Below are 57,671 nucleotides of genomic sequence, written 5' to 3' on the forward strand. Positions count from 1 at the left end.
AACGCTCTACAGGAATGCTATCGTTATCCGTTAGCTCAATGACTTGTCTGGGATCGGAACAAAATGCTGCCAACGACACAAATTTCAAAATAGGTGGACTCCGCCTCTACCGGAAATTTTCTACACACTCATGCAGAAAGGCGTCTAGCGTGCGTGGCTCTCTGCCGAGCAATCGCTTCACAGTGTCATTTGGGCTTTCTGGCACCACCGTAGACATGGTTTGAATTTCCACAACGTGGTTCGCGAGCCAAGAAGGCATATGCCCGTGCTCGATAAGATAGCGGAGTAGTACTCGGGGTTCCATGTTGATGTAGCTTATCGGCCGATTAAGCAGGGTGGATAGTCGACTCGCGACCTGGGGATAACTGAAAATTTCCGAACCAGTAAGCGTATATATTTGGCCTGATACCTCGCCATTGGTCAGAGCTTCTGCGGCAACATCTGCGATATCGCGACAGTCAATGAAATTACACGGAGAATCGCCCATGGAGCCGAAGAAAACATTTTGGGTTGTAACCGATGGCGCAAGGCGCATTAAGTTTTGCATAAACGCATAAGGGCGCAACACGGTGTGAGCGAGACCCGATTCCCTCAGTGTTTTCTCGATTTCTTGATGCCAGCCTGCCACTGCCACTGGAGAGCTCTGCTCAAAGGCAGGGCTGGATATTTTTACGATGTGTTTGATTCCAGATTCGGCGGCAATCTGAATGATCGAAGTTTCCAATTCGATTTGTCTTGGACTGTTGGACATGGCAAGGAATAGCTGGCTACAACCTGTGAACGCACTGCGCAGCGACTCGGGGTCGGAAGCATCCGCCGATGCGACCTCGATAGTCGATCGGCCTTTTTCTCCGATCTGATTACGCAACTTCTCTGGCTCTCTGCTCAGCGCCCTGGCGGGTACGCCAAGATCAACCAAACGTTTCAAAAGCGCACTGCCTATCGTACCTGTTGCTCCCATAATAACTATCATTTTTTTCTTCTCCTTTTGGATGAAAAATTAGTTGTGACGGCAAAACGCCATCGCCATGTCACTATCGTGCTTGCTATGAATCCAGACAACGGGAAATCGATCCAGACGCGACCGACCCAGGCCAAGTGATTGCTCGGAATCATGTTTTCCAGTAAAACAGATGTCAACCATGCGGCATATAAGCCAAACGAGGACCCGGCCCATGCAAACACCCCTACCACAACCAAGTGAGGTGCACCGATGACCCATCGTATACGGCCCACTCGGCTGCGCAACAAAAGGCCAATCATCAAAGCAATCAAGGCCGATGCGCCGCCGATTGTGGTCAATGCCCCTATTTGAAGCCCCCTATCGGTAGTAACCAATCCCCCGATACCTGCCATGATGGCAGGAGCAGCATAGGCCATTACAACCTCACGCCATAGTACAAATGTCTTTTTCTTGGAACCAACAGCCTTGATGGCGTAAACATCGTCTGTCTGGTTCGGGTATTTCATCTTGTTCATTTAGTTGCTCCCTTCTTCTTTGAAATAGTTCAACGATTGATTTTAGCGGAATATAATTAGCGTCCTAACTATATGAGGGTAAAAATAGGCTAGCTTCACTAGCCCATTCTACTCACTACTGATATTTCCCTTTGGTTTCGAGCCTAGCTCGCCCGTAAGCGCTGAGATGCCTTGTGTAACTCGGCCTAGCAAGTCGAGAAATACGCTGCGCTCCTCGATACTGAGTAAGCCCACCATTGCTTCTAGCCTAGCGAAATGCTCGGGAGCCATTTCGCGGAGCTTCTTCGCTCCTTCTTCCGTCAAAATAACCGATCTCTGACGGCCATCGTCTGAGCTTGATCGCCGAGATACTAGCCCATCTCGTTCCAGAATGTCGATAAGACCTGTCACTGTAGCACGTGTAACGCCTAGATGCTCCGCTAATTGCGAAGGCAACACTTCTCCTTCGTTATCTTCAAGATCTGCCAATAAACGATATCGGCCTGTTGATAAACCGAATCTAGAGAAATGAATCTCCGAGGCATGCCCAAGCTTTGCTCCCGCTGCCATTAGCCTAGACGCGACGAGTATAGCCTGTGCGTCTATGTCTAGGTTATAGCGATCAATCTGCCGCTTGGATTGGACAAGCGAGGGAATAGCGTCAATATCATCTATTCTTTTATTATTGTTGTTCATACACATAGTATGGCTCCTAACCACTTTTGTGTCAACACATTTTTAGAACACATCAACACCCCTCCTTTCTTCATATCTGGAACAGTATTCCTTCTCGCCCACTGTAAAAGGCTCGATCTCTCTTTTATTCTAAATCTAGTTAGAGCTGTTTGACCTCATCAACCGAATATTATGCCAAATATAATGGAGTTATATAGCTGTATTTGATTATGTTATCTTGCCCGTTACACTACGGATGTAGCCGCACTTCTAATGTCATTCTAGCAAACGCCCTTGATTGTTTTGTTCGCATACCAATATTGAAAAATGGGTATTGTCATTTACACTTGTGTCCTCTTGCCAGAATATGATTGTGTAGAACAGAACCGACAATGTAACGCATGCTATAAAGGAGATGTTGTTCAATGGCACAACGTTTAAGTTCAATGAGCTATTCCAGAAATTTGCGAAGGTTCTCCAGTCACGCACGTCTTTTCATTAAAAAACTAGGCTGCAAGCAGAACGAGCAACTGCATTTTATTTTAGTCCATGACGCTAAAAACAAAAACAAGAGATTCAGCTCTTCTTCTAATCACCCAGCGATGGCACTGCACAAACCTCTAAATCTACTCGAAAAACGTACTCCTCAATTCACGCTTTTTTCCAAGATAAATAAACGCATACATGTTCTCAGTCAAAATAAAAGAGGCTACGCCGTATTTATGGAGATCAATTACCGAGAAACAAGATCTAGTGATTTCAAAAAAATTAGAGCACAGTTCATCGATGTAGATCTAAACAAGATATCAATGCATTTAGACACAAAAGAACAAGTCAAACAGATGATCGAATCCATTCAATCCGATCCTGCAGAAAAGCTCCAATCTATTACAGTAAAAAAAAATAAACAAGGCCAATACCATCTTTTAGCCCTGCGAAAAAAACAAAGAGTAGCAAAATTGAAGAATGCATTTATAAAAAAATTCTGGGCTCACATTAAGGATACGATGATTATCGAAACGAAAAACGGATATCACATCTATTGGGTTCTTCAAAGTGGATCCGTAAGCAAGTTTGTTCCTATTCAAAAAGCTTTAGCCAAAAAATTCAGTTCCGATCCCATGATAACCAATCTATCAAGAGTCATGCGTATGCCTGGCTTTTACCATATGAAAAATCCTACAAGCCCTTTTATGGTTAAGGTCCGACAATTGGGCAGGAAAAAGCCCTTTTCCCAAGAGGAAATTATTCACTCACTGGCATTAGAGCCTATTCATTAACTTATATAAGTCAATCAAGCCTAAGCAGTGTGTAGCATATCTAAGATAGCATATACCCCAACCTCTGCGGTCGGGGTATCACATGGCGGAGGCGAAGGGAGATTAGAATCCTTATCCGAAGATCACTTCCTGTTTTTTTCAAACTGAATCTGATTCTCTTCGGGATTAAAGACACCAAATACATTCAAAAAACAATTCTTCCTTTATTATAATTGATTTCTCTAACGGACCTTTTAACTTAAATATCCGTTCAAATTTATTTAAATTCTTCCTAACTCTTCTTATGTTACAAGAAAATAAAAATCTATTTTTCAAAAGAACAATTCAAGCTTTATATTGCCCACCAAACCATGAAAAACCTGACCTCAGTAGGCCAGGTTTCTCATGGTTTGTGGAAGTGAAATATGGTTTGGCGAATCCAAAATTTATCTCCATCATACTAAGCGTTGGTAAGCTTCAATACCTTCATCAATTGATACAATAAAAGGGCACTCTCTTGACGCTGCGTGTTCTTACCAGTCTGGAAATGGAATGGACTGTTTGTCAGCAGTATTCCATTATCCAACGCAGCGGCATAATATGGTTTTGCCCAATCTGGCAACTTGTCGGGAAACTCTGTCGATGAGGTTTTCTTTATAACTACATTCGCTTCGCTATATTTCAATGCATTCACCAGCATAACAATCATTTCTTGATGCGAAATTTCTTGATTCGGGCGGAAAGTACCGTCGGTATAGCCATTAATCAGGCCAGCGTCGACGGCTGCATTAATCTGAGGTGCATACCAAACTCCATTCGTAATATCTTTAAAACTTTTAGAAGCCTGCACCTTAGGCAAAATACCTAAAGCCCGATTGAGCATGGCAGCAAATTCAGCACGTGTGACAACCGATATTGCCTTGAAGCTTCCGTCAGGGTATCCATTAATAATCATCCTGTTTGCTAACGCTAAGATACTGTCTTTATATGGATTGCCGCTATCCAAATCATTAAACTCAACATGGTTTTGAACAACGGTATAGACGGAATTCCCCTTACGCTTCAATGTCACCTGCAAGTTGCCATCCTTCCACTCCCACGTGGTCGGAACCGGGACATATGTCTGTGTAATTGGATCATAGGTTAAGCCTGCATAAACAGCGTCTTCTTTTTTTGCTAATTTAAAATTCATTATATGTCCAACATAATCAGAGAAATTGGATAAAATGATATCCTGACCGCTTCCTGTCAACTTAACCTCAAATTCCACAGGAACTCCCAACGGCACATTGGTAGTGCTATTGAGTTGAGCGCTCAATTTAGCCTTGTAGTCGCTTGCCGCTTGGCTAATCGTAATGACTACCTTCTGTTCCGAACCACTATTTAATGAACCCGACGAGGACAAGGAATTCACCGGAAGCTGAAGTTTGCCAGATGTTGATTCAAAAATAAGTACTGCATCCTTCGAGTTATTATTAATACTTGATATTGTATTAGAATCCAACTGGAATTGACTGTTTTGAGTTGCTGTTTTTTCATCAGCCTTGATAATGATTATCGGATTTTTCTTGAAGTCGGGATCGCTAATTACATTTGAAATAAATGCTGATGTCACTTTTGTCATAGACGAATAAGTCCCATCTGTGTTTTCTTTGATTGTAGTCACTATCTTGGAGTCTTCAGCATTTGGGCCTCCAGCACTGCCGCCGGGGATTCCCCCACCGCTACCACCGGGAGTTCCTCCACCACTGCCGCCGGGGGTTCCTCCGCTTCCGCCGCTGTCGTCCGTAACAGGAGGAATAACAACTAAAGTACCCGTGCTTTCAAATTTATTAATTGTTTCCCGTGTAATGAAAATTTTATTGCCTGGATCTCCAATATTTAAAATATAAATCGTAATTGTGCTCTGATTCGGCTTAACGATCCCGCCCCCTATGATGACGGTTTGATTCTCTCTGTAAACACGTATAATATCTCCAGCTGCAAGGTTATTCACTATGATCTTATCCGCTTGAATCATGTTTTTGTGTACGGTAATGGATGATTCCAGGATAGCCGGAGTCCGTTTATCTTCGAATAGTATTCTGCTAAAGAATGGCGATATGAAAGTATCACTTTCCATGAAAACGCCAATTCCAAAAGCTTCCTCCGGCACATCCTTCTCTGGAATAGTAACGGAATACGTACTTTGCCCACCATTCACGACGGCTATTTCATCTCCAACGGCACCAAGTGCATCTATAAAATATAAGTAATAACGGACATCGGGTATTTCATTTATTCCCGGCTTCCATGTCACTGTACCCGAAAACTTGTTTATGTCCAAATTCGTATCAGTCGCTGACATGTCGACAGGCAGGTATGTTGGTGCATCATAAATCGGAACCGATAGATGAACCTCCAGCGTACGTTCGCTGCCGTAATTGTCAAATCGAATAATCGGATATAGCCCAATACTGACTGCTCCTTTGGGCAGGGTCGAATTTAATATTTCATAAACAAAGAGCGAATCTGTCGATAAATCCGTCTTCTTATATATTCCAACTTGCATAAGTTTATTGCCTAACCGATCAAGATAGTACGCGGCATATCCTTTAATTCCATCCTGATCGATCGGTGGTTCAAGGGACAAGTACCCGTCAATCATACCGGAGGTCAAATCTTCATCTACGAAAACGGCATTAGCAGGCAGGCGCGTCTCATTCATGACGGTTTGCATCTCTTCAAAGTTATTAAATTTATATAAACGCTTATCAGTTGATACGAAAATGGTATGATCTGCACTCACATAGGCATCTTCAATGTACATTAACAAATCGTATTTTTTTGTTAAACTATCTCTGTCATAGACGGCTCCATTACTGAACACGAGACTCCCGCGCGCATAAATAATCCTTTCTGGATAAGTCCCGAATAGTATAGAAGGTTGGTTGGCATCGAACCTAAGATTTCCATAATACAGATTGTTTTCGTCAAGAAAAATATTGGAATAGTAATAACCATTTGCTATGTTTTTTCTTTCAAGTTGACTAAAATTTTGACTATTGTATCTATAGAGGTTGGAACCATCTCCACCATATAGAATCTCTTGATCCGGATCCAATACATAGCTGTTAGAACTATAGATCCCTGTGCTCCATTCATTATAGACCGTATCCGTAACAGAGGTATAGACAGCCGATGTCACGCTAATACCGCCACCAAATGTCCCGCCATTGTACAGAATCCGACTGTTCTTATCAGGATAGACATTAAATGGGTAGTTCTTCGTGGTAATTTGGGAAGTGGGCTCTTCTGATGGAATCCAGTTTTCCAAATCTATAATATTAATGTGGTTTTCACCTTTAAAGATGACATAAATCTTGTTATTAAAAATTTTAATCTCTCTTGGATTAGAACCGATGAACATCTTCTTAACTTCACTCATATTGTCCTTACGAATAACAACAAGCTCGTTGGTGCTAGCCACAATGGCATAGATGTAAGGAGAATTGTCCGTGGTAGTCCAATCCGTTATCGATTGATCGCTTCTTATAGAATAAGAATTAGCGGTTAAGTTAACGCTAGTCCTTTGCGGAATCGAAAGATCGACTCTAGTGATCTTATTTAAATTATCATACCAATTCTCAATGCCTGCAAGATACGCATGGCCGTTCGAATCGAGCAAGGCAAACCTTTTGTTAGAAGGGAATAGAACCAGCGGAGTATAAGTAGCTTTATCGTATACACCTTGAGTAGTAAGAACATAGGAATCCGTTACGTCCAATATTACAGCTTCGAGATAAGTATAGTCGTCATTTGTTCTAGTATAGGTGCCTGTGGTCTCTAACAGATTATCTTTATTGAATTGATGTCCGCCAAAATATACGGATTGATTATCTATAAATATATGTTTGAGCGATAATGAAGACCCTCCAATCTCCATATCGTCATCTATGTCTTTACTGAGCTCTGCTCCTGTCTCAACGTCTATAGCCGTTATTCCGGCATAAGAAGATAAATTACCGACATAGAGTGTATTGGATAACTCATCAACTGCTAGCGCTACTCTATCAAACAAATAACTACTCTGTAACAAGCTGCTCGTTCGAGTTGCCTTGTCATATTTGTAGATCTTCCTGTCACTTGTTCCGTAGAAAAGATGATTGGGAGTAGCAGCCACCGAGTAAGGTACTTCGTTTGTAATAATCGTGTCCGTTATTTGTTGAGTTACGAGATCAACCGTCTTTATCATAGTCGCTCCAGAAAGCGCAATCTGCAGAGAATGCCCATCCTTTGCAAGATAATACGGGTTTGAACCAACATTCAGCATTTTTTCGATCTTAAAATCGCTAAGTCGAATAAAATAAAGATGATTTGACGAGCTAGAGATTGCATAGATATAACCAGCATCTTCATCCATTAGCCAGTCCGTCAAATCATTCGGGAGAGAGAGGTTTAGCGATTCCGTTGCTGAATCTGCGCTGACAGTTGGGGCCACAACCCCCAATGAGTTAAACAACATAAATAATAGTAATAGTAAAGTTAATATTTTTCTCCCTGTTTTCATGTGCTGGTTCCCTTCTATTTTTTAGTATGCCTACCAAATTAATGATACTATAAGGTCCCAATATTTTCTATATAATTTACACTAATGTAATTTCCCAATCAAAAATGTCCATACAAAGGCTCTGGGTGTTATTCGCCGCGAAAAAAACAACCTCTTGCGGTCAGGGTTTCATCTGGTTTACCACTATTGTCTTGCAGGAATACACATATTTTGTATCTCCTGTACTCCGGGTACGAACCCCAAATTAAAATATACGGACTCCGCATCATTGACTTCCATGACATACAGTCGTAGAACTGGGTATTTATCTTTTAAAGTAGCCAAGGCTCTTTGCAACTTACGTGTAGCCAATCCTTTGCATTAGGTGCCATTCTTACGCCCCCGATTTTAGTCTCTCCCTTATAAATCCAAAAAGCATTTCTTCGCGGAGCTGCATAACTTTCTTCTCAAAAAAATCCTTTATATTGCATGTTATAATGTACCGAACAATACAATCCCCATTCTTCTGGCTCCGCCTGACGAATGCAATATTCGCTTGATATGTGATAAGTTATCGTATTTACACACCAATCGCTTAGTGGATGCCCTATTCCTCCTTATTAATTTTCAAAATAATAATTAGTGAGCACGACATACTAATGATTGCTTCACCTTAAAATACTCAATAATTGCAAAAAGACTACAAATGAACATAGCTTCATCTGTAGCCTCTAATCTCCTAGGTAACCCCTATTCACAGGCATGAAGTACGTAATACCTGATATATACATAAAATCAGCGCACTCATAAGTCGCTCCAGAGTAAGTGGTATATAATAGTGCTGTCGTTCTTCATTTACGAGCGCTGCTAATAGAAGCTCTATAGATAATAACTGCGAATACCTCCATTGAGGCCTCATATATTCAGCTATTTCTTCAACTCATTAAGCACAACAATAATCACGACACCATTCACTCCTATCCACTGCTTATTTGCCAATACTAACAACGAGTTTAATTATTCTCAAGTTACTAAATAATTATAGAGGTATTCTACCAGTACGTTATCCTACACATAACAAAAACCCGATCAAGGAAATGCCCCTTTAAAATAAAAAAACAAGACAAGTACAGCATAGTTCCTAGTCAGAACTGCATCACCCATCTTGCTAATTATTGAATTAAATGATCTTATAGATGCCTTGCTTATTGTTCCCAAGACTAAAAATCCATCCAAAAAAATTGAGAGATAGCGAGAATGAGTCCAATAGCATTCACGACGATAAAGAACCACTTTTTGGCCCTTCGACTTAACGGCTCTGACCCTACTAGCAAAGTCCAAACCAAAATTCCGTTTAATACAACCATAATAATGAGAGCCAGCCACCAATTAGCTACCATTACCATTTCACCATCCCTCGACTTGAATACCCAGTATCTAGAACCACCATTAAATTACAATATCCCTCTCTTCCTTGTCAAGATCTAGAAACAAATTGCTTTTAATTTTCATTGTCTACACAAAGTAAATAGTGGTCGTAAGATTGCAGTAAAAATTTCTCAGTAGTCAAACTACTAAGAGAAAAAATCCGAACAGTCCTTACTACCCTACAAAAACACCATTCATTTACTTTCACCCAAGTGTCATCATAGGCGACATTACCAATCGAAAACAATTATAGGCGTATGCACTGGAATTGGCGCCTTCTTGCGAAAAATGGGTATTCGGAAAGATCGTTTGCCGGTATTAAATCAATCGCACTTATAGTCTCCTGATTGATCAGATGTGTGCTTCTGCTTTTTTGTTCGCTCATAGTTGTCCTTTAATATTTTTCTTCTCCGGCATCGATTCCTCTTCCGCCTAGTTATATCCAAAAGAACGCAATAAGCAATTTAAATGAAAACAATAACTTAGAATCGTTTTCGACATAAAAAAGCACTGATGAAGAAAAGTCATCAGTGCTTTTTTGCTGCTTATTTCCATGAAATGAAGATTCATCACATGCAAGACACCTACCAGATTATCATTACTGCCCGAAGTCCTTCTTCACACTCTCTTTTTGTACACCCTCATTGCAAAGAAATAGGCTACGAACAAAATCCCGACGCACCACGCAAGTGCGACCCATATATCATTGCCCACAGGCTGATCTGACAGCAGCGCACGGATAGCCTCTACGATCGAGGTCACCGGCTGATTTTCAGCGAAGGCACGAACGACCGCAGGCATCGACTCGGTCGGAACAAACGCCGAGCTGATAAACGGTAGGAAGATAAGCGGGTAGGAAAAGGCACTTGCGCCATCGACCGTTTTTGCAGACAGACCTGCAATGGCCGCTATCCAAGTTAATGCCAGCGTAAACAGAGCGAGTATGCCGACAACCGCAAGCCACGACAGTATTCCCGCAGACGAATGAAAGCCCATAATCAAAGCTATGATAATGATAATAATTAGGGATATAGCGTTGGATACTAGCGAGGTGAGTACATGTCCCCAAAGAAATGCGGAGCGTGAAATAGGCATGGTTTGAAACCGCTCGAATATGCCCTTCTGCACATCATTGAACAGTCGAAAAGCCGTGTAGGATATTCCGCTAGCAATGGCGATTAAAAGTATGCCTGGCAGCAGGTAATTCACATAGTTATCCGTTCCGGTTTGAATGGCGCCTCCGAACACATAGACGAACAGCAGCATCAACGCAATCGGCGTGATGGCTACCGTAATGATGGTGTCCATGCTGCGGGAAATATGACGCATAGAACGTCCTAGCATAATGCTTACATCACTGAAGAAGTGCTTTTTTACTCCCTCCATTTATTTTCCCTCCCTTTTGCCCACGATTGCAAGGAAAATATCCTCTAATGTCGGCTGTTTTTCAACATATTCCACTTTTGCTAGTGGGAACAGCTGTTTCAGCTCCGAAAGCGTGCCGCTGGCAATAATCTTGCCCTCATGCAGAATGGCAATTTTGTCGGCAAGCTGCTCTGCCTCTTCCAGATACTGCGTGGTGAGAAGAACCGTCGTACCTCCGACCGCAAGCTCTTTGACAATCTTCCATACCTCGATACGTGCCTCAGGGTCGAGTCCGGTGGTCGGCTCGTCGAGGAATATGATTTTTGGTTTTCCCACAAGGCTCAAGGCGATGTCGAGCCTGCGGCGCATACCACCCGAATAAGTGGATACTCTGCGGTCTGCGGCATCTGTCAGGCCGAAGCTTTTAAGCAAATCGTCTGCAACCTGTCGTGGGTTTTTAAGGTATCTTAGCTTGGCAATCAAGATCAGATTTTCCCGTCCGGTCAATAATTCGTCAACGGCGGCAAATTGACCGGTCAGACTGATCGCTTGTCGCACATTCTCTGGTTTTGAAGCAACATCGAATCCGTTTACGGTAACGGATCCGCCATCTTGTTTGAGCAGTGTGGTGAGGATTTTGACAACCGTAGTCTTGCCTGCCCCGTTGGACCCGAGCAACGCGAAAATACTGCCCTCTTCCACCTCAAAATCTACGCCCTTTAGGACCTGAAGATCCTTATAGGATTTTTCGAGCCCGGTTACTTTAATTGATTTGTTTGGCATATTTTTATCCCCCTTAAATTACGGTAACCTTAGACAGATTGGCCTCCATGCCCTTAAGAGAGGCATAAGTCAACTTATCCATCATCGCTCCGTCAAAGCAGATCGTTTTAATGACGCGATAGTATTTCTTCGTTAACGTAAATCCTGAAACAAAAGACACATTTTTAAGCGTTGCTCCCCTAAACGAAACTTCGTTTAATGCCGCCTTGTCAAACTTAACGCCGATAAAGGTTTGCCCGTCAAAACGCTGCCCGCCCAAGGCGGAGTACTTGAAGTCAACCCCATCAAATAAACATCCTTCAAAAATCGTTTTGCTTAGATCGGTTAGCGTTAACGTCACGTCGGTCAGTCTTACTCCTGTGAATTTGGCTCCGTCAAGCCCCGACTTGCTGAAATTGGTTCGTAAAAGGATCGTCTTATTGAAGCTTGCATTTGTCAGGTCAAGTCCGGATAGGCTGCAGTCCGTCAGATTCGCGCCGTCAAAATTGGCTTCGCGAACGTCGCTGCTCTTAAACGAACTGCCGGTCAAATCTGCTCCTGAAAAGTCGGAGCCGTGCAACGCGCTACCTTTAAACAGTCCTTTATGGGCCGTAACGCCTGCAAAGTCGCTTTTCGCCAGGTTGCTTGCGCTAAAGTTTGTCACCACCTGACGTTCCAGCGAGCGGGAGAGGTTGGCGACCTCCAGGATCGTTTGCTCGATGTCGCCGATACTCTCAATTGTCATCTTAAACGCTGTCTCATCATCCTTGCCCTCCGCTTTGAGTTCACGGAACCGCTCCTGTAAATCGGAGTGCAGATCGGCCTTTAATTCGGTGACGCTTTTTACTCCATCGTATGGCGTAAATACGCCGTTCAAGTAATTCGTCAATTTCTGATGCATAAAATCATCTCTCCTTATAATAAGTTTTCTAGAACGCGCTTCGCGTACTCCCAGTTGCTTATATTGCGGACGTACGCAACCTTACCCTTTTCGGTAATTCTAAAATATTTACGGCGTCCTCCTTGGGATTCATCCCCCCAAAACCACTCTATATCACCGTCCGCCTCAAGCCGTCGGACGCTGGAGTACATCGTGGCTTCCTTTAATTCATACTCACCGCCCGAGCGATCGGCAATCAGCTTGACGATCTCGTAACCGTAGCGGTCAGCTTCGGATAAGAGCCGCAAGATCATCGTATCGGTATGTCCGCGCAGCAGGTCGGATGTAATTTTGTTTTCACTCATGTAATCACCTCGCATTTGTATAATACGACACATTACTATGACTGTCAAGGTAGTATTTTAAATTGATTACTTTGCCTATGAGTGAAGGTTCTTGTTCGCAATGAGGAATCACAAAAACAAAAAAACCGCGCTATGCGCGGTGCTTCATGGATGTATGTTCATGTCCTTTAACAATGCAGTGTCACTCTAAATAGTTACCGCTTCATCCGACATGCCCAACGTTCATTTTCCAATCGGTTTGACCTTAGTGATACATTTTAAAATGCTGCTTTTAAGCTAACCTGTCCGTTCGTATTATGAGATCATCCATTTCTTTCTGGTTGATCCTTTTTGCATTAGCTTCGAGGATTAGAGTAGCCGGGTCAAACGTACCTGCCCGTGGGACTTGATCCCGAGCGCTATAATGTTCACCCCTACTTGTCATGACCATGATTGAGGCTGGTTGGGACGTGGATCCCGTATCTCATGCGATGCTGTGGAGCGACAAGGAGGTTCATAGGGGCTGCCGGTAAATCTACTTCGAGGAGTGAAAAAATGAACCCTGTTATAGGGCTAGACATTTCTAAAGAAGAAAGCCACGGACAAGCTTTCTTAGATCGAGGAAAACCATACCGCGAGATATTCCATTTCGAACATACACGGGATGGTCTCGAGATATTGCTTCAAGTTATTCATGACATCGAACATGAATCAGGTCATCGACCTACAGTGATTCTGGAAGCAACCGGGCACTATCAAAGCCCTGTTGTCCAATTTCTAGAGGAGTATCACTATTTATTTTTCGTTATCAATCCGCTCATTTCTAATCGGCTTCGAAAAACCAATCTTCGTAAAGTGAAAACGGATGCTGCTGGCGCTTATCTTCTGGGCGAGCTTTACTATAGGGAGGAATTCGAACCATTCAAAAAAAGAGGTGTGCAACTGCTTAATATGCGTGATCTGACGCGACAATACGAGTCCTTCTCCAAGATGTGCGTGCAGACGAAGCTTCAATTCCAAGCCGTTCTGGATCAAGTTTTCCCAGCGTACAAAGGTGTTTTCGGGGCTATGTATGCTAACGTGTCCCTTCGCTTCTTACATGAATTTCCGACTTCATCCTCAGTTCTGGAAGTCAGTGAAGAGACATTAAAAATTACAATCAATACTCTTCTATCTTCAAAACATGGGCGATCAGAAAGGTGGATTAACGAACGAGTTCAACGGTTGCTCGATGCCGCAAAACAAAACCCATTTCAGCAAACGATGTATGCGAGCCACTTGATTAATCTTAAGATCTTGATCAGCCTTATTCTTCAGTACCAGGAGCATCTTTCTGAGTTGGAACAGACCATAGATGCCCTGGCTACTGAGATTGAAGAGTATGAATTAATCCAGTCGATTCCCGGTATTGGCCCTAAAATTGCTGCAACAATTTTAGCGGAAATTGGAGAAGTCGACAGATTTGATCATCCAAAGAAACTGGTTACCTTTGCAGGAATAGACCTCAGCGTTTTTGCTTCTGGCAAGTTACAGCAACACGTAATCGAATCACTAAACGTGGTTCCAGACAGCTTAGATACGCACTAGTTATGGCGGTACAGTGTGGACTAATCCGCTCTCGCAACACTCGAATTAAAGAGTTTTACGAACGCAAAAGAGCTGCAGGAAAACCTCACAAAGTGGCTTTAGTGGCGTGTGCGAATAAGTTAGTTCACTGGTTGTATGCCATATTAAAAAGTAAGAACTCATTCCGTCCAGCATAGTAGACAATTGATGATATAACCTTCCAACACCACTCAAATTGGAGGGTTGTTTGGCATGTTCATTAATCAATATAACACAAGTTCTCGAGTTGTTTTGCTGGTAATGTTGACAAGCTATTAGCTGGTGTAGCTTAAGAAAAGAAGTGCCTTAACATGAATAAGAAATCAAAACCCGACCTCACGAGGTCGGGTTTTTCATGGTATTGGTGGAGGCGAGGGGGCCCGCCGCCCCTTAAATACAGAATATTTTCTCAGTACATTCTCACTCCAAAAGGCCCTTTTCTGTAAGACTTAAAACACTCATAAATTTCATGTCAAATAATACCATATGAATCGAATGTAATATCACTCTCTACAGGAACAATTTGAGCACAACAGCCATCGTGGCTACACTCAATTTGAGCAACTACTTCTGGTCACTTCTAACTGTAAACGAGCAGTATCCTCAGTTATCCGAAATTGACTCCTTCCCTGTTTTACCTCATTAATTAGTACCTCTTTCTGTATGCTTCGCCAAGAACCCATCCAGAATCTCAGCCATTGGCCCGTTTGCCAACGGTCCCTTCAGCTCGTTCCTAACCAATAGCAAAGCAGCAGCTGGAGGCATATGGATCGTCCTTAGCGCTTCGATCAGAGTATTCTCTTCGTCACTTAGTCGTTTTATGTACTGCAACTCTATCGGTTCAGGTGTTATCACCAGTTTCACTCTCTCTCATGGGATGGTTTTTACTTCCAAGTACACGACATCGTCAAATTCCGTTTTGACTATGTTCTTGTCACTTGAAAATTACAGGAAGTGCTGTCACACATTCCCCTTCAAAGTATTAGCTAATGTGATCGCTATTAACCAAGGCGGACAAATCTTGTCTTATGTCATTCCTTACATTTTTATTTATCTTTATTTCCTCCTAATATCTTGATATTTGTTCGATAAGGTTAAATAATGTCTGTTGACCAAATGTATAAATATTTGCATTGAAACAAAAAATAAAGTTGTTTTTAATTCCAAAAAGTGAATGGGGTATTAAAATGAAGAGAGTGATGATAGTTATTAGCTTAATCGGTTGTATCATGATGTTTTCGGCTATTCCTGTATCTGCAGAAAGTTATGACCGTTCAAATAACGGAACTACAATGAACGCAAATAACTACAGAACAAATGCAACAACAGATGATGATGGTTTTGATTGGGGTTGGCTTGGTCTCTTAGGTTTACTTGGTTTAGCAGGAGCTAGAAATCGTGCTCGAGATCGCGATCGTGCTTAAGTGTTGAATTAGATCACACAAACACCCCCAGTTATCACTGGGGGTAGGTATTTGTGTGCGATTACAAACTCAGAAAAAAAATATCTTCAACAGATTCCTTTATGCTATTAAGTACCATGTAATATTTATCTCCACTCGGAGACATATTAACCGAGTCAAAATTAAGAATANTGGGACGTGGATCCCGTATCTCATGCGATGCTGTGGAGCGACAAGGAGGTTCATAGGGGCTGCCGGTAAATCTACTTCGAGGAGTGAAAAAATGAACCCTGTTATAGGGCTAGACATTTCTAAAGAAGAAAGCCACGGACAAGCTTTCTTAGATCGAGGAAAACCATACCGCGAGATATTCCATTTCGAACATACACGGGATGGTCTCGAGATATTGCTTCAAGTTATTCATGACATCGAACATGAATCAGGTCATCGACCTACAGTGATTCTGGAAGCAACCGGGCACTATCAAAGCCCTGTTGTCCAATTTCTAGAGGAGTATCACTATTTATTTTTCGTTATCAATCCGCTCATTTCTAATCGGCTTCGAAAAACCAATCTTCGTAAAGTGAAAACGGATGCTGCTGGCGCTTATCTTCTGGGCGAGCTTTACTATAGGGAGGAATTCGAACCATTCAAAAAAAGAGGTGTGCAACTGCTTAATATGCGTGATCTGACGCGACAATACGAGTCCTTCTCCAAGATGTGCGTGCAGACGAAGCTTCAATTCCAAGCCGTTCTGGATCAAGTTTTCCCAGCGTACAAAGGTGTTTTCGGGGCTATGTATGCTAACGTGTCCCTTCGCTTCTTACATGAATTTCCGACTTCATCCTCAGTTCTGGAAGTCAGTGAAGAGACATTAAAAATTACAATCAATACTCTTCTATCTTCAAAACATGGGCGATCAGAAAGGTGGATTAACGAACGAGTTCAACGGTTGCTCGATGCCGCAAAACAAAACCCATTTCAGCAAACGATGTATGCGAGCCACTTGATTAATCTTAAGATCTTGATCAGCCTTATTCTTCAGTACCAGGAGCATCTTTCTGAGTTGGAACAGACCATAGATGCCCTGGCTACTGAGATTGAAGAGTATGAATTAATCCAGTCGATTCCCGGTATTGGCCCTAAAATTGCTGCAACAATTTTAGCGGAAATTGGAGAAGTCGACAGATTTGATCATCCAAAGAAACTGGTTACCTTTGCAGGAATAGACCTCAGCGTTTTTGCTTCTGGCAAGTTACAGCAACACGTAATCGAATCACTAAACGTGGTTCCAGACAGCTTAGATACGCACTAGTTATGGCGGTACAGTGTGGACTAATCCGCTCTCGCAACACTCGAATTAAAGAGTTTTACGAACGCAAAAGAGCTGCAGGAAAACCTCACAAAGTGGCTTTAGTGGCGTGTGCGAATAAGTTAGTTCACTGGTTGTATGCCATATTAAAAAGTAAGAACTCATTCCGTCCAGCATAGTAGACAATTGATGATATAACCTTCCAACACCACTCAAATTGGAGGGTTGTTTGGCATGTTCATTAATCAATATAACACAAGTTCTCGAGTTGTTTTGCTGGTAATGTTGACAAGCTATTAGCTGGTGTAGCTTAAGAAAAGAAGTGCCTTAACATGAATAAGAAATCAAAACCCGACCTCACGAGGTCGGGTTTTTCATGGTATTGGTGGAGGCGAGGGGGCCCGCCGCCCCTTAAATACAGAATATTTTCTCAGTACATTCTCACTCCAAAAGGCCCTTTTCTGTAAGACTTAAAACACTCATAAATTTCATGTCAAATAATACCATATGAATCGAATGTAATATCACTCTCTACAGGAACAATTTGAGCACAACAGCCATCGTGGCTACACTCAATTTGAGCAACTACTTCTGGTCACTTCTAACTGTAAACGAGCAGTATCCTCAGTTATCCGAAATTGACTCCTTCCCTGTTTTACCTCATTAATTAGTACCTCTTTCTGTATGCTTCGCCAAGAACCCATCCAGAATCTCAGCCATTGGCCCGTTTGCCAACGGTCCCTTCAGCTCGTTCCTAACCAATAGCAAAGCAGCAGCTGGAGGCATATGGATCGTCCTTAGCGCTTCGATCAGAGTATTCTCTTCGTCACTTAGTCGTTTTATGTACTGCAACTCTATCGGTTCAGGTGTTATCACCAGTTTCACTCTCTCTCATGGGATGGTTTTTACTTCCAAGTACACGACATCGTCAAATTCCGTTTTGACTATGTTCTTGTCACTTGAAAATTACAGGAAGTGCTGTCACACATTCCCCTTCAAAGTATTAGCTAATGTGATCGCTATTAACCAAGGCGGACAAATCTTGTCTTATGTCATTCCTTACATTTTTATTTATCTTTATTTCCTCCTAATATCTTGATATTTGTTCGATAAGGTTAAATAATGTCTGTTGACCAAATGTATAAATATTTGCATTGAAACAAAAAATAAAGTTGTTTTTAATTCCAAAAAGTGAATGGGGTATTAAAATGAAGAGAGTGATGATAGTTATTAGCTTAATCGGTTGTATCATGATGTTTTCGGCTATTCCTGTATCTGCAGAAAGTTATGACCGTTCAAATAACGGAACTACAATGAACGCAAATAACTACAGAACAAATGCAACAACAGATGATGATGGTTTTGATTGGGGTTGGCTTGGTCTCTTAGGTTTACTTGGTTTAGCAGGAGCTAGAAATCGTGCTCGAGATCGCGATCGTGCTTAAGTGTTGAATTAGATCACACAAACACCCCCAGTTATCACTGGGGGTAGGTATTTGTGTGCGATTACAAACTCAGAAAAAAAATATCTTCAACAGATTCCTTTATGCTATTAAGTACCATGTAATATTTATCTCCACTCGGAGACATATTAACCGAGTCAAAATTAAGAATAAAAGGAGCATTACTAAATGGGAATATTAAACGGCAATCCAAAAGATGAACCCATGCATTACGGTGAAGTATTTAGTGTTTGGCAAGCTTCTACGGTGGCAAAAGGTTCTATATCTTGCTATCAAGCTTATTTAAACCACGCCGGCGACAAAGAACTTAAAAAGGTGCTGGACGCACTCATTGATCAAGCAAAACTTGAAATTAAGGAACTAGATGCATTGCTTACTGATAACGGGATTGCTGCCACTCCAGTAATGCCTGAAAGACCGTCAGTAAAACTTGAAGATATCCCTGTAGGTGCAAGATTTACAGATCCCGAAATTTCAGCTAAGATTGCAGCTGACACTTCGATGGGGTTAGTAGCTTGTAGTCAAGTTATGGGTCAATCCATAAGGGAGGATATTGGCGCTTTGTTTGCAAAATACCATATTACAAAAACAGCATTAGGCTTAAAAATACTTGAGATGAGTAAAGATAAGGGGTGGCTTATTCCTCCTCCATTACAAATCAAAAGGCCTGAAACTGTTAAAGTCTAATGTAAATCCTATCCCTTTGGGATAGGATTTTTCTTATTTTATCAAGACGCTATAATAAATTTTGGATACAAAAAATAAAGTTGGATATATTATTTTCAAATTAGGAGCTGAAATTATGTGGGAGGAAAATATAAATTGATGAAAAATACATATTTCAAACCAAAACAGCCCAATAATTGTAAAGGATGTTTATGGGGGAATTGGGATGGGCTACGACAATTTTGTTCTAAACAAAACTGTATTAAATTGAAATGATTTATTGGGTCAAAGTATTAAATTTCCTCCCTGGGATAAAATACATAACGTTTCACTCCCTAATGCTGCATCTCGATTTAATTCGAATATGCAGCTTTTTTATGTATTGGTAGCTATTAATCAATAAAAAATCTCTTTNATTCCCGGTATTGGCCCTAAAATTGCTGCAACAATTTTAGCGGAAATTGGAGAAGTCGACAGATTTGATCATCCAAAGAAACTGGTTACCTTTGCAGGAATAGACCTCAGCGTTTTTGCTTCTGGCAAGTTACAGCAACACGTAATCGAATCACTAAACGTGGTTCCAGACAGCTTAGATACGCACTAGTTATGGCGGTACAGTGTGGACTAATCCGCTCTCGCAACACTCGAATTAAAGAGTTTTACGAACGCAAAAGAGCTGCAGGAAAACCTCACAAAGTGGCTTTAGTGGCGTGTGCGAATAAGTTAGTTCACTGGTTGTATGCCATATTAAAAAGTAAGAACTCATTCCGTCCAGCATAGTAGACAATTGATGATATAACCTTCCAACACCACTCAAATTGGAGGGTTGTTTGGCATGTTCATTAATCAATATAACACAAGTTCTCGAGTTGTTTTGCTGGTAATGTTGACAAGCTATTAGCTGGTGTAGCTTAAGAAAAGAAGTGCCTTAACATGAATAAGAAATCAAAACCCGACCTCACGAGGTCGGGTTTTTCATGGTATTGGTGGAGGCGAGGGGGCCCGCCGCCCCTTAAATACAGAATATTTTCTCAGTACATTCTCACTCCAAAAGGCCCTTTTCTGTAAGACTTAAAACACTCATAAATTTCATGTCAAATAATACCATATGAATCGAATGTAATATCACTCTCTACAGGAACAATTTGAGCACAACAGCCATCGTGGCTACACTCAATTTGAGCAACTACTTCTGGTCACTTCTAACTGTAAACGAGCAGTATCCTCAGTTATCCGAAATTGACTCCTTCCCTGTTTTACCTCATTAATTAGTACCTCTTTCTGTATGCTTCGCCAAGAACCCATCCAGAATCTCAGCCATTGGCCCGTTTGCCAACGGTCCCTTCAGCTCGTTCCTAACCAATAGCAAAGCAGCAGCTGGAGGCATATGGATCGTCCTTAGCGCTTCGATCAGAGTATTCTCTTCGTCACTTAGTCGTTTTATGTACTGCAACTCTATCGGTTCAGGTGTTATCACCAGTTTCACTCTCTCTCATGGGATGGTTTTTACTTCCAAGTACACGACATCGTCAAATTCCGTTTTGACTATGTTCTTGTCACTTGAAAATTACAGGAAGTGCTGTCACACATTCCCCTTCAAAGTATTAGCTAATGTGATCGCTATTAACCAAGGCGGACAAATCTTGTCTTATGTCATTCCTTACATTTTTATTTATCTTTATTTCCTCCTAATATCTTGATATTTGTTCGATAAGGTTAAATAATGTCTGTTGACCAAATGTATAAATATTTGCATTGAAACAAAAAATAAAGTTGTTTTTAATTCCAAAAAGTGAATGGGGTATTAAAATGAAGAGAGTGATGATAGTTATTAGCTTAATCGGTTGTATCATGATGTTTTCGGCTATTCCTGTATCTGCAGAAAGTTATGACCGTTCAAATAACGGAACTACAATGAACGCAAATAACTACAGAACAAATGCAACAACAGATGATGATGGTTTTGATTGGGGTTGGCTTGGTCTCTTAGGTTTACTTGGTTTAGCAGGAGCTAGAAATCGTGCTCGAGATCGCGATCGTGCTTAAGTGTTGAATTAGATCACACAAACACCCCCAGTTATCACTGGGGGTAGGTATTTGTGTGCGATTACAAACTCAGAAAAAAAATATCTTCAACAGATTCCTTTATGCTATTAAGTACCATGTAATATTTATCTCCACTCGGAGACATATTAACCGAGTCAAAATTAAGAATAAAAGGAGCATTACTAAATGGGAATATTAAACGGCAATCCAAAAGATGAACCCATGCATTACGGTGAAGTATTTAGTGTTTGGCAAGCTTCTACGGTGGCAAAAGGCGCTGTATCTTGCTATCAAGCTTATTTAAACCACGCCGGCGACAAAGAACTTAAAAAGGTGCTGGACGCACTCATTGATCAAGCAAAACTTGAAATTAAGGAACTAGATGCATTGCTTACTGATAACGGGATTGCTGCCACTCCAGTAATGCCTGAAAGACCGTCAGTAAAACTTGAAGATATCCCTGTAGGTGCAAGATTTACAGATCCCGAAATTTCAGCTAAGATTGCAGCTGACACTTCGATGGGGTTAGTAGCTTGTAGTCAAGTTATGGGTCAATCCATAAGGGAGGATATTGGCGCTTTGTTTGCAAAATACCATATTACAAAAACAGCATTAGGCTTAAAAATACTTGAGATGAGTAAAGATAAGGGGTGGCTTATTCCTCCTCCATTACAAATCAAAAGGCCTGAAACTGTTAAAGTCTAATGTAAATCCTATCCCTTTGGGATAGGANTTTGTTTGCAAAATACCATATTACAAAAACAGCATTAGGCTTAAAAATACTTGAGATGAGTAAAGATAAGGGGTGGCTTATTCCTCCTCCATTACAAATCAAAAGGCCTGAAACTGTTAAAGTCTAATGTAAATCCTATCCCTTTGGGATAGGATTTTTCTTATTTTATCAAGACGCTATAATAAATTTTGGATACAAAAAATAAAGTTGGATATATTATTTTCAAATTAGGAGCTGAAATTATGTGGGAGGAAAATATAAATTGATGAAAAATACATATTTCAAACCAAAACAGCCCAATAATTGTAAAGGATGTTTATGGGGGAATTGGGATGGGCTACGACAATTTTGTTCTAAACAAAACTGTATTAAATTGAAATGATTTATTGGGTCAAAGTATTAAATTTCCTCCCTGGGATAAAATACATAACGTTTCACTCCCTAATGCTGCATCTCGATTTAATTCGAATATGCAGCTTTTTTATGTATTGGTAGCTATTAATCAATAAAAAATCTCTTTGTATATATTTTTGGTTCTAAGGAACAATATTCAAGAAAAAAAAAATTACTAAAAAGAAGGAGACAATACAATGAATCAATTTCAACCAAATAACCAAATTTCTCAACAAATCGCACATGCAGAACAACTCATTCAACAATTGGTAAACCAAACGCAACAAGCATCAGGTCAATATCAACAGTTATTAAATCAAGAGCTAAATAACGCGAAACTACTTGAGCAAATCGCTCAACGTGAACAACAAGCTGCACAAATAATTCAAACAGCCTTACAAGGACATCAAACGGCACTACAACAATTACAACAAATCTCCAATATCTGCAATCAAATTTCACATGCACAAACAACTAACTCGCAGATAAATGCCTATTCAAATATGAATAATCAGCAACCATTTGGTGTAAATCACTATTCACACTAATCACACTAATTATATGTCCTTTGTATTTTCATGCAAAGAATGTATGGAATGAGGTTATATGTACTTCTATAAAGAAGACTTAATCAACAACATTGTAGTGGACAAACCTGATCCAGCAGCAGCCAAGGTTTTACAAGAAACGCTTGGCGGGCAATTTGGCGAAATGCGTACAATGATGCAGTACTTTTTTCAGAGCAGCAACTTTCGCGGTAATGCTACACAATACCGTGATTTAATCCGTGGTGTGTTTCTAGAGGAAATAAGCCATGTTGAACTAGTTCAACATACAATTAACCAATTATTAAACGGTTCCGGAGGGGAGCTACCTGGTAATATCGGTGTTGACTCCGCCCCTCTTGATGAAGCCGTTAAACTCGCTAATCCTCACCACTATATCGTTGGTGCCCAAAGCTCTTTGCCTGTCGATGCTGCAGGTAATCCATGGCTGGGCAATTACGTGTATAATCACGGTAATCTAATCAGTGATTTATTGGATAATGTGGTTCTTGAGTCTACTGGGGTTTTACAAAAATCAAGAATTTATGAAATGAGTTCAAATAAGACGTTTCGGGAAACATTAGCCTTTCTTATGGTGCGTGATAATGCACATCAGAACGCATTTGCTAAGGCTCTAGAAACGCTTGGCGTCGATTGGGGCAATTTATTTCCCGTTCCGAATTACGATATAAACAAATACCCGGAATGCCGTAAATATGTTGAGTTGGGTTACCATAACGCTCAATTTAATTTTCGTTTGGATCCGACGCGAATCGGAGAAATATTCAGCGGACAAACACCTAGCCGAAACAATGGTAATTTGGAAGTTGTGCAGCCTCCCGAAGGTTTTCCATTACCTTTTTTACCAGAATTACCGAGTGAACATAGTCCTGGGCTTTACGATATGAATGCATGAATTAATTTACAAGAAATGAACCAGCTCTCCAGACACCATTAGGCAACACGCATAAAACCCTGTATAGCTCGTATGCAGGGTTTTATTTTTTTAACCTAGATCCGCATTACAATCGTTTTTATTTATCGTAATTGAAATTCATCTTTATAACCTGCAAGCATTCTCCCCACATACTAACTAAACACAATGAACATAATAAGATGTGCTTTAATAAAGGAATCGGAGGAAACAGTCGTGAATAAAGAGAATATTGAAAACAACAGACTCTCAATCTTCGCCCTCGGCGGTGTGTATGAAATTGGAAAAAACATGTATGTTTTACAATACGCTGACGATATTGTCGTCATCGATTGCGGTTCGAAATTTCCTGATGAAAGCCTTTTAGGGATAGATCTAATTGTTCCTGACATCTCCTATTTATTGAATAATAAAGATAAAGTTCGTGCGTTAGTGGTTACCCATGGCCATGAGGATCACATTGGCGGAATCCCCTATATTTTAAAGCAATTAAATATACCTATATATGGGACACGGTTGACTCTAGGCTTAATTAAAGGAAAATTGAAAGAGCACCGCCTAAGAGATACTATCCTTCATGAAATTCAATCAGACTCATCCGTGGATTTAGGAAATATAAAGCTATCTTTTTTCAGAACAAATCACAGCATCCCCGATTGTGTTGGTGTAGTTTTTAATACACCATTAGGTACAGTTGTTCATACCGGAGACTTTAAATTTGACCTGTCTCCTTCCAACAAACAATTCCCCGATATACATAGAATGGCGGGCATTGGTGAAAAAGGTGTTCTTGCTTTGCTTTCCGAGAGTACGAATGCCGAGCGGCCAGGTTTTACCCCGTCAGAGAAGTTAGTCGGGGAGCGAATTGAAGAAGCCTTTCAGAAAGCTCAAAATAAAATTTTCTTGTCAACATTCGCTTCTAATATTAATCGCCTGCAGCAAGTTGTTGATGCAGCTATCCTTACCAATCGCAAGCTGCTATTGCTTGGTAGAAGCATGGTTAATGTGGTGACAATTGCACTTGAGCTAGGCTATATAAATATACCCGAAGGCATGCTAATCGAATCGAAGGAAGCCTATGAGCTTGCTCGTGAAAGGGTAGTTGTGCTTTGTACAGGAAGCCAAGGAGAACCGATGGCTGCACTCTCCCGTCTTGCTAGCTCGACCTATCCTCATGCCGAAATATTACCTGGGGATACGGTCATTTTGGCATCCTCTCCAATTCCAGGTAATGAAAGAAATGTTGCGAACATGTTGGATCATTTATATTTGTTAGGCGCACACGTCATTCATGGCTCGGGTGTGGCTACAGGCATGCATGTATCCGGACATGGCAGCCAAGAAGAACTTAAGCTTATGCTTACTCTAATGAAACCAAAGTACTTTATTCCCATCCATGGAGAATATCGAATGCTTTACCAACACCGGAAATTAGCTGAATCGGTAGGCGTCGAGAGCAACCATATCTATATTTTAAATAATGGCGACGTCCTTGATATCGAACAAGGAAGTATACAGCAGACACGTAGAATACCTGCTGGAAATACGCTAGTCGATGGTTTGGGAATTGGAGACATTGGAACCGTCGTATTACGTGACCGCAAACACCTAGCAGAGGACGGAATCCTTGTGGTAGTCTTTACACTAAGCCGTATTGAAGGTTCAATACTATCCGGCCCCGATATCATTAGCCGCGGCTTCGTCTACGTTAGAGAGTCTGAAGCTCTATTGGGCGAAGTTGGTCGATTAGTGATTAAAACGATAGACGAACTACAGGAGAATGGAAACGATGGAAAGTGGTCTATTCTAAAACATAGAATCAAGGAATCAGTCAGCAAGTATCTATTTGCTAAAACAAAGAGAAGACCAATGATTCTCCCCATTATTATTGAAGTATAAATGAATGTTCCCACTATCTCTTTTATTAGAGATTTATGGGAACTTTTTTTATTTACAATCTATTTGCGCTCATATATCTGGTTTTATGGATAAAAACATGGAAATAGAAACGCTCCATGAACACCGATTCTGACTTGGGGGTCATGTTCGCTGATGCCCACATTGTGTTCATCCGATCGTGTTGGCAGGCTGCAATTAAGATTACTCAGCTCAAAAACCCGACCTCATGAGGTCGGGTTTTCCATGGTGGGAATGGAGGCGAGGGGATTTGAACCCCTGTCCGAAGATCACGCCACACAGGCTTCTACGGGTGTAGTCACAGTTTTGATGTCACCCAAGCAAACGCCCCTACCCTCCAATAATCATTTAAGCTAATCTGGTTTTCGTTAAGAAATTTGCTAAGGAAATAAACAGTGTATAATCAAACTGACTATTGATAGCTTTATTCGATTTTAACTTGTCAAATATTTTGTATTTAAACATGTACAAAAATAGATTATCCGATCCATACCTAATTAATGAGTAATATATGGCTAATAATAACGCCTCCTCTGATAAATAGATCGAAAAGAGTCCTGTATAATATTTATACTCCTCACTTGTTAAATTATATCGTTCCATTAGATCAAATATATTAATTAAGTAATTGGCAAGATGCTCTAAATAGACACTATTGAACAGTGCATGGTTCTTAAACTTATTAACGTAATTCCTTCTAATACGAATATAAAATTCGTATTCCCTTCGTTCTTCATTAATTCGATGACCTTGAATAAGGTATTCAATTCTTTTACGAATTGAGGCTTGTTTTAGGAGAGTAATTCTAAGGCTTGAGCGCATAGATTCAAGTGCCTCTGAGTACATATGCTCTATAGGGATAATTGGGGATTTTTTATACTCAAGCACAACTTGATCATGATGTTTTTGCATCTCGTTTAACAAAATAAAGAGTGTATTTTCAAACCTTTGAATTTCGATAGATCTTGTTTGCTGACTTATAATATCCCGTGAATGTGCTAACTCTTTCTTTTGATTAGAATAAGCCATGTACGCTGTAATGAAAGTGGCAAACGTAAAAAATGGTACAGTCGAGCCCGCCAACCAATCACCGACAGGACCTGCTTTTTCCAATTCGGTGCCATACAAACGGCTTATCCCCAATGTGAACAATGGACTCACGAAAGCAATACCTACAGTAAAATAAACTAATTTAATGATGGGCAAGGTTTTTGTATTATTCGGCTCTGCTAGTCTATTTTCCGAGTTTAAATAAGCTAGAGAGAGTACAAGCACCGCTATGTAAAAAACGATTATACTGATAATACTTCACTTCCCTTTCATTTCTATAGAATAATCTGTAGGTCGTTTAATGAAGTCAAAACTCCAAATTAATAATTTGACCTCATTCCTTTAAACTTCTGTGCAATCTATAGACAGACACCTATATAGACTTCATTCGACAGATTTCTTTATTCTCCTTCAAACTTCTACCATATTGTCTTCAGGGGAGAATGAATGTTTTTAATGGAATTTTTTTATAATCTCCAACTCTTCGTTGCGACTCAAAATGAATGACTATAAAGCTATAAATCTTAATACGGCAAAGAGTCTCTATCTGCTCCTTGAAACGCAAAAAAGACACCTGACACGGTGTCTTTTTTCATGGTTTGGTGGAGGCGAGGGGATTTGAACCCCTGTCCGAAGATCACGCCACACAGGCTTCTACGGGTGTAGTCACAGTTTTGATGTCACCCAAGCAAACGCCCCGACCCTCCAATAATCATTTAAGCTAATCTGGTTTTCGTTAAGAAATTTGCTAAGGAAATAAACAGTGTATAATCAAACTGACTATTGATAGCTTTATTCGATTTTAACTTGTCAAATATTTTGTATTTAAACATGTACAAAAATAGATTATCCGATCCATACCTAATTAATGAGTAATATATGGCTAATAATAACGCCTCCTCTGATAAATAGATCGAAAAGAGTCCTGTATAATATTTATACTCCTCACTTGTTAAATTATATCGTTCCATTAGATCAAATATATTAATTAAGTAATTGGCAAGATGCTCTAAATAGACACTATTGAACAGTGCATGGTTCTTAAACTTATTAACGTAATTCCTTCTAATACGAATATAAAATTCGTATTCCCTTCGTTCTTCATTAATTCGATGACCTTGAATAAGGTATTCAATTCTTTTACGAATTGAGGCTTGTTTTAGGAGAGTAATTCTAAGGCTTGAGCGCATAGATTCAAGTGCCTCTGAGTACATATGCTCTATAGGGATAATTGGGGATTTTTTATACTCAAGCACAACTTGATCATGATGTTTTTGCATCTCGTTTAACAAAATAAAGAGTGTATTTTCAAACCTTTGAATTTCGATAGATCTTGTTTGCTGACTTATAATATCCCGTGAATGTGCTAACTCTTTCTTTTGATTAGAATAAGCCATGTACGCTGTAATGAAAGTGGCAAACGTAAAAAATGGTACAGTCGAGCCCGCCAACCAATCACCGACAGGACCTGCTTTTTCCAATTCGGTGCCATACAAACGGCTTATCCCCAATGTGAACAATGGACTCACGAAAGCAATACCTACAGTAAAATAAACTAATTTAATGATGGGCAAGGTTTTTGTATTATTCGGCTCTGCTAGTCTATTTTCCGAGTTTAAATAAGCTAGAGAGAGTACAAGCACCGCTATGTAAAAAACGATTATACTGATAATACTTCACTTCCCTTTCATTTCTATAGAATAATCTGTAGGTCGTTTAATGAAGTCAAAACTCCAAATTAATAATTTGACCTCATTCCTTTAAACTTCTGTGCAATCTATAGACAGACACCTATATAGACTTCATTCGACAGATTTCTTTATTCTCCTTCAAACTTCTACCATATTGTCTTCAGGGGAGAATGAATGTTTTTAATGGAATTTTTTTATAATCTCCAACTCTTCGTTGCGACTCAAAATGAATGACTATAAAGCTATAAATCTTAATACGGCAAAGAGTCTCTATCTGCTCCTTGAAACGCAAAAAAGACACCTGACACGGTGTCTTTTTTCATGGTTTGGTGGAGGCGAGGGGATTTGAACCCCTGTCCGAAGATCACGCCACACAGGCTTCTACGGGTGTAGTCACAGTTTTGATGTCACCCAAGCAAACGCCCCGTAACCGGCTTTCGCTAAGGTCAGCCTGATTATCTTCTTCAGCTCACCCCAGGCGGAGATGAGACAGCGTATTCCACTACTTGTTAGCCCCTATTCCAGTCACATGGACGATGCTGGGTAGAAGCACGCACACAGTTTCTTAGGCTGCGAAAGCGTAGTTTGTTTGTTGTTTGCCGTTTAATAGGCTTTAGCGTTGATGAAGCAGACGACTCCCTGCTACCCGCAACCCGCGCTCGTACAATCCCCGTCGAATCCATAAACGCCCCCAATTTTGCATAAACGATTAGCTGCTAATCACCACTCATAAAAAAAGGTGCTCGGCACTAATGTTTAGCTCAATTGAAGCTTTAGGATTAAGGATCAACCGTCAGATTAATTATCTGGCAGGCCGTTCCGATTGTATAGCACGAATGCACTTGCTTTGATTATGTTGCGTTTGCTACTGTCTTAGTATACCACGAATGATAGCTTACGTGCACAATTGTTGTTGGCAGTATTGGTCGCTAGCTTCCATGGTAATATAACAGGTTTAGCGAGCAACCTTCTGCTTCTCGCGAAGGACACGCTGGATATCGCGCTGAGCGTCACGCTTAGCTGCCGTATCCCGTTTGTCATATTGCTTCTTACCTTTACCGAGTCCAATCAATAGCTTCGCATAACCATTACGCACATAAATCTTCAAAGGCACAATCGCATAGCCTTCTTGCTTGGACAAGCCAAACAGCTTATGAATTTGAGCCTTATGCATCAACAGCTTGCGAGCACGCGTTGGATCAGTGGGATTATGAATATTCCCTTGCTCGAACGGACTGATGTGCATATTGTGTATGAAAATTTCTCCGTTGCGTATCGTCGCGAACGCATCGCTTATGTTCGCTCGGCCATTACGCAGCGATTTAATTTCAGTACCCAGCAGCACCATGCCTGCTTCGAACGTTTCCTCAATGAAATAGTCATGGGAAGCCTTCTTGTTCTGAGCGAGCTGCTTGCCGTCACTTTTCTTACCCATGCTAGTCACCTCGTCTTCATTAAACTATTATATTGTTGCACTATACTGGTGTTCATTGTAACAACTTCTGGAACGGAAATCAAGGCGACCAGTAGTTTGGCCTTACAATCTAACCCAAGCATCCTTAAACTTATTTTGCTTGAACCCGCTATTTATTATTCCATGAAGCGGTATTGATTTGGCTAAAATAAGGATATGCTATTATTAACAACTCGAGCGGCTTGTCTCCATTTTGAACACAAAAAAACCGCCCTCAACCCTAAGGTCAAAGGCGGTTTTATCAACGTTCGTAAGCTACTACAGCTTTACAACGTTTTCTGCTTGTGGTCCACGGTTGCCTTGAACAACGTTAAATTCTACGCGTTGTCCTTCTTCAAGAGTTTTGAAGCCTTCGCCAGTGATTGCGGAGAAGTGTACGAATACATCGTTGCCGCCTTCAACTTCGATAAAGCCGAAACCTTTTTCTGCGTTAAACCATTTAACTGTACCTTGTTGCATGTGTAAAAACCTCCAAAAAAATAATATTAATATGCGCCTGGTTTGTCTTTAAACAAAAAATTCACACATTGGAAAGGGTTTCATGACTATAATGATACCCTTTTCAATATGTGAATTCAGGTTCATATTATCGATTGATTTGAGTGTACTATACCCAGAATTAAAAAGCAAGTGACGAGCTTAAATATCTTTTCCCATAACATCCAGATCTCGGCGACTTCCAATTATTCCATAGAACGGAAGTCGCCGACCCTATATTTTATTTGCGTTTCTTGCGTACAAAAGCTGCTGTAGCGTTCCCGCCGCCTCCGCTGCCGCTCTTCTTTTTCCGCTTGCTCTTCCCTTGGCCGCCGCTTTCACTGCCCTCTACGCTTGGCGCTTCCGCTTTCCGCTCGCCACCGTTAAACACACCGCTCTGCGTCGCATTCTTCCGCTTCGCACCGCCGCCACTGCCTTCGCTCCGCCGCTTCTCGGCTCCACGGCCATTGCCGCCCTGCCCGCCGCCGCCGCGGATGGGCAAGCCCCACATATCCGTACGCGCACCGAGGCCGCTTCCGCGCGACTGCTCACTGCCTTGGCCCGGCGACACACTCGCCTCTTGCCCCGGCCCACGCTCCGCCGGCGCATTCCCGCCGCTCGCGCCAGCGCCGGCTCCGCCTGCGCCGCCCCGGCCGCGCCGCTTGCTTCCGCCGCGCCCGCTGTCAGGTGCATCGAGCCGCCACGGATTCGCCTGCTCGACAATGCCGACTACGCTGCGGTCTACGCCGCCGCCAAATCCACCGCGGCCTCCGCCGCTCTTACCGCCGCGCCCCTTGCCGCCGCGACTGCCTTCGCTTGGCGCGCCTTGGCTTCCGCCACGCCCTTTGCCGCCCGCGCCTGCTGGACGGTCGCTTTTGCCGCCGCGTCCTCCGGCGCTTGCTCCGCCCTTGCCGCGGTCGCCGTTTCCGCCGCGATCGCTTCTGCCTCTCTTGCCGCCGCGATCTCCGCCGCCAAAGCCAGCACCCGATACGCCTTTATAGCCGCTGCGCGGCTTCATATCAACAAGCTCAAAGTCGATCGTATGCTCCGTCATGCTGACGCGCGTTACACGAATCTTCACTTCATCGCCGATCCGGTAAACTTTAGACGTACGCTCGCCAACTAAGATCATATGCTGCTCGTGGAAGTTGTAATAGTCATCGGACATATCGCTCAAACGAATGAGCCCTTCGACCGAATTCTCCAGCTCAATGAACATGCCGAAGCTTGTTACGCTGCTAATAATGCCTTCGAATTCCTCGCCGACCTTATCAAGCATGAATTCGCATTTTTTCAGCTGCTCCGTATCGCGCTCCGCATCGACCGCCACCCGTTCGCGTTCTGATGAATGTGTCGCGATTTCCGGCATCCGAGCCGATAAAGCTTCGTGGCGCGCTTCCGTTAGCTGACCGCCCCCGTCCAGCACCTCGCGAATAACGCGGTGGATCACTAAATCGGGATAACGGCGGATCGGCGATGTAAAGTGTGAATAGAACTCAGCCGCGAGGCCGAAGTGCCCTAAGCTCTCTGCATCATACTTGGCCTGTTTCATCGAGCGCAGCATCACCGTCGAAATAACGGTCGCTTCCTTCGTGCCGCGAATATCTTCAAGCAGCGTTTGCAATGCCTTCGGATGAACCGAATTGCCTTTGCCCTTTACCGTATAACCGAAGTTTGCAGCGAACTGTACGAAATTAAGCAGCTTCTCCTGATTTGGATCTTCATGAATCCGGTAAAGGAAAGGAACGCGCAGCCAGTGAAAATGCTCGGCTACCGTCTCGTTCGCCACGAGCATAAATTCCTCGATAATTTGTTCAGCTACCGAGCGCTCGCGTTTTATAATATCAACCGCTTTGCCGTTCTCATCGACGATAACCTTTGATTCTTGGAAGTCGAAGTCGATCGCGCCGCGCTTCATTCGCTTGCCGCGCAAGCGCATCGCTAGGTCCTCCATAAGTCCAAACATATCAAGGAGGTCTGCATACCGCTCTTTAAGTTCCGTTTGCGGCTCCTCTTCATTTGCCGTCAAAATCTTCTTCACATTCGTATACGTCATACGCTCTTTCGTGCGGATTACGCTCGTAAACACTTCATGACGCACACGCTTCAGCGTATCCGCATCAAATTCCATCTCGCAAGAAAGCGTAAGGCGATCGACCTGCGGATTGAGCGAGCATATGCCATTCGACAAACGATGCGGCAGCATCGGAATGACACGGTCAACCAAATACACGCTGCAGCCTCTTCGGTATGCTTCTTGGTCAAGCTGCGAATTTTCTTTTACGTAATAGCCGACGTCTGCAATGTGTACACCAAGCAAATAGTTGCCATTGTCCAGACGCTTCACATGTACCGCATCATCTAGATCCTTCGCATCCTCGCCATCAATGGTTACGATTACTTCGCCACGCAGGTCACGTCTGCCTTGCTCCACAATTTCTTCATCCGTAATCGAGTCCGGCGCAGCTTCAGCTTCGGCCATAACCTCATCCGGGAAACCCTCCGGCAGCTGATGCTTGCGAATAATCGACAGGATGTCGACGCCCGGATCATTCTTATGTCCTAAAATTTCGACAATTTCCCCTTCGGCTGCCGAACGGCCTTCTGGGTACGATACAATTTTCACGACTACCTTCTGGCCGGATACAGCCCCTTGATAACCGCCCTTTGGTATAAAGATATCACGGTTAATCCGTTTATCATCCGGCACTACGAATGCATAGACCTCATGGTCCTCGAACGTTCCGACGATTTGCGTTACGGCGCGCTCTACAATTCGGACGACTTCGCCCTCCATCCGTCCGCCGTGCTCGCTTCTGGAAGTAACGCGAACGAGAATGATATCGCCGTTCATCGCGCTCTTCAGATCATTGGCATGCAAATAAACGTCGCCATGGTCCTTCTCATCCGGAATAAGGAAGCCAAAGCCCTTTGCATGGGATTGCAGCTTGCCGCGCAGCAAATTCATTCGTTCCGGCACACCGTAGTGATCATTTGGCGTTCGAATGACCTTCCCTTCGTCCTCCAGCTTATTCAGCAGTTTAAGGAACTCCTTAAACTCCGCTGCATCTACAATACCAAAATGTTTCTCAAGCTCTTGGTACGTCATCGGCTTATAAGCCGTTTCTCTCATAAAATCAAGCAGTTCCTGCTCGTAATTGGTCATTATTATTTTTTCTCCTCATAAACCTGCGATAGCTCTCTAATGTCTTTTGCAACAGGTTGATAGATTATCATATACCATGTAGTATACACGAAATGTAACCCGCGCATCCGCGAATATGGTGAAAATACAAAAAAAGCGAGGAATATCCTCGCTTTCTGCGTGTGTATCGATTATTGTTTTACGAAGTAAGAAACAACAAGCGCCAAAATGAAGAAGCCGACTGCCAGAACAACTGTTAAACGCTGCAAGAACAAATCCAAACCGCGCGCTTTCTGTTTGCCGAACAGGTGCTCAGCGCCGCCCGTAATTGCTCCGGACAAGCCTGCACTCTTACCTTTTTGCAACAAAACTACAGCAATCAGGCCGACAGAAAATATAACGAGCACGATCTTCAATAAGATTTCCATTTATTCCACCTCCAGCATAGGAGCTCCGTAAAAACACGTAGTCTGAGTGTACCATAGCTGGGCACTAATTACAATAGGACAAGCTGCTAATCAAGTTAATTATCCAAATCCGAATGACTTTAAATATTGGTAATTGTTTGCCGCGCTTTTGAGCGAGCTCACATTGAATTGCTCTTGCTCCACGATCATGAATGATACGCCCGCCGGCTCGAATTCGTTCATAAGCCTCTCGAAACCGACCTCGCCTTTTCCAACCTCCGCATCCTTGCGCCCTTTGAAGAAATCCTTCATGTGCACCAATGGCACGCGGCCTTTATATTTCTTAAGATACTCAGCCGGATTATATCCAGCCATATGCATCCATCCCAAATCAAATTGGACCTTCATCAGATCAGGCGATACCCGTGCCAAAACATGATCAATAATCGGCATTCTATCGACCAGCTTAAATTCAAAGTCATGCGTATGGTAAACATACTGCATGCCCGAAGCTTTAACCTGCTCGCCGCATTTCGTAAAAACCTCGACCAAATGCAGCACATTATCCATCGATGGCTCCTCCGGAAGCGGTGACCAAGGCGTGATGATATAGGGAATGCCAACCTCCTTCGCGTATTCGATCTGCCCCGCAAAATCAGATTCCATATGCTTGGAGTCGCTATAATTCAGAGGGACGTGGGCAGAGCTTGCAATGAGGCCGAGTTCGTCCAGCTTACTCTTCAGCTCCATCGCCGGCGTTTTGAAAAAACCTGTAAATTCAACTGCTTTATAGCCGATCTCCGCCACTTTCTCAAGCGTCCCCAAAAAATCAATTTCGGTCTGATCTCTTAGCGAATACATCGAAATGCCTATTGCCGGTTTCGCCACGCTTGCCACCGCCTAATCGCTGAATGCTTTTCCTACTGTTAATGTCCGACGAGCAGCCGCGATCTATCCCTGTAAAAAAAAGAAGGGCATGCCCCGCATAGGGCACACCCTTCTCAATAAGCCGCTTGCAGCGTCTTATTTGAAGTTTTTCAAGTTGTAGAACGCTTTTTTGCCTGCATATTGAGCAGTCGAACCAAGTTGGTCTTCGATGCGAAGCAATTGGTTGTATTTTGCAACGCGGTCCGTACGGGACGGTGCGCCTGTTTTGATTTGTCCAGCGTTTGTAGCTACTGCGATGTCAGCAATTGTGCTGTCTTCGCTCTCGCCTGAACGGTGGGAGATAACTGCTGTGTAACCAGCGCGTTTAGCCATTTCGATTGCATCAAAAGTTTCAGTAAGCGTACCGATTTGGTTAACTTTAACCAAGATCGAGTTGCCTACGCCTTTGTCGATGCCATCGGATAGACGCTCCGTGTTCGTTACGAAAAGATCGTCGCCAACGAGTTGTACTTTGCCGCCAAGTTTCTCGGTAAGCAATTTCCAACCATCCCAATCGTCTTCGGAGCAGCCGTCTTCGATTGTAAGGATAGGGTATTTGTCTGCCCATGAAGCAAGAAGGTCAACGAACTCAGCAGGTGTGAACGATTTGCCTTCGCCTGCAAGCACGTATTTGCCGTCTTTGAAGAACTCAGTCGAAGCAACGTCCATACCAAGGAATACGTCAACGCCTGGCTTGTAGCCTGCGCGCTCGATAGCGGAGATGATTGTTGTGATTGCTTCTTCGTTGGAACCAAGGTTAGGAGCGAAGCCGCCTTCGTCGCCAACAGCTGTGTTAAGGCCTTTATCGTGCAATACTGCTTTAAGGTTGTGGAAGATTTCAGCGCCGATACGAAGCGCTTCTTTGAAGTTTTCAGCACCGACAGGAAGAACCATGAATTCTTGAACGTCGATGTTGTTGTCAGCGTGCTCGCCGCCGTTGATGATGTTCATCATTGGAACTGGAAGCGTCTTAGCGTTGAATCCGCCAAGGTAAGTGTAAAGAGGCACATCAAGCGCGTCAGCAGCTGCGCGAGCTACTGCCATCGATACAGCTAGGATAGCGTTAGCGCCAAGCTTAGCTTTGTTTGGCGTACCGTCAAGCTCGATCATTTTACGGTCAATCGCTACTTGATCAAGAGCATCTAGGCCGATGATTTCAGGAGCGATTTCTGTGTTAACATTTTCTACAGCTTTCAAAACGCCTTTACCAAGGTAACGGGATTTGTCGCCGTCACGAAGCTCAACAGCCTCGTAAGCGCCAGTGGAAGCGCCGGATGGAACGATTGCACGGCCTTTGCCGCCGGACTCTAGGGAAACTTCTACTTCAACAGTTGGATTCCCGCGGGAATCCAGTACTTCGCGTGCGTATACATCAACGATAATTGACATGAGAGAAAACACTCCTTTAATATTTTTTATTTGTTAATTAGAGTAACGCCAGTCATTTCAACCGGCTTAGCCAGCTCAAGCAAATCAAGAAGCGTCGGCGCGATATCGGCAAGAATGCCGCCTTCGCGAAGCGTTTCTCCTGCTTTCGTTACGATAAGCGGAACCGGATTCGTCGTATGTGCCGTAAACGGACGGCCATTCTCATCGAATACCATATCAGCATTACCGTGGTCAGCTGTGATGATGCAAACGCCGCCTTTGGCAAGCACCGCTTCAACGACTTTGCCAAGGCACTCATCCGTCGCTTCAACCGCTTTGATCGTTGGCTCCAGCATGCCGGAGTGGCCAACCATATCGGGATTAGCGAAGTTCAGAATGATTGCATCATGCTTGTCTGATTCAATCTCGCGTACAGTCGACTCGGCAAGCTCATATGCGCTCATTTCCGGCTTCAGATCGTACGTTGCGACCTTAGGGGAATTGATAAGCACGCGAGTTTCGCCAGGAAGCTCATGATCGCGCCCGCCGCTGAAGAAAAACGTCACATGCGGATATTTTTCCGTTTCGGCTGTACGAAGCTGGGTCTTATTGTTTTGCACGAGCACTTCGCCAAGCGTATTATCAAGGTTCTTTGGTGAATACGCTACGAATCCGCCAACGGTTTCACTGAATAGCGTCAAGCAGACGAAATACAGGTTAACCGGATGGTTCTCGCCACGGTCAAAACCGCGGAAGTCCTCATTTGTAAACACTTGCGACAATTGAATCGCACGGTCAGGACGGAAGTTGAAGAAAATAACAGCGTCCTCGGATTCAACAAGGCCTACCGGCTTGTTTTCTCCGTCTACGATAACCGTTGGCATAACGAATTCATCATAAACCGATTTCTCGTAGGATTCAACTACCGCTTGAATCGGATCGAGATATTGAGGGCCTTCGCCGTATACCATGGCGCGGTAGGATTTCTCCGTACGCTCCCAGCGTTTGTCGCGGTCCATTGCATAGTAACGTCCTTGAACCGTCGCAATGCGGCCTACGCCAACCTCTTCGATCTTCGCCTGCAGGCGCTCCAGGTAACCCTTCGCGCTGTCAGGAGATACGTCGCGGCCGTCTAGGAAAGCATGAATGTACACTTCCTCAAGCTCTTCCTTCTTCGCTAGATCAAGCAGCGCGAACAAGTGCTCAATGTGGCTGTGTACGCCGCCGTCCGACAACAAGCCGTACAGGTGAAGCTTCTTGCTATTCGTTTTCACATGACGCACGGCGCCAAGAATGGTTTCATTCTCGTAAAACTCGCCGTCACGGATCGATTTGCTGATTCGAGTCAAATCCTGATATACGATGCGGCCTGCACCGATATTCAGGTGGCCAACCTCGGAGTTGCCCATTTGACCTTCCGGCAAACCAACTGCCTCGCCAGATGCCGTCAGTGTTGTATGCGGATAGGTTGACCAGTAACGGTCATAGTTGGGTTTGTTCGCTTGTGCAACCGCATTGCCCGTCACATCATCGCGCAAACCGAAGCCGTCAAGAATAATAAGCGCTACAGGTTTCGGAGCAGCCATATTACTTGGCCCCCTCCACCAAAGCGATGTACGAAGCCGGCTCTAGGCTAGCGCCTCCGACAAGCGCGCCGTCGATATCCTTTTGGCCCAAGTATTCGGCAACATTGTTAGGCTTGACGCTGCCGCCGTATTGGATGCGAACCGCATCAGCAGTAGCTTGATCGTAAAGATCAGCAACTACGCCGCGGATATAGCCGATAACATCCTGTGCATCTTCGGAAGTTGAAGACTTGCCAGTTCCGATTGCCCAGATTGGCTCATAGGCGATAACAACTTCTGCTGCTTGTGCTGCGGATACGCCTTGGAAAGCCGCTTCCGTTTGCACTTTACATACGTCCTTCGTTTGTCCTGCTTCACGCTCTTCAAGCTTCTCGCCTACGCAGACGATTGGCAGAAGGCCGTTTTTGAACGAAGCGTGGACCTTCTTGTTCACGATCTCATCCGACTCCGCAAAATAAGCGCGACGCTCGGAGTGGCCGATAATGACGTATTTAACACCAAGATCCTTCAGCATAACGCCGCTGATTTCGCCTGTAAATGCGCCGTTGTCTTCAAAGTGAACGTTTTGGGCTCCGATCGCGATCGAAGTTCCTTTTGCAGCTTCAACAAGCGCCGGAAGCGTTGTGTATGGCGCGCAAATTACGCTCTCTACGCCGTCAACCTCAGCCTTGCCTTTAATTTCGGAGAAAAATGTAACAGCCTCGGATACCGTTTTGAACATTTTCCAGTTACCAGCAATAATTGGTGTTCTAGTGCTCATGCGTAATCCTCCTCATTTCATTTTATAGGGATAAAGCTATTATTTATCGTTAAGAGCTACAACGCCTGGAAGCACTTTGCCTTCCATAAACTCTAGGGAAGCGCCGCCGCCTGTCGAGATGAAATCCATTTTGTCAGCTAGGCCAAACTTCTCAGCCGCTGCTGCGGAATCGCCGCCGCCGATAACCGTGTAGCCATTTGTTTCTGCGCATGCGCGAGCAACCGCTTGCGTGCCGTGGGAGAAAGGCTCGATTTCGAATACGCCCATAGGTCCGTTCCATACGACCAATTTGGAGTTTTTGATAACATCCGCATAAAGCTCACGTGTTTTCGGTCCGATGTCAATGCCTTCCCAATCAGCAGGAATGCTGTCAACGTCAACGATTTGCGTGTTTGCATTAGCGCTGAAATCATCCGTAACTACGATATCAACCGGGATCAAGAAGTTTTTGCCTAGCTTCTTCGCTTTTTCCATGAACTCTAGCGCCAAATCAAGCTTGCTGTTGTCAACGAGCGATTTGCCGATTTCATGGCCTTGTGCTTTGAAGAATGTATAAGACAAGCCTCCGCCGATGATTACGTTGTCTGCAATTTCAAGCATTTTGTCGATAACCGCGATTTTGTCTTTTACTTTGGAACCGCCAACGATTGCCGTGAAAGGACGCTCAGGGTTGTTAAGTGCTTTGCCTAGTACTTCTAGTTCTCTTTCCATAAGAAGGCCGGAAACAGCCGGAAGAATGTGTGCAATGCCTTCCGTTGAAGCATGAGCACGGTGAGCGGCGCCAAATGCATCGTTTACGAATAGGTCAGCAAGCTTAGCAAATGCTTTTGCTAGTTCTGGATCGTTTTTCTCTTCGCCCTCGTAGAAACGCACGTTTTCAAGCAAAAGCACATCTCCGTTGTTCAGTGCAGCAACTTGCGCTTCTACTGCTTCGCCGATTGCTTCGTTTGCTTTCGTTACTTGCTTGCCAAGAAGCTCAGACAAACGTACAGCGGAAGCCGTGTGGCGAAGCTCTTCTACCACTTGACCATTCGGACGGCCAAGGTGGCTTGCAAGAATGACTTTTGCGCCTTTTTCGATAAGGTAGTTAATCGTAGGAAGCGTCTCGCGAATCCGTTTGTCATCCGTAATTTTACCATCCTCAAGCGGCACGTTGAAATCAACGCGAACAAATACCCGTTTACCAGCTAGCTCTGCTACATCACGTACACTTTTCTTATTCATCAATGAAACCTCCCGAATCTGTGTTATGGAAAGGTATAGATATAGGACCACAAAAAAAAGAAGGGCGTTCCTTCAAAGAAGAAACGCCCCCATGATTCACGACTCCTAGAAGCCGCAAATCAAAGACCTTGTGCTCCGCATGCGCGAAAGCCGCGGTCCGTCCGCCTTCTTTGCTTACAGACCTTTGCTAGCAATGTAAGCAGCAAGATCAACTACGCGGTTCGAGTAGCCCCACTCGTTGTCGTACCAAGAAATAACTTTAACCATGTTGCCTTCAACAACCATAGTCGAAAGACCATCGATTGTGGAAGAAGCAGGATCAGTGTTGTAGTCGCTTGATACAAGCGGCAATTCGTTGTAGTTCATGATGCCTTTAAGAGCGCCTTCCGAAGCTTCTTTGAATGCAGCGTTAACTTCTTCAACTGTTACGTTCACTTTAAGCTCAGCAACAAGGTCAGTTACGGAAACGTTAGGCGTAGGAACACGCATAGCCATACCGTTCAATTTACCTTTAAGCTCTGGAAGAACGAGTGAAACAGCTTTCGCTGCGCCAGTTGAAGATGGAATGATGTTTTCTGCAGCAGCACGAGCGCGGCGCAGGTCTTTATGTGGAACGTCAAGAACGGATTGGTCATTTGTGTATGAGTGAATAGTTGTCATCATACCTTTAACGATTCCGAATTTGTCGTTCAATACTTTTGCGAAAGGAGCAAGACAGTTAGTTGTACATGAAGCGTTGGAAACAATGGTGTGTGCCGCAGGGTCGTATTTATCTTCGTTAACGCCGATAACTACTGTAATATCTTCGTTCGTTGCTGGAGCGGAAATGATAACTTTTTTAGCGCCGCCTTGCAAGTGAAGCTCAGCTTTTTCTTTAGCTGTGAAAATACCAGTTGATTCAACTACGATTTCAACGCCAACGGATCCCCAAGGAAGGTCTGCAGGGTTACGCTCTGCGAAAACTTTGATTTCGCGTCCGTTAACGATAAGCGCGCCTTCTTTTGCTTCAACAGTACCGTCAAGTTGACCGTGTGTTGTGTCATATTTCAGAAGATGTGCCAGTGTTGCAGTATCCGTAAGATCGTTTACTGCCACGATTTGAACATCAGGGTTGTTCAGTGCTGCGCGGAATACGTTACGGCCGATGCGACCAAAACCATTAATACCAACTTTAACCATTTTTGTTTCCTCCTAAGCGTTTTTAAAAGATTTATAATATATTTCAAGATGTTTTGCTGGTTTGCGAGCATAGCACCTTGCAAATCATCATGATTCCACTAGCTTGCTTGCTGTTTAATCCTTCTCTTGCTCGATCAAGGCTACCATTTCCAGTGCCGCCGCTTCATCCGTAACGAGCACGTCATTGTGTCCGAAGCGCATAATCGCCGCTATTGCCTCGCCTTTGCTCTTTCCGCCGGCTACGCCTATAACAACTTCAGTGTTCACAATATCCTCCAGCCGTAACCCCACCGTCTGCATTTTGTGCACGACAGCGCCCTTGCGGTCAAAATAAAACCCAAACGATTCTGCAAGCGCACCTTCTGCTTCCATAGCATCGATGATCTCGCGGTCAAGCCGCCTGCGCCTTGCCATGACCATAGCATCTCCGATTCCATGTACAACGATGCGAGCACTGCGGATGACATCTACGATTTCCTTAATGTTAGGCTCCTGCATGATGGACGCGAATGCTTCCTCGCCCAAATGATCAGGTACGTGTAGAAGCCTGTATTGCGCTCCTGTACGCTTTGCCATCATAGAAGCAATCGTATTGGCCTGATAGTCCAAGCTCTCGCCTAGGCCGCCTCTAGCCGGTACAAACCAGTTCGTCTTCAGCTGCGAGGAACTCACCAATTGATTCGCTACCTGCGCAATCGTCGTTCCGCCTGTTACCGCCACAACGTCATGCGGCTGCATAACCTTGTTAAGCACCTGGCTTCCCGCCCGGCCAAGCTCTCTCTTCGTTTGAGCCGATATTTCGGAATCTCCAGCTACGATGATGACCTGCGAAAGCCCATAATGGCTGCGTATCGTCTCCTCAAGCTCGGATAAACCAAACATCGTCTTGTAGAAAGGCTCAAGCTGTTCTAATAAAAGCTTGCCTGAATCGCTAATTCGCATGCCCCCCGAGTGAATCTCGAGCAGTCCCTGCGTTTTCAGAAAATCGGTCTCTGCCCGAAGCATGCGCTCCGTCATCGATAATGTCGACGCTAGCGTGCGACGCCCGATTAAATCCGACAACATCACCTGATGCAATATCGAATACCGTTTCTTCATGACGTCAAGCAGATCAGGCACAAGCTGCTGCTGCAGTTCAACGATCTGACGCATCTCTCATCCTTCACTCCATCGGCCTCTAGCGTATCGGCTTAAACACGTTGGACTCAATATGTCCCGCGGTATCATTTCAAGTCCCACCTTTAGTTTATCGGAAATACTCGATTGAAGCAAGAGCCGTTTTGCTTATGAAAACGATTTCCGTCACATTTTTCACAAATTTAATTTTTGAACGCCCCTTGCTTTACCATCTGTAATGTCATATAATCATTTTTGCGACTATTTTATGCACATGCGCCCGTGGTCCAATGGATATGACGCAGCCCTCCGAAGGCTGAGATCTAGGTTCGATTCCTTGCGGGCGCGCCATTACAACTAATCAGCCGATCAGGCTTGCAACTCCTATAATGATACAGACTAACCGTTCCTATACGCTGGAACGGTTTTTTTATTGGATTGACGGACTTGTTTGACTATCTTTGACTTTTGACTTTTCATCCGTTATTATGAGAATACGATTTAACCATTCATTGTTTTTGAGGAGGGGGCTTACGTTGGATATGAATTTCGTTCCTATGGTTATTGAGCAAAACAATCGAGGTGAGCGTGCGTATGACATTTACTCTCGCCTATTGAAAGACCGCATTATTTTTCTAGGATCAGGTGTAAATGACGTTGTGGCTAACTCCATCATCGCTCAATTGCTTTTCCTGGCAGCAGACGACCCTGAGAAAGACATTTCTCTTTATATTAACAGCCCGGGCGGCTCGATTACGGCAGGCATGGCTATCTACGATACGATGCAGTACATTAAACCGGACGTGTCCACCATTTGTGTCGGCATGGCCGCATCCATGGGCGCTTTCCTGCTTACGGCAGGCGCAATCGGCAAACGCTACGCGCTTCCGAACAGCGAAGTCATGATTCACCAGCCGCTTGGCGGCGCAGAAGGTCAAGCAAGCGATATCGCCATTCGCGCGAAACGCATCATCGGCATGCGCGACAAGCTGAACGGCATCTTGGCAGAGCGCAGCGGACAATCGCTTGAGCGTATCGAGAAAGATACGGATCGCGATTACTTCATGAGCGCAGCTGAAGCCAAAGAATACGGCTTGGTCGATAAAGTAATCGAGAAGCTGGCATAATCGACATTCAGCATCACAACAAAAAGAGTAGGTCGACGGAGAAATCTCCAGACCTGCTCTTTTTGTTTTTTTGTACGCTTTTCAACAAAAAAAAAGAGCTGTCGCCGCAAGCTCGTTAAGAACCTGCGTGACTTCTCCCTTTTTCTTATTGGTTTTCCAACTCTTCTTTGCTTACTAAAGCGACTAAAGCGTTTACAGCCTGTTCTGCATCCGAACCCTCTGCACTAATGGATACCTCAGTGCCAGAACTGATTGCTAAGCTCATAATTCCCATTATGGATTTCGCATTCACTTTTTTGTCGTCTTTCTCTACAAATACTTCGGAGGAAAATTTGTTCGCTTCTTGTACGAATAATGCTGCAGGTCTTGCATGAAGTCCCGTCTTAAGACGAACAACAACCGGAAGCCTTGTCATGGAAACCATACCCCCTATATTTTACTCAATCATTAGCATGCGGCAAAAGCGTTAACGGCTCTAATTGCCGTCTTCTGGCTGCAAAAGCTCTTTTCCGGTCAAAGATAAGTATAGTTTGGCCTTCTTATCTTTTTTAAATTAAGTCATTTTGAATTATTATATCATTATACCAGTTCATGCACTAGCATAAAAGCTCAGACCCCACGGATTTTTTCCGCAAGTTCATCAATTTTACGTAAACGGTGGTTTACGCCTGACTTACTGACCTTTCCGCTTAGCATTTCACCAACCTCTGTCAGATTCATATCCGGATGCTGCAGCCTGATTTCGGCTACCTCCTTCAACTTATCAGGCAGGCTATCCAAACCGACTTCACGCTGCAGCAGCTTAATGTTCTCGATCTGACGAACGGCTGCTCCAATCGTTTTGTTCAGATTGGCTGTCTCGCAATTGACGATTCGGTTTACCGAATTTCGCATATCGCGCATGATTCGGACATCCTCAAACTTGAATAAAGCTTGATGCGCGCCAATAATATTGAGGAGCTCGATTATTTTCTCGCCCTCTTTGATGTAGAAGATAAAACCCTTTTTACGTTCAATGCATCTAGCGTTTAGATCAAATTTGTTTGCAAGGTCGACGAGCGACTCGCAATGCTCTTGGTACATCGACGAAATCTCCAAATGATAAGAGGAGCCTTCCGGATTGTTGACGGAACCGCCCGCTAGGAACGCGCCGCGCAAATAGGAACGTTTGCAGCATGGCTTCCGAATGATTTCCTTGTCGATGCCAAGGTTGAACATAAAGCCTTCGGATACAATTTTTAGCTCGCTCAATATTTCCTGTACGCCTGCCGGAATACGGACGATATAGACATTATTTTTTTTGAGCCTCATCTTCTTGCGGACGAGCAGCTCAACATGCAGCTCATAATGCTTTTTGAGCAGGGAGTAAATTCTTCTGGCTATGGCGGCATTTTCCGTTGAGATGTCCAAAACGACTTTGCGGCTAGACACGCTAACCGAACCATTCATCCGTATGAGTGCAGATAGCTCCGCTCGCTCACAACAGCTGTCCGCTTCAATTAATGTCAGCTCTTTCTTTGTTTGTGCCGCAAATGACATTGTGTATCACCTCTTTCGTAACATCCAATTCTCAACCAGCTTATATATATGATGGCTTAAACGTTCGGCATCATGCCTCAAAAAAGTTCGGAATAAAACAAGGCGGTCTGCAATGACCTCATAACCCTTTTGCGTCACCGCATCCAGATCTAGATGAACGGCCTTCGCGCCAAGCTCCGCATACTTGCTTTCGATCTGCGGCGGAATTTCACCGTCATTCACGATTACATAATCAAATAAATGATGGCCGATATGGGAATGAATCGCATCCAAATGATCGCCAACCGAATAATTATCGGTCTCGCCGGGCTGCGTCATCACGTTGCACACAAATAGCTTAACGGCTTCCGATTCGACAATCGCACTCGCAAGCTTAGGAACGAGCAGATTCGGAATAATACTTGTATACAAGCTGCCCGGTCCAATTAATATTGCGTCTGCTTGCTCGATCGCTTCAACCGCTTCCTCCAGCGGCTCTACGTCAGCCGGCTCCAAAAACACCCGCTTGATCACTTTGCCCGCTTTCGGAATCATGGATTCTCCGGTCACGATGGAGCCGTCAGCCATTTCCGCTTTAAGCACGATTGATCGCCCCGCTGCGGGCAGCACCCGCCCTCGAACCGCAAGGACGCGGCTAAGCTCTCGGATACCGGTGACGAAGTCTCCAGATATATCAGTCATCGCTGCCAGCATTAGGTTGCCTAGACTATGTCCTGCAAGCCCTGGAACCGTTTTGAAACGATATTGCAAAACCTCCGTTAACAAAGGCTCTGCGTCAGCCAGTGCCATAAGCACGTTGCGAATGTCGCCTGGCGGAGGGATTTGCAGCTCATTGCGCAAAATGCCCGAGCTGCCTCCATCGTCGGCAACCGTCACAATAGCCGTAATATCGAGCGGCTTCTCTTTCAGCCCTCGCAGCATGACAGAGAGTCCGGTACCGCCGCCTATGACGACAATCTTCGGACGTCTCATAATTTTGTGTCTACTCTGCATTCTATCACCCCGTCAATGCTTGTCACGCTCGGCATCGCGATGGCTGACACGCACGCGTTCCGTATCACTGCTGCCGAGCATGCGTCCCAGATATTCAGCAATGGCAACGGAACGATGCTTGCCGCCCGTGCAGCCAATACCGATAACAACCTGACTTTTCCCTTCCTTGCGATATAGCGGAATAAGGAACTGCAGCATGTCTAGGAGCTTTGTAAGAAACTGCTGTGTTTCAGGCCATTTCATGACGTATTCGTACACATCGGGGTTTTGACCGGTATTCGGGCGCAGATGCTCGACATAATGCGGATTAGGCAAGAAGCGAACGTCATAGATGAGGTCAGCGTCAATCGGTATGCCGTATTTGAAGCCAAAGGAGGTTACATTGATGGAAAGGCTGTTTTGCTCCAAATTCGTGAAGTGCGAAATAATTCGTTCCTTCAAGTGAGCCGGCTTCAAAATACTCGTATCGATAACCTGCGACGCCCAGCCCTTTAAATCCTCCAGCAAGCGGCGTTCATTCCGAATGCCGTCAAGCGGCATTCCGTCCGGAGCGAGCGGATGCCGGCGGCGGCTCTCTTTGTACCGCTGAACAAGCACCGCATCGGTTGCATCTAAAAATAAAATTTCGCAGCTGAGCGTGTAATGCTCCTTGATATAAGCAAGCGATTCGGACAGCGCCGTGAAAAATTCACGTCCACGCAAATCAATAACGAGCGCCACGTTTCCGATTTTGCCATTCGACTGCTCTATCAGCTCTGCAAACTTAGGTATAAGTACGGGTGGTAAATTATCTACGCAGAAGAAACCGAGATCCTCCAGGCTTTGGACAGCAATGGTCTTGCCCGCGCCAGACATCCCGGTTATAATGACAAGCTTTGCTACTGCTGCTGTCGTTTCCATGAATAAACCTCCCAAAAGGTTTGCGGACGCAAACCTACTTCGTAAGGATATGCCTTGGCTTGCAAATGCAAGCCTACATCATAAGAATATGCTAAGGCTCGCGAATGCAAGCCTATTTATCCAATTAACCTCTTAGAATAAGTCCAGCCGCGCCAACTACACCAGCGTTGTTGCCAAGCGTAGCCGCAACGATTTTCACGTTCTCTTTGGCTTGATCTTGCGTGTATTTTTCAAATACTTCGCGAATTTGATCGAATAGGAAGTCTCCCGCTTTCGAAACGCCGCCGCCAATAATGAAATATTGCGGGTTAAGCACGATCGCGATCATGGCCATCGATTTGCCCAAATAATAAGCTGCGCGGTTAACGATGCGCGTTGCAACTTCATCTCCGGCTTTCGCCGCATCCAGAACGTCCTTCGCCATAATGTCCTCTACCTGCGAAAGCGATGTGCGGTCGCCGCGTTCAACAGCGTCTTTCGCCATACGGATAATGCCTGTAGCTGATGATACGGTTTCCAAGCAGCCCATTTTCCCGCAGCCGCACTGAATAGCTTCCAGATCAGGCACAATTGCCATATGCCCAAGCTCTCCTGCCATTCCCATGTAGCCCTCAACAATTTTACCTTCTATAATAATGCCGCCGCCTACGCCTGTTCCGAGCGTGTAGCATACGCAGTGCCCTATGCCTTTACCCGCTCCGCCCCAAGCTTCGCCAAGTGCGGCAACATTCGCATCATTATTTACTTTAACCGTTTTGTTCAGCTCTTGCTCCAAATAAGCTTTCAAATTGACGTTCTCAATTTTCAAGTTTGGCGCAAATTTCACTATTCCGTTTGGAATGTCAAGGAAGCCCGCAATACCGACGCCTACACCGTCAACCTGCTCCCAATCATAGTCTGATTCAGCTACGATTTGCTGCGCGTACTTTGCAATATTTTGAAGGATAGTGTCCGTTCCTTTACTCGCCTCCGTCGGCCCTTCATACGTATGAAGCAATTGTCCATCCGCATTGCAAATGCCTACCTTAATAGCAGTTCCGCCGACATCGACCCCAACGTAAATCTTTTCAGACATCACTAGTCCACCTCATCAATATGTTAATCTTCTCTGTAACACTATAAGCGACCTTAACCCTCTGGTCAAGATAGCGGAATGCTTGCAAATCAAGCGCTCTCGGCTATTGAAAAGGCTATACCCTCAAGCAGATCGCTCTGCTGGTATAGCCTCCTCTGTATCCTATGAAGCTGTTCGCCAACAATTAAAGCGATTTGCTCCAGTCATGAGTAATCGCGCCTTCAAGGTATCTCTCGCAGTCTAGAGCTGCCATACAGCCGCTTCCGGCTGCTGTGATCGCTTGGCGGTATTTGCTGTCTTGCACGTCGCCGCATGCGAATACGCCCGGTACGTTCGTTTCGGAAGTGCCCGGTTTCACGACAATGTAACCATGGTCGTCAGTATCGATTTGTCCGGCAAGGAACTTCGTATTCGGCGTATGGCCGATTGCGATGAAAATGCCGTCCGTTTCAATAACATCCTCTTCGCCTGTCGTATTGTCACGAACTTTAAGTCCGGTAACGCCCATGCCGCTTGCTACAACCTCAACCGGCGTACGGTTCAGGCTCCAGCTGATCTTTTCGTTCTCGCGAGCGCGGTCCTGCATGATTTTGGAAGCGCGAAGCTCATCCCGGCGGTTAACAAGCTCAACGTTCGAGGCAAAGCGCGTAAGGAAGCTTGCTTCCTCCATCGCGGAGTCGCCGCCGCCAACAACGATGATCTTTTTGCCGCGGAAGAAGAATCCGTCGCAAGTTGCGCATGTGCTGACGCCGCGTCCGACATTTTCTTTCTCGCCTGGAATGCCAAGATATCTTGCCGATGCGCCAGTCGAGATAATGATGCTCTCCCCTACCAGCTCGCCGTGACCTTCCACTTGAAGCTTGAATGGACGCTCGGACATATCCACGCTGTTTACCCAGCCCGTAATAAACTTAGCGCCAAAGCGCTCCGCTTGCTTACGCATATTCTCCATAAGCTCAGGACCCATAATGCCTTCCGGAAAACCAGGGAAGTTCTCAACCTCGGTCGTAGTCGTCAGCTGTCCGCCTGGCTCAGGACCTTCAATAATAAGCGGGCTCATGTTGGCGCGAGCCAAGTAGATAGCCGCTGTAAGTCCGGCAGGGCCGGTACCGATAATAATGGATTTGTACATAACATTCACCTCGTAAAAGTTTATTCGTCCTGCATTTCCTGTGTAGCGAATACAGAGCTAATGGATTTCATCTTCTCTTTGATGCCGCAAACCTCGTCAATCATCTTGACGTTTTTGCTGACTGTAGCAATCGACGTGCCATAGCGTACCGAAACCTCGTGATAGGAAATCGCCCGCCGGTGCATCTTCGCCGTTAGGTATTCCAAAGCAGCAGCCCAGCCCTCCGGCTTGGTCAGCTTCGGAACGTCCGGATACACGCGCGACAGAAATTCTACCCACAAGGTCATCAAATCATGCTGCTGAACCAAATCATATTGCTTGCTCATGCGGCCCAGAGCCGTTTCAACTACAGCTTGCCATTTATCTTCCCACACAGGCAGCCTTGAAGGTACGCGGTTCGGCTCGATGACCGTTTCCTTCCCTTCGAGCACCACTCGCAAAGGCTCTTGAACACCCATCGTACGCAGTACGAAGATGGCAATGCGCTTTAAGTAATCATCCTCGTCCCGCTCCAGCAGGAAAGTCTGAAGCACATCCTTCACTTCACTGTCGGCAATCATGCCAAGCGCTTGGATGACCTGCAGCTTCGTATGCTGGTCGCCGTGGCGCAAAGCCCAGAAGAACGACGAGCGAACGAGCGGATCACGCTTGAGATGATCGGGAATGCCGTCCGAGGACTTCTCCCACAGCTTGAACTGCTCTTCAAACGGCAGATGGTAGTGGTAGCTAATGGACGCGGTATGCTCTCCGCTGCGGACAAGCTCCAACTGCTCCATATAATAATGAGGAATGCCCGATGTCGGATCGAGCTTGATCGTCTGCTTCCACAGCCGCTCGGCCTCCTGATAACGCCCGATATTGCAAGCGGCGACAGCCGCATAATGATACAGGCTAGGATCCTGGGTCAGCTCTGAATCTTTCAGCAGCCTGGTGAAGTGCTTATGAGCAGCTCCGTGCTCTCCTAAGATGCCCATAGTGGTTGCCAGTTTAAACACATGCTCCTGATGAAACGGAACCGTCTTCGTAAGCAGCTCAACAAGCGGCTGCAAGCTTTGCTCATCATTCTTGTGCTGATAGAAAATAGCAAGGTTGCACAGCGCATGCAAATTGCCGGATTCGATCTCCAGCACCTCATGAATCGTATCCATGGCTTTATCGAACATGCCCATATAATAATAGGCTAACGCCAAGTTGTTGCGCGCAGCCAGAAACTCCGGCTGGCCTTCAATGATTTTTTCCAATATGCGAACAGCCTCGGTGAATTTGCCTTCTTCAAGAAGCGTACGGGCCAGGTCATGCTCGACCATGCCTTCACGCGATTTTATGTTCGTCAGACGCGTAGGGCGCTCCAGTTCAAAATGCAGAAGGTCCATCATATCTTCCGCTTCATCAAGAAATTGCCCTTCCGAATCTTCTTCCAAATATTTAATAAGCGAGCCTTCGGCCGCTTCATATTGCTCCATATTGGCAAAATTGTTCGCCATATAGAAATGGCACTCCGTCATGGTAGGATCGAGCTCATCCACAATCCACCCTAAAATACGATTCGACTCTTCATAATTGCCAAGCTCAGAAAGAATGCCTGCCATATTGCAATGGTTTACCGGGTTTTCCGGCTCGTATTCTACGGCGCGACGAAAATATTTAAGTGCCTTGTCATAATGGAATCGATCAAGCGACCGAACCGCACGTTCGAAAAAAAACGTAGCGTCCCATTGAACCGGTATGACTTTCGTCTGTTGATCTACGGCAACACGTTTCTTCTCTTTCACTGGCAAGGCACCTCCCGTTACTTCCGATTTTCTACGATTATACCATAGCCATACCCAACAGAACACGAAAGAAATGTGGGAAAATCGCGGATGGCAGAAGCGCCACCCGCGATTTTCGCGGCATTACTATTCATTTCGCATGCTAAGCAATCAAGCCTAACGCTTAAACGCCATTGCTTTTGAACAACGTGCTGATGGATCCGCCTTCCAAAATAATGCGTGTCGCTTCAGCGAGAAGCGGCGCAACGGAAAGCACTTTGAACCGTTCCGGCGTCGATTCAGGCAAGCTGATCGAGTCGGTAACGATGACCTCTTTAATATTGGGATGATCTAAACGCTCAATAGCCGAGCCGGAGAATAACGGGTGCGTAGCGCATACGTATACATCCTCTGCACCGCGCTCCTTCAAGCTTTCAACAACGTTGACAATCGTAGATCCCGTGTCAATCAGATCCTCGATAATAATCGGAGTCTGGCCTTCGACATCGCCGATTACGTGTGTAATAACCGATTCATTGTGAGCTGGACGTTTTTTGATCATGATCGCAAACGATGTATCCAAGTAGTTCGCTAGTTTCTCTGCAGTTGAAGCACGGCCTGCATCCGGCGATACGACAACCGGGTTCTTGATGTTTTTGGACTTCAAATAATCGCTGATTAGATCAAGCGCAGTCATATGATCGACTGGAATGTTGAAGAAGCCTTGAATAGCTGGAGCATGTAGGTCGATTGTGATAACGCGGTTCGCTCCAACTGTCGTGAGCACATCCGCCAGCATTTTCGCTGAAATCGGCTCCCTTGGTGCTGCTTTGCGCTCCTGACGCGCATAGCCGTAATACGGCATGATGATGTTAACCGTTCTTGCGGAAGCACGCTTCGCCGCATCAATCATAACAAGCAATTCGACAAAATGCTCGTTGATCGGATGCGAGAATGATTGCACGAGGAAAACGTCGCAATTCCGAATCGTTTCTTCGTAATGCACGTAAATCTCACCGCTTTTAAAACGGGACATCTTGATCGCGCCTAGCGTCAGACCAAGCTCCGCACTAATTTTCTGAGCCAATACCGGATTAGACGAACCCGAAAAAATACGCACCTTGTCGCTTAACATGATACCCTCCTGAGCGTTAAAACCAATTAATTTTACGGAACAAGTACTCGTCCTTGTCGGATCATTCGACAAAGCTTGTTTGATCATCTATATTATACATGGAATTTGCAATATTTCAAAAATCAATCATCACTAATTTTCGACAATTAAATGTCGCTAGCTGCGTATATCCGACTTCTTTGAGCACAGCGTACGCTTGATCCAGATATTGGCCCAGCCTTTCGGGCTGGTGAGCATCCGATCCAACCGTCAGCGGAATGCCTAATTGCCGCGCATATTCCAGCATTCTGCGGCTTGGGAACATCTCGGCGGCAGGCGTGCGAAGCCCGGAAGCATTCAGCTCAATCGCCACCCCGCTCCGCTTAACGGCTTCAAGCGCAGCATTTTCCAAATGCGTGACATCCCCCTCCGGCTGATAGCCAAAACGTTTAATCACGTCAATATGCCCGATGTAATCATAGAAGCCGGTCGCAGCGGCTTTACCGACCGCATCATAGTACTGCTCATACACAGCCATGCGGTCGCGGCCTTCCCAGCCGCCCGTTTGACGGAAATCGGTAATATCCCATTCCCCTAGAAAATGAACCGAGCCGATCACATAATCCCAAGGATATCCGTTTACGATTGATGCGATCTGCTCCTCGCAGCCTTCAATATAATCGCCTTCGAGGCCAACGCGGATGTCGATTTGCCCTTTATACTTTTCTTTGAGATGAAGGCATTCTTCCACATAACGAGGAAGCTCATCCATAGGCATTGCCATTTCCGGATAATAAGCGGCCGGATCAACATGCAGCAGCGGCATATGATCGGAAAGGCCGAGCTGCACGAGTCCGATCTCTATCCCCTTCTTAACGTATTCCTCTAGCTCGCCGACGGCATGACCGCAGCGTGCGTGGTGGGTATGGTAATCGATAAACATGTGCGTACCGGCCTTTCTACATGGATTTTTGAGGTTTATGGATTTTGGGACAGGTATAGTTTAAAGATAAACGTACAACTATCTCATTTTGTTCGTCGTTGGCTTTCCATGGCGGCTGCTGATTTCGCTAATGACATCGTCAAAAGGCAATCCGCGCTCGCGGAGCAGTACCATCAGGTGAAAAATAAGATCGCCAACCTCGCTGCGAAGCTCGTCGTTATCTTTATTTTTTGCTGCGATAATGACTTCCGAGGCTTCCTCGCCAACCTTTTTCAAAATCTTATCTACCCCTTTGTCGAACAGGTAGGTTGTGTAAGAGCCCTCCGGGCGCTCTGCGTAACGCTCTGCGATAACGCCCTCCAGCTGTCCCAGCGTAGCGAAGCGGTCGCTAGATGCAGCCGCAGCCTCTGAGGAAGCTTCTGCGTTTCCGCTGACTTCAACCGGATTGAAGAAGCAGCTATAACGGCCCGTGTGGCAAGCAGGACCTTTTTGATCCACCTTAACTAGCAGCGTGTCGCCGTCACAGTCGTAAGCCATCGAGACGATTCGCTGCGTATGGCCGCTTGTCGCTCCTTTGTTCCAAAGCTCGCCCCGTGAACGGCTCCAAAACCAGGTTACGCCGGATTCCACGGAAAGCTGCAGCGACTCCTTATTCATATAAGCCATCATCAGCACTTCTTTGCTCTGTGCGTCTTGCACAATGGCAGGCACAAGCCCTGCGTCATCCCATTTGATTTTTGAGCTCAGCTCGTTCTGGTTGTTTTCCGTCATCGTACCTCTACTCCCTTCAACCGCAAATCATCCTTCACTTCACGGATCGTCATTTCTTTATAGTGGAAAATCGTTGCCGCCAGCGCCGCATCCGCATGCGCCTGTTGGAACACATCGTTAAAGTGCTCGACTCTTCCCGCGCCGCCAGAAGCGATAACCGGTATGCCAAGCGAATCCGATACCGCCTGCGTAAGCTTAATATCAAAGCCGTCCTTCGTCCCGTCCGCATCCATGCTCGTCAGCAAAATTTCGCCCGCTCCAAGCTTCTCAACCTCACGCGCCCACTCCAGCGCCTTGATGCCGGTTGTTTTGCGTCCGCCGTGCGTATAAACCTCCCACTCGCCCCACTCAGCATTAAACTTGGCGTCAATGGCCACCACGATGCACTGCGAGCCAAACTTGCGAGAGCCTTCTTGCACGAGCGCTTTGTTTAATACAGCCGCCGTGTTTATGCCGATTTTGTCCGCGCCTGCGCGAAGCAGCCGCTTCATGTCATCGACATGGGAAATGCCGCCGCCTACCGTAAACGGAATCGTGATTTCTCCCGCTGTCCGCTTAACAACCTCAATCATCGTAGCGCGTCCCTCGACGGAAGCCGAAATGTCCAAAAATACGAGCTCGTCAGCGCCCTCTTGGTCATAGGTAGCCGCCAGCTCGACGGGATCGCCCGCATCGCGCAAGTTCACGAAGTTAACGCCTTTCACGACGCGGCCATCCTTCACGTCTAGACACGGAATGATACGTTTCGCCAGCATGTTGCCCTCTCCTTTATGCCCGTTAAACGGGCCTCATCTATATGTCTGCCATTATTGAATAGGTTGATCCAGCTTGCAGCTTAATGCGGCTTGATGCAGCTATAATTGCTTTAGCCTTGGCTGCTTGTAAGCGCAAGAAAATTGCCCAGAAGCTGCATCCCGAGCTCGCCGCTCTTCTCTGGGTGGAACTGCATGCCGTAAACATTACCGCGACCGACAATAGCGGTCACCTGCTGGTAATAGTCCGTTGTCGCCAGCAGATCGGAAGCGAGCTCCGGCTTCGCGTGGAAGGAGTGGACGAAGTAGACATGCCCTTCGGTCAAGCCGTTAAATAACGGCGACTGCTCCTGCAGGAACGAAAGCTTGTTCCAGCCCATATGCGGAATTTTATAATCGCCGGCAAAACGGAGCACCTTGCCCGGAAGCAAGTTCAAGCCCTCGTTTTTGCCATATTCTTCGCTTTCGCTAAAAAGCAGCTGCATGCCAAGGCAAATGCCCAGCATCGGTTTGCCGGAGGCTGCATATGCTTTGGCTACCTCATCAAGCTTCGTTTCGCGCAAATTTTGCATGGCATCGCCAAAGGCGCCGACGCCCGGCAGGATAGCGCCGTCTGCTGCCGCGATCGTCTCCGGATTATCCGTAATAACCGCCTCGTGACCGAGACGTTCAACCGCCTTGCTTACGCTGTGCAAATTGCCCATGCCGTAATCAATGATCGCAATCATGCTACAGCACTCCTTTCGTCGAAGGCACTCCTTGTACGCGAGGATCAATGCTCGTTGCTTCGTCAAGCGCACGGCCAAGCGCCTTGAACACCGCTTCAATCATGTGATGCGTGTTTTGGCCATAGTGTACGATGACATGAAGCGTGATGCGCGATTCAAGCGCCAGCTTCCACAAAAACTCATGTACAAGCTCCGTGGAGAAGCTGCCCACTTGAGCCGATGGATATTCTGCACGGTATTCAAAATGCGGACGGTTGCTGACGTCGATAATAACCTGAGCAAGCGCCTCATCCATAGGAACGAATACGCTGGCATAACGCTTAATGCCGCGTTTGTCGCCTAGTGCTTCGCGAAGCGTTTGTCCGATGCAAATGCCGATGTCCTCCACCGTGTGGTGATCGTCGATGTCGATGTCGCCGCGTGCTTCAACTTCTAGATTAAACTGGCCATGCTTTGTAAACAGATCAAGCATATGGTTAAGGAACGGCACATCCGTATCAATTTTGGTCTCGCCTGTTCCGTCGACTGCAAATTTAAGCTTAATATCCGTCTCGTTCGTCTTACGTGCCACTGATGCCTCGCGTACCCGATTTTCCGACACTTTCATTCCTTCTTCCTTGGATGTGTTTTATTTTGGTTACTGTTTGGCGCTTAAAAGCCTGCGATTGCTGTGGGAGGCGCTATTCCCGTTCCTTCTCCAGACGGATCTCAATCGCGCGGGCATGGCCTTCCAATCCCTCGTGGCGCGCCAGCGTCATAATTTTTTCGCCATTGGCAAGCAGAGCTTCCTTGCTATAGTAGATCAGGCTAGATTTTTTAAGAAAATCATCGACATTGACCGGCGAAGAGAAGCGTGCCGTGCCATTTGTCGGAATGATGTGATTTGGCCCTGCAAAATAATCCCCAACCGGCTCCGAGCTGTAAGGCCCGAGGAAAATAGCACCCGCGTTCTGAATGTAGCCAAGCAGACGCATCGGATCAACCGTCAGCACCTCAAGGTGCTCTGGCGCGATCTGGTTCACGACGTCGATTCCCGCTTCAAGCGAATCGACGAGCAGCACCGCCCCGTAGCTGTCTATGGAGCTGCGGGCAATGTCTTGGCGCGGCAGAGTGGACAGCTGCCGCTCCACCTCCGCTGCAACCGCCTCCGCAAGCTGCTGCGACGGCGTCACAAGAATCGCCGACGCCATTTCATCGTGCTCTGCCTGCGACAGCAAATCCGCGGCTACGTACGCGGGATCTGCTGAATCGTCAGCAAGCACGACGATTTCACTTGGCCCGGCGATACTGTCGATATCGACGGCACCGAATACGGCGCGCTTAGCCAGCGCCACGTAAATGTTGCCCGGTCCGCAAATTTTATCGACCGGGGCAATGCTCGCCGTGCCGTACGCAAGCGCGGCAATGGCTTGTGCGCCGCCGACCCGGTACATCTCCTTGACGCCCGCTTCCGCGGCGGCAACGAGAATATACGGGTCGATGCCCTCCGTGCCGCCGGTTGCAGGCGGCGTCACCATAACGATCTCCGGCACGCCGGCTACCTGTGCCGGAATTACGTTCATCAGCACGGACGACGGATAAGCCGCCTTGCCTCCGGGCACATATACGCCGACCCGCTTAAGCGGTCGCATAATTTGCCCGAGCAGCGTTCCGTCCTGCTGCAGATCCATCCACGAGGTCCGCATTTGCTTCTCGTGGAAAGTCCGAACATTCACGGCCGCTTCGCGAATCGCCGTGAGGAAGTCGGCGTCGACAAGCGCATACGCCGCCTGAATCTCCTCTTGCGTCACGCGCAGCGACGCCGCGTCCAGCTTAACGCGGTCATGCTGCTCCGTATACCTGAGCAGCGCCGCGTCCCCCTCGGCCTTTACGTCTGCGACGATCCTTAAGGCCGCTTCATTTTGCTCCGGTGTTCCATACTCCACCTCGCGCTTCAATCCAAACTGCTCCGCTCGCATAATACGCATATCATCCACTCCTTCCATATACTCGCCCTGCACTTAATATCTATCGCTATCCCTAGCTCGCTACTGCATCCGATCTTTCCAAGTCACTCGCTCTAACTAAGCCTTAAACCCGTCCCGCCAATGTCGCTTGCAACCGATCACAAAGACTCTGGATCGCTTCGTTCTTCATCCGGTAGCTTACGCGATTGGCAATCAGGCGGCTCGTAATGCCGAAGATCGATTCCATTTCCACCAGCCCGTTCTCCCGCAGCGTTTGGCCCGTTTCCACCATATCGACGATACGGTCCGCTAGGCCGATCATCGGCGCAAGCTCGATCGAACCGTTCAGCTTAATCACCTCAACCTGCTGTCCAAGCTCGCGGAAATAAGCGGACGCAACATTCGGGTACTTGGTCGCAACGCGCGGGTTGATCGTTGGCTTCCAATCCGGCATGCCGATAACCGACATGCGGCATTTGGCTATGCCCAGATCAAGCAGCTCATAAACGTCCTTATTTTCCTCCATCAGCACGTCTTTGCCGACGATACCGATATCCGCTACGCCGTATTCCACATAAGTCGGCACGTCAACCGGCTTCGCCATAATGAACTCCATGCCTACCTCTGGCAGTTCAATGATCAGCTTGCGCGTATCATCAAAATCACTCGGAATCGGCAGTCCCGCCTCGCGAAACAGCTTCGATGCCACCTTATAAATGCGGCCCTTCGGCATCGCCACTTTCAAAATATCCCTAGTCTCTCCGCTCATGTGGCGCTGCC

The 57,671-nt window shown here is 45.3% G+C and carries 47 protein-coding genes, 1 tRNA gene, 1 other RNA gene and 4 pseudogenes (1 of these 53 running past the window's edge); 15 read left to right on the forward strand and 38 right to left on the reverse strand.

Going from position 1 to position 57,671, the window contains the following annotated elements; all coding sequences use genetic code 11:
• Nucleotides 1-106: 106 nt before the first annotated feature.
• From A7975_RS10605 to A7975_RS10615, 3 genes are all read right to left on the reverse strand, one after another.
• On the reverse strand, nucleotides 107-973 hold the full coding sequence (locus tag A7975_RS10605) for an SDR family oxidoreductase (protein WP_065385151.1): 867 nt from the start codon (nucleotides 971-973) through the stop codon (nucleotides 107-109).
• Complete coding sequence (locus A7975_RS10610) at nucleotides 970-1,479, reverse strand: hypothetical protein (RefSeq protein WP_176707710.1); 510 nt, start codon at nucleotides 1,477-1,479, stop codon at nucleotides 970-972. The genes A7975_RS10605 and A7975_RS10610 overlap by 4 nt, the downstream gene beginning before the upstream one ends.
• A gap of 108 nt (nucleotides 1,480-1,587) precedes the next feature.
• A complete protein-coding gene (locus tag A7975_RS10615; RefSeq protein WP_053377527.1) occupies nucleotides 1,588-2,154 on the reverse strand; it encodes a MarR family winged helix-turn-helix transcriptional regulator in 567 nt (188 codons plus the stop codon).
• A 404-nt stretch (nucleotides 2,155-2,558) separates the two neighbouring features.
• Here A7975_RS10615 and A7975_RS10620 point away from each other — a divergent pair, with 404 nt between their 5' ends.
• The gene (locus A7975_RS10620) at nucleotides 2,559-3,413 is read left to right on the forward strand and encodes a DNA-primase RepB domain-containing protein (protein WP_065385152.1); all 855 of its coding nucleotides are present in this window, start codon (nucleotides 2,559-2,561) and stop codon (nucleotides 3,411-3,413) included.
• Between the two features lie 439 nt (nucleotides 3,414-3,852).
• On the opposite strand, the gene A7975_RS10625 is transcribed toward A7975_RS10620, so the two are convergent.
• From A7975_RS10625 to A7975_RS10650, 5 genes are all read right to left on the reverse strand, one after another.
• Complete coding sequence (locus A7975_RS10625) at nucleotides 3,853-7,941, reverse strand: S-layer homology domain-containing protein (RefSeq protein WP_065385153.1); 4,089 nt, start codon at nucleotides 7,939-7,941, stop codon at nucleotides 3,853-3,855.
• Nucleotides 7,942-9,966: 2,025 nt separating this feature from the next.
• Entirely contained in the window at nucleotides 9,967-10,734 is a 768-nt protein-coding gene (locus A7975_RS10635; protein ID WP_053373217.1) for an ABC transporter permease, read from the reverse strand.
• Nucleotides 10,735-11,496, reverse strand: a complete 762-nt coding sequence (locus A7975_RS10640) for an ABC transporter ATP-binding protein (RefSeq protein WP_053373218.1) — start codon at nucleotides 11,494-11,496, stop codon at nucleotides 10,735-10,737.
• A gap of 13 nt (nucleotides 11,497-11,509) precedes the next feature.
• Nucleotides 11,510-12,376: a pentapeptide repeat-containing protein gene (locus A7975_RS10645; protein WP_065385154.1), complete on the reverse strand. Its 867-nt coding sequence runs from the start codon at nucleotides 12,374-12,376 to the stop codon at nucleotides 11,510-11,512.
• Nucleotides 12,377-12,390: 14 nt separating this feature from the next.
• The gene (locus A7975_RS10650; protein ID WP_053373220.1) at nucleotides 12,391-12,720 is read right to left on the reverse strand and encodes a PadR family transcriptional regulator; all 330 of its coding nucleotides are present in this window, start codon (nucleotides 12,718-12,720) and stop codon (nucleotides 12,391-12,393) included.
• A 534-nt stretch (nucleotides 12,721-13,254) separates the two neighbouring features.
• Between A7975_RS10650 and A7975_RS10655 the strand changes: the two are divergent.
• From A7975_RS10655 to A7975_RS10700, 12 genes and pseudogenes are all read left to right on the forward strand, one after another.
• Nucleotides 13,255-14,462: pseudogene (locus tag A7975_RS10655) on the forward strand (IS110 family RNA-guided transposase).
• 1,029 nt (nucleotides 14,463-15,491) lie between these two features.
• The gene (locus A7975_RS33015; RefSeq protein WP_082198134.1) at nucleotides 15,492-15,728 is read left to right on the forward strand and encodes a WGxxGxxG family protein; all 237 of its coding nucleotides are present in this window, start codon (nucleotides 15,492-15,494) and stop codon (nucleotides 15,726-15,728) included.
• Between the two features lie 262 nt (nucleotides 15,729-15,990).
• Nucleotides 15,991-17,198: pseudogene (locus A7975_RS10665) on the forward strand (IS110 family RNA-guided transposase).
• 1,029 nt (nucleotides 17,199-18,227) lie between these two features.
• A complete protein-coding gene (locus A7975_RS33020) occupies nucleotides 18,228-18,464 on the forward strand; it encodes a WGxxGxxG family protein (RefSeq protein ID WP_082198134.1) in 237 nt (78 codons plus the stop codon).
• A gap of 186 nt (nucleotides 18,465-18,650) precedes the next feature.
• The gene (locus A7975_RS10675; RefSeq protein WP_065385155.1) at nucleotides 18,651-19,169 is read left to right on the forward strand and encodes a DUF3231 family protein; all 519 of its coding nucleotides are present in this window, start codon (nucleotides 18,651-18,653) and stop codon (nucleotides 19,167-19,169) included.
• A gap of 394 nt (nucleotides 19,170-19,563) precedes the next feature.
• A pseudogene (locus tag A7975_RS33635) lies at nucleotides 19,564-19,928 on the forward strand (transposase); the annotation flags it as partial.
• 1,029 nt (nucleotides 19,929-20,957) lie between these two features.
• Nucleotides 20,958-21,194, forward strand: coding sequence for a WGxxGxxG family protein (locus A7975_RS33035; protein ID WP_082198134.1), 237 nt, complete (start codon nucleotides 20,958-20,960; stop codon nucleotides 21,192-21,194).
• Between the two features lie 186 nt (nucleotides 21,195-21,380).
• The gene (locus A7975_RS10685; RefSeq protein ID WP_065385156.1) at nucleotides 21,381-21,899 is read left to right on the forward strand and encodes a DUF3231 family protein; all 519 of its coding nucleotides are present in this window, start codon (nucleotides 21,381-21,383) and stop codon (nucleotides 21,897-21,899) included.
• A gap of 28 nt (nucleotides 21,900-21,927) precedes the next feature.
• Nucleotides 21,928-22,054 (forward strand): annotated as a pseudogene (locus A7975_RS35640) (DUF3231 family protein); the annotation flags it as partial.
• Nucleotides 22,055-22,517: 463 nt separating this feature from the next.
• Nucleotides 22,518-22,868 (forward strand): hypothetical protein, encoded by a 351-nt coding sequence (locus tag A7975_RS10690; RefSeq protein WP_053373223.1) that lies wholly within the window; start codon nucleotides 22,518-22,520, stop codon nucleotides 22,866-22,868.
• 58 nt (nucleotides 22,869-22,926) lie between these two features.
• Nucleotides 22,927-23,781 (forward strand): manganese catalase family protein, encoded by an 855-nt coding sequence (locus A7975_RS10695; protein WP_053373224.1) that lies wholly within the window; start codon nucleotides 22,927-22,929, stop codon nucleotides 23,779-23,781.
• Nucleotides 23,782-24,015: 234 nt separating this feature from the next.
• Nucleotides 24,016-25,698, forward strand: coding sequence for a ribonuclease J (locus A7975_RS10700; RefSeq protein ID WP_255314259.1), 1,683 nt, complete (start codon nucleotides 24,016-24,018; stop codon nucleotides 25,696-25,698).
• A 366-nt stretch (nucleotides 25,699-26,064) separates the two neighbouring features.
• Here the strand turns inward: A7975_RS10700 and A7975_RS10705 are convergent, their stop codons facing one another.
• The 14 genes from A7975_RS10705 to A7975_RS10770 form a co-directional block, all read right to left on the reverse strand.
• Nucleotides 26,065-26,844 carry a hypothetical protein gene (locus A7975_RS10705; protein WP_065385157.1) on the reverse strand — a complete coding sequence of 260 codons (780 nt, stop codon included), beginning with the start codon at nucleotides 26,842-26,844 and terminating at the stop codon, nucleotides 26,065-26,067.
• A 638-nt stretch (nucleotides 26,845-27,482) separates the two neighbouring features.
• A complete protein-coding gene (locus tag A7975_RS10710; protein ID WP_065385157.1) occupies nucleotides 27,483-28,262 on the reverse strand; it encodes a hypothetical protein in 780 nt (259 codons plus the stop codon).
• A 522-nt stretch (nucleotides 28,263-28,784) separates the two neighbouring features.
• Nucleotides 28,785-29,150, reverse strand: a transfer-messenger RNA (tmRNA) gene (gene ssrA / locus A7975_RS10715).
• A gap of 262 nt (nucleotides 29,151-29,412) precedes the next feature.
• Nucleotides 29,413-29,892 carry an SsrA-binding protein SmpB gene (smpB, locus tag A7975_RS10720; protein WP_053373226.1) on the reverse strand — a complete coding sequence of 160 codons (480 nt, stop codon included), beginning with the start codon at nucleotides 29,890-29,892 and terminating at the stop codon, nucleotides 29,413-29,415.
• A gap of 297 nt (nucleotides 29,893-30,189) precedes the next feature.
• Nucleotides 30,190-30,390, reverse strand: a complete 201-nt coding sequence (locus A7975_RS10725) for a cold-shock protein (protein WP_028609190.1) — start codon at nucleotides 30,388-30,390, stop codon at nucleotides 30,190-30,192.
• A 259-nt stretch (nucleotides 30,391-30,649) separates the two neighbouring features.
• Nucleotides 30,650-33,574: a ribonuclease R gene (gene rnr, locus A7975_RS10730; protein WP_483295915.1), complete on the reverse strand. Its 2,925-nt coding sequence runs from the start codon at nucleotides 33,572-33,574 to the stop codon at nucleotides 30,650-30,652.
• A gap of 170 nt (nucleotides 33,575-33,744) precedes the next feature.
• Nucleotides 33,745-33,981: a preprotein translocase subunit SecG gene (gene secG, locus A7975_RS10735; RefSeq protein WP_053373228.1), complete on the reverse strand. Its 237-nt coding sequence runs from the start codon at nucleotides 33,979-33,981 to the stop codon at nucleotides 33,745-33,747.
• Nucleotides 33,982-34,080: 99 nt separating this feature from the next.
• The gene (locus A7975_RS10740) at nucleotides 34,081-34,848 is read right to left on the reverse strand and encodes a sugar phosphate isomerase/epimerase family protein (RefSeq protein WP_065385159.1); all 768 of its coding nucleotides are present in this window, start codon (nucleotides 34,846-34,848) and stop codon (nucleotides 34,081-34,083) included.
• Between the two features lie 135 nt (nucleotides 34,849-34,983).
• Entirely contained in the window at nucleotides 34,984-36,276 is a 1,293-nt protein-coding gene (gene eno / locus A7975_RS10745; RefSeq protein ID WP_053373230.1) for a phosphopyruvate hydratase, read from the reverse strand.
• A 26-nt stretch (nucleotides 36,277-36,302) separates the two neighbouring features.
• Nucleotides 36,303-37,841, reverse strand: coding sequence for a 2,3-bisphosphoglycerate-independent phosphoglycerate mutase (gene gpmI, locus A7975_RS10750; protein ID WP_053373231.1), 1,539 nt, complete (start codon nucleotides 37,839-37,841; stop codon nucleotides 36,303-36,305).
• 1 nt (nucleotide 37,842) lies between these two features.
• Nucleotides 37,843-38,601: a triose-phosphate isomerase gene (tpiA, locus tag A7975_RS10755; protein WP_053373232.1), complete on the reverse strand. Its 759-nt coding sequence runs from the start codon at nucleotides 38,599-38,601 to the stop codon at nucleotides 37,843-37,845.
• Between the two features lie 39 nt (nucleotides 38,602-38,640).
• Nucleotides 38,641-39,825 (reverse strand): phosphoglycerate kinase, encoded by a 1,185-nt coding sequence (locus A7975_RS10760; protein WP_053373233.1) that lies wholly within the window; start codon nucleotides 39,823-39,825, stop codon nucleotides 38,641-38,643.
• Between the two features lie 174 nt (nucleotides 39,826-39,999).
• Complete coding sequence (gap, locus tag A7975_RS10765) at nucleotides 40,000-41,004, reverse strand: type I glyceraldehyde-3-phosphate dehydrogenase (protein ID WP_053373234.1); 1,005 nt, start codon at nucleotides 41,002-41,004, stop codon at nucleotides 40,000-40,002.
• A gap of 114 nt (nucleotides 41,005-41,118) precedes the next feature.
• Nucleotides 41,119-42,156: a sugar-binding transcriptional regulator gene (locus A7975_RS10770; protein WP_053373235.1), complete on the reverse strand. Its 1,038-nt coding sequence runs from the start codon at nucleotides 42,154-42,156 to the stop codon at nucleotides 41,119-41,121.
• Nucleotides 42,157-42,396: 240 nt separating this feature from the next.
• On the opposite strand from A7975_RS10770, the gene A7975_RS10775 reads away from it, so the two are divergent.
• Both A7975_RS10775 and clpP read left to right on the forward strand, forming a co-directional pair.
• A tRNA-Arg gene (locus tag A7975_RS10775) sits at nucleotides 42,397-42,471 on the forward strand.
• A gap of 191 nt (nucleotides 42,472-42,662) precedes the next feature.
• Nucleotides 42,663-43,247 carry an ATP-dependent Clp endopeptidase proteolytic subunit ClpP gene (gene clpP / locus A7975_RS10780; protein ID WP_169091151.1) on the forward strand — a complete coding sequence of 195 codons (585 nt, stop codon included), beginning with the start codon at nucleotides 42,663-42,665 and terminating at the stop codon, nucleotides 43,245-43,247.
• Nucleotides 43,248-43,392: 145 nt separating this feature from the next.
• Here clpP and A7975_RS10785 read toward each other — a convergent pair whose 3' ends face one another.
• The 16 genes from A7975_RS10785 to A7975_RS10860 all read right to left on the reverse strand — a co-directional run.
• A complete protein-coding gene (locus A7975_RS10785) occupies nucleotides 43,393-43,662 on the reverse strand; it encodes an HPr family phosphocarrier protein (RefSeq protein ID WP_028609180.1) in 270 nt (89 codons plus the stop codon).
• A gap of 194 nt (nucleotides 43,663-43,856) precedes the next feature.
• On the reverse strand, nucleotides 43,857-44,786 hold the full coding sequence (gene whiA / locus A7975_RS10790; RefSeq protein ID WP_053373237.1) for a DNA-binding protein WhiA: 930 nt from the start codon (nucleotides 44,784-44,786) through the stop codon (nucleotides 43,857-43,859).
• A gap of 6 nt (nucleotides 44,787-44,792) precedes the next feature.
• Nucleotides 44,793-45,779 carry a gluconeogenesis factor YvcK family protein gene (locus A7975_RS10795; RefSeq protein WP_053373238.1) on the reverse strand — a complete coding sequence of 329 codons (987 nt, stop codon included), beginning with the start codon at nucleotides 45,777-45,779 and terminating at the stop codon, nucleotides 44,793-44,795.
• A gap of 12 nt (nucleotides 45,780-45,791) precedes the next feature.
• Entirely contained in the window at nucleotides 45,792-46,679 is an 888-nt protein-coding gene (rapZ, locus tag A7975_RS10800) for an RNase adapter RapZ (protein ID WP_053373239.1), read from the reverse strand.
• Between the two features lie 124 nt (nucleotides 46,680-46,803).
• Nucleotides 46,804-47,754 (reverse strand): ROK family glucokinase, encoded by a 951-nt coding sequence (locus A7975_RS10805; protein ID WP_053373240.1) that lies wholly within the window; start codon nucleotides 47,752-47,754, stop codon nucleotides 46,804-46,806.
• A gap of 184 nt (nucleotides 47,755-47,938) precedes the next feature.
• Entirely contained in the window at nucleotides 47,939-48,886 is a 948-nt protein-coding gene (gene trxB / locus A7975_RS10810) for a thioredoxin-disulfide reductase (protein WP_053373241.1), read from the reverse strand.
• Between the two features lie 20 nt (nucleotides 48,887-48,906).
• Nucleotides 48,907-50,658 (reverse strand): tetratricopeptide repeat protein, encoded by a 1,752-nt coding sequence (locus A7975_RS10815; protein ID WP_065385160.1) that lies wholly within the window; start codon nucleotides 50,656-50,658, stop codon nucleotides 48,907-48,909.
• Nucleotides 50,659-50,821: 163 nt separating this feature from the next.
• Nucleotides 50,822-51,772 (reverse strand): ribose-phosphate diphosphokinase, encoded by a 951-nt coding sequence (locus A7975_RS10820; RefSeq protein ID WP_053373243.1) that lies wholly within the window; start codon nucleotides 51,770-51,772, stop codon nucleotides 50,822-50,824.
• A gap of 115 nt (nucleotides 51,773-51,887) precedes the next feature.
• A complete protein-coding gene (gene hisJ, locus A7975_RS10825) occupies nucleotides 51,888-52,694 on the reverse strand; it encodes a histidinol-phosphatase HisJ (protein ID WP_065385161.1) in 807 nt (268 codons plus the stop codon).
• A 78-nt stretch (nucleotides 52,695-52,772) separates the two neighbouring features.
• Nucleotides 52,773-53,465, reverse strand: coding sequence for a bifunctional phosphoribosyl-AMP cyclohydrolase/phosphoribosyl-ATP diphosphatase HisIE (gene hisIE / locus A7975_RS10830; protein ID WP_053373245.1), 693 nt, complete (start codon nucleotides 53,463-53,465; stop codon nucleotides 52,773-52,775).
• Complete coding sequence (gene hisF / locus A7975_RS10835; protein ID WP_053373246.1) at nucleotides 53,462-54,220, reverse strand: imidazole glycerol phosphate synthase subunit HisF; 759 nt, start codon at nucleotides 54,218-54,220, stop codon at nucleotides 53,462-53,464. The genes hisIE and hisF overlap by 4 nt, the downstream gene beginning before the upstream one ends.
• Nucleotides 54,221-54,330: 110 nt before the next feature.
• Nucleotides 54,331-54,945, reverse strand: coding sequence for an imidazole glycerol phosphate synthase subunit HisH (hisH, locus tag A7975_RS10840; RefSeq protein WP_065385162.1), 615 nt, complete (start codon nucleotides 54,943-54,945; stop codon nucleotides 54,331-54,333).
• Nucleotide 54,946: 1 nt separating this feature from the next.
• The gene (gene hisB / locus A7975_RS10845) at nucleotides 54,947-55,552 is read right to left on the reverse strand and encodes an imidazoleglycerol-phosphate dehydratase HisB (RefSeq protein WP_053373248.1); all 606 of its coding nucleotides are present in this window, start codon (nucleotides 55,550-55,552) and stop codon (nucleotides 54,947-54,949) included.
• A 73-nt stretch (nucleotides 55,553-55,625) separates the two neighbouring features.
• On the reverse strand, nucleotides 55,626-56,912 hold the full coding sequence (hisD, locus tag A7975_RS10850) for a histidinol dehydrogenase (protein WP_053377528.1): 1,287 nt from the start codon (nucleotides 56,910-56,912) through the stop codon (nucleotides 55,626-55,628).
• A gap of 103 nt (nucleotides 56,913-57,015) precedes the next feature.
• A complete protein-coding gene (gene hisG, locus A7975_RS10855) occupies nucleotides 57,016-57,660 on the reverse strand; it encodes an ATP phosphoribosyltransferase (RefSeq protein WP_053373249.1) in 645 nt (214 codons plus the stop codon).
• Nucleotides 57,657-57,671: the 3' end of an ATP phosphoribosyltransferase regulatory subunit gene (locus tag A7975_RS10860; protein ID WP_053373250.1), read on the reverse strand. The gene runs 1,215 nt beyond the window's last position; the window shows 15 of its 1,230 coding nt (coding positions 1,216-1,230); its start codon lies beyond the right edge, outside the window — the gene reads right to left on this strand; the stop codon is at nucleotides 57,657-57,659. Before A7975_RS10860 ends, hisG begins: the two co-directional genes overlap by 4 nt.

This window comes from Bacillus sp. FJAT-26390, assembly GCF_001682865.1.
Classification (GTDB): domain Bacteria; phylum Bacillota; class Bacilli; order Paenibacillales; family Paenibacillaceae; genus Pristimantibacillus.

Excerpts from the sequence above, each read along its gene's own strand:
- A7975_RS10625 (WP_065385153.1), bottom strand. The coding sequence starts at position 7,941 with ATGAAAACAGGGAGAAAAATATTAACTTTACTATTACTATTATTTATG.
- hisJ (WP_065385161.1), bottom strand. The coding sequence starts at position 52,694 with ATGTTTATCGATTACCATACCCACCACGCACGCTGCGGTCATGCCGTC.
- A7975_RS10620 (WP_065385152.1), top strand. The coding sequence starts at position 2,559 with ATGGCACAACGTTTAAGTTCAATGAGCTATTCCAGAAATTTGCGAAGG.
- A7975_RS10650 (WP_053373220.1), bottom strand. The coding sequence starts at position 12,720 with ATGAGTGAAAACAAAATTACATCCGACCTGCTGCGCGGACATACCGAT.
- secG (WP_053373228.1), bottom strand. The coding sequence starts at position 33,981 with ATGGAAATCTTATTGAAGATCGTGCTCGTTATATTTTCTGTCGGCCTG.
- A7975_RS10610 (WP_176707710.1), bottom strand. The coding sequence starts at position 1,479 with ATGAACAAGATGAAATACCCGAACCAGACAGACGATGTTTACGCCATC.
- trxB (WP_053373241.1), bottom strand. The coding sequence starts at position 48,886 with ATGTACAAATCCATTATTATCGGTACCGGCCCTGCCGGACTTACAGCG.
- A7975_RS33035 (WP_082198134.1), top strand. The coding sequence starts at position 20,958 with ATGAAGAGAGTGATGATAGTTATTAGCTTAATCGGTTGTATCATGATG.
- A7975_RS10685 (WP_065385156.1), top strand. The coding sequence starts at position 21,381 with ATGGGAATATTAAACGGCAATCCAAAAGATGAACCCATGCATTACGGT.
- rapZ (WP_053373239.1), bottom strand. The coding sequence starts at position 46,679 with ATGGAAACGACAGCAGCAGTAGCAAAGCTTGTCATTATAACCGGGATG.
- gpmI (WP_053373231.1), bottom strand. The coding sequence starts at position 37,841 with ATGGCTGCTCCGAAACCTGTAGCGCTTATTATTCTTGACGGCTTCGGT.
- eno (WP_053373230.1), bottom strand. The coding sequence starts at position 36,276 with ATGTCAATTATCGTTGATGTATACGCACGCGAAGTACTGGATTCCCGC.
- hisB (WP_053373248.1), bottom strand. The coding sequence starts at position 55,552 with ATGAAAGTGTCGGAAAATCGGGTACGCGAGGCATCAGTGGCACGTAAG.
- A7975_RS10635 (WP_053373217.1), bottom strand. The coding sequence starts at position 10,734 with ATGGAGGGAGTAAAAAAGCACTTCTTCAGTGATGTAAGCATTATGCTA.
- A7975_RS10640 (WP_053373218.1), bottom strand. The coding sequence starts at position 11,496 with ATGCCAAACAAATCAATTAAAGTAACCGGGCTCGAAAAATCCTATAAG.
- clpP (WP_169091151.1), top strand. The coding sequence starts at position 42,663 with ATGAATTTCGTTCCTATGGTTATTGAGCAAAACAATCGAGGTGAGCGT.
- hisD (WP_053377528.1), bottom strand. The coding sequence starts at position 56,912 with ATGCGTATTATGCGAGCGGAGCAGTTTGGATTGAAGCGCGAGGTGGAG.
- A7975_RS33020 (WP_082198134.1), top strand. The coding sequence starts at position 18,228 with ATGAAGAGAGTGATGATAGTTATTAGCTTAATCGGTTGTATCATGATG.
- hisF (WP_053373246.1), bottom strand. The coding sequence starts at position 54,220 with ATGCTGGCGAAACGTATCATTCCGTGTCTAGACGTGAAGGATGGCCGC.
- rnr (WP_483295915.1), bottom strand. The coding sequence starts at position 33,574 with ATGACCAATTACGAGCAGGAACTGCTTGATTTTATGAGAGAAACGGCT.
- hisH (WP_065385162.1), bottom strand. The coding sequence starts at position 54,945 with ATGATTGCGATCATTGATTACGGCATGGGCAATTTGCACAGCGTAAGC.
- A7975_RS10645 (WP_065385154.1), bottom strand. The coding sequence starts at position 12,376 with ATGCATCAGAAATTGACGAATTACTTGAACGGCGTATTTACGCCATAC.
- smpB (WP_053373226.1), bottom strand. The coding sequence starts at position 29,892 with ATGGGTAAGAAAAGTGACGGCAAGCAGCTCGCTCAGAACAAGAAGGCT.
- whiA (WP_053373237.1), bottom strand. The coding sequence starts at position 44,786 with ATGTCATTTGCGGCACAAACAAAGAAAGAGCTGACATTAATTGAAGCG.
- A7975_RS10820 (WP_053373243.1), bottom strand. The coding sequence starts at position 51,772 with ATGTTAAGCGACAAGGTGCGTATTTTTTCGGGTTCGTCTAATCCGGTA.
- A7975_RS10770 (WP_053373235.1), bottom strand. The coding sequence starts at position 42,156 with ATGCGTCAGATCGTTGAACTGCAGCAGCAGCTTGTGCCTGATCTGCTT.
- A7975_RS33015 (WP_082198134.1), top strand. The coding sequence starts at position 15,492 with ATGAAGAGAGTGATGATAGTTATTAGCTTAATCGGTTGTATCATGATG.
- A7975_RS10675 (WP_065385155.1), top strand. The coding sequence starts at position 18,651 with ATGGGAATATTAAACGGCAATCCAAAAGATGAACCCATGCATTACGGT.
- gap (WP_053373234.1), bottom strand. The coding sequence starts at position 41,004 with ATGGTTAAAGTTGGTATTAATGGTTTTGGTCGCATCGGCCGTAACGTA.
- hisIE (WP_053373245.1), bottom strand. The coding sequence starts at position 53,465 with ATGACGGAAAACAACCAGAACGAGCTGAGCTCAAAAATCAAATGGGAT.
- A7975_RS10690 (WP_053373223.1), top strand. The coding sequence starts at position 22,518 with ATGAATCAATTTCAACCAAATAACCAAATTTCTCAACAAATCGCACAT.
- A7975_RS10605 (WP_065385151.1), bottom strand. The coding sequence starts at position 973 with ATGATAGTTATTATGGGAGCAACAGGTACGATAGGCAGTGCGCTTTTG.
- tpiA (WP_053373232.1), bottom strand. The coding sequence starts at position 38,601 with ATGAGCACTAGAACACCAATTATTGCTGGTAACTGGAAAATGTTCAAA.
- hisG (WP_053373249.1), bottom strand. The coding sequence starts at position 57,660 with ATGAGCGGAGAGACTAGGGATATTTTGAAAGTGGCGATGCCGAAGGGC.
- A7975_RS10805 (WP_053373240.1), bottom strand. The coding sequence starts at position 47,754 with ATGTCTGAAAAGATTTACGTTGGGGTCGATGTCGGCGGAACTGCTATT.
- A7975_RS10695 (WP_053373224.1), top strand. The coding sequence starts at position 22,927 with ATGTACTTCTATAAAGAAGACTTAATCAACAACATTGTAGTGGACAAA.
- A7975_RS10615 (WP_053377527.1), bottom strand. The coding sequence starts at position 2,154 with ATGAACAACAATAATAAAAGAATAGATGATATTGACGCTATTCCCTCG.
- A7975_RS10760 (WP_053373233.1), bottom strand. The coding sequence starts at position 39,825 with ATGAATAAGAAAAGTGTACGTGATGTAGCAGAGCTAGCTGGTAAACGG.
- A7975_RS10725 (WP_028609190.1), bottom strand. The coding sequence starts at position 30,390 with ATGCAACAAGGTACAGTTAAATGGTTTAACGCAGAAAAAGGTTTCGGC.
- A7975_RS10785 (WP_028609180.1), bottom strand. The coding sequence starts at position 43,662 with ATGACAAGGCTTCCGGTTGTTGTTCGTCTTAAGACGGGACTTCATGCA.
- A7975_RS10795 (WP_053373238.1), bottom strand. The coding sequence starts at position 45,779 with ATGCAGAGTAGACACAAAATTATGAGACGTCCGAAGATTGTCGTCATA.